Here is a 57671-nt window from a genome sequence, read left to right as displayed (position 1 = left end):
ACCCTCGTCGCCGCGCTCGTCGGCGTCGCCACCGACTCCGGCGTACGCCTCGCGGACGTGGAGATCACTCGGCCCGACCTCGAGTCGGTCTTCCTGCACGTCACCGGCAAGGCCCTGAGGAACTGAGGCGACCGACCGTGCGAGCGCTCGCGACCCTCACCCTCAACGACCTCCTCCAGGGGCTGCGCGACAAGTCCGTCATCCTCTTCGGCCTCGTCGTGCCGTTGGCCCTGATGTTCGTCTTCAACCTCGTCTTCGGCAGCACCGACGACCGCGAGTTCCGCCCCGTCACCGTCGCCGTCTCCGCGCCCGAGGGCGACGAGGTCGCCGCCACCGTCACCACGGCCCTCGAGAGCCTCGACGGGATCGGCCTCGACGTCACCGTCGACCGCCTCGACGAGGAGTCGGCGCGCGCGCTCGACACCGGCGACGAGGCCGGGCTGGCAATGCTCTTTCCCGACGACACGACCGCCGACGTCACTGCCGGGCGCCCCGTCACCGTCGAGGTGCTGGAGGGCGACTCCGCCGGCCTGGAGGGCAGCATCGTGGTCACGGTCGTCGACACCGTGCTCCAGCAGTACGCCCGCGGCACCGTCGCTGCGTATGCGGGAGCCTCCGTCGGCATCGACCCCGCAGACCTGGAGGCGGTCGCCCGCGAGGCCGCGACCGGCGGACCGGCCTACGACCTAGAGAGCGCCGAGGCCAGCAACGAGCAGCTCTCCGCCGGCGCCGCCCTGGTCGCCGGGCAGGCCGGCCTCTTCCTGCTCTTCACCGTCAGCTTCGGCGTCACCAGCCTCCTCGTCGAACGGGAGAACGGCACCCTGGCCCGGTTGCGCTCCCTGCCGATCCGCGGTGGCGGCATCGTGCTCGCCAAGGCGCTCGTCAGCTTCTTCACCGGGGTGATCTCGACGTCGGTGCTGCTGGCTGCCGGCGGCTACTTCTTCGACGCCGACTTCGGCTCCCTGCCCGTCGTTGCCGCCCTCGTCGTGGCCGCCTGCGCGGCCGCCACCTCACTGATGTTCCTCGTCGTCCGGGTCGCGGCGACGAGTGAGCAGGCCAGCATCGCCACGTCGATCTTCGCCGTCGTGCTCGGCATCGGCGGCGGGGCGTTCTTCCCGATCTCCACCGACTCGCCGATGGTCTCCCGCCTCCTCGACCTCAACCCGGTCGCCGCCCTGATGCGCGGTCTGGGGATCACCTCGGGCGGGGGCGGCATCAGCGACGTGACCACCCCGCTGCTGACGATGGTGGCCTTCGCGCTCGTCGTCGCCGCGGTCTCCCGGCTGGTGCCCGACCGAGGAGCGATGGCATGAGCAGCGTCCTCACCGTCGCCGGCCTCGAGCTGAAGCGCTTCCTGCGCGACCGCTCCAACATCTTCTTCGTCTTCATCTTCCCGCTGCTGCTCGTCGGCATGATCGGCCTCCAGTTCGGGGAGGGCGCCACCTCCGGCCGCGTCGCCGTCGTCGGCATGGGCGGTGCGCTGACCGAACGCCTCACCGACCAGCTCGAGGCGCAGGACGTCGTCGTCTCCACCCCCACCTGGGAGGAGGCCGAGGCCCGCCTCGCCCGCGGGCGCCTCGACGCGGCCGTCCGCATCGACGACGCCGACGAGGAGGCCGCCGCGAGCGGTGACGCGGTCGCGCTCGAGCTCGTACGCGGCTCCTCGACGTCGGCGCAGGTCGTCGAGCAGGAGCTGCGTGCCGCCCTCGACGCCGTACGCTCCGAGCGCGCCCAACGTGCGGCGCTCGAGTCGCAGGGGGTCTCCGAGGCGGAGGCCACCGAGGCGCTGGCAGAGGCCCGCGCCCTGGCGGTCGCGCCGCGGGTCGAGATCACCTCGACCGACGAGTTCAGCAGGGAGTTCGACTCCCTGGGGCAGTTCGACTACGGCGCGTCGGGCCAGCTGCTGCTCTTCGTCTTCCTCACCACCCTCTCGGGCGCGACGACGATGATCCAGGCCCGCCGCCTCGGGGTGGTGCGACGGATGCTGTCGACGCCGATGACGTCGACCCAGCTGATCCTCGGCAGCACCCTGGGCCGTTGGGCGCTCGGCCTCTTCCAGGGCGCCTACATCATGGCCGCCTCCTCCCTGCTCTTCGGTGTGCAGTGGGGCAACCTGGCGTTGGCCGTCCTCGTGGTCGCTGTCTTCGCCCTCGTCGCGGCCGGGGCGGCGATGCTGCTCGGCACGCTGGTGGAGAACGAGGGCCCGGCCGTCGGGGTCGCTGTCGGTGGGGGACTGGTGCTCGCCGCGTTGGGTGGCTCGATGTTTCCCCTCGACCTCTTCCCCGAGACGATGCGCCGCGTCGCCAACGCGGTGCCGCACGCCTGGGGCTCGGAGGCCTTCGCCGACCTCCAGCGCCGCGGGGGAGGACTGGTCGACATCGCCCCTGAGCTGGGTGTGCTGGCGGCGATGGCCGCGGTGCTGCTCGCACTGGGGGCGTGGTCGCTGCGGCGCTCGCTGGCCCGCGCCATGTGAGTTCTCCCGAAACCGTCGGCGCGTCGGGGCACCATGGGTGCAGGGGTCGGACGAGCCAGGGAGGGCAGCATGGTCAGGTTGGTGCCGGAGGAGCCGAACTTCGTCACGCAGTCGGAGCGCGAGGTCTGGCAACGGTTGCGCGACCAGCTCGGCGACGACGACGTGTTGATGGCGGGCGTCTGGGTTACCGACACCGACGGTGACTACGAGGCCGACCTGGTCGTCGCGATGCCGGGCACGGGGATCTGCGTGATCGAGGTCAAGGGCGCCGGGGTCTGCCACGACGACGACGGCTGGTGGATGGAGCACGACGGTGAGCGGCGTCCCGTCGACCCCGTCGCCCAGGCGCGGAAGGCCAAGCACGGGCTCAAGCGACACGTCGAGCACCAGCCCCGCTGGGGCTCGCGGGGTCACGTCGCGTGGGGCCACGGCGTCATCACCCCTTATACGGCGTTCGGCCCCGACTTCCAGCTGCCCGACCTGCCGCGGTGGGCCCTGCAAGACAAGAACGACCTGGACACCCTGGTGGGGCGGTTGCGACGCAACCTGACCAACCTGCAGCACGGCCAACGTCCGCCCGACCACGACGACGTCGAGGCACTCGTCGACGCCCTCACCGGTCCGGTCACTGTGCCGGCGATGGCCGACTACTCCGACGAGCGCGCGGCGGCGCTCGACCACCTCACCGACGAGCAGGCCATGCTGCTGCGCGTCACCCGCCTGCTCCACCGGGTCGAGGTGCGCGGGGGCGCCGGCAGCGGCAAGACGGTGCTCGCGCTGCAGCAGGCCAAGGAGCTGACCCGTGGCGGCAACGGTCGCCCGGGTCAGCGCGTGGCCCTGCTCTGCTACTCGATCGGTCTGGCCGAGTTCCTCAAGACCCAGGTCGAGTCTTGGGACCGCAGGCACCGGCCTGCCTTCGTCGGCACCTACCACGAGTTCGGCCGGCAATGGGGCGCCCCGGAGGGCGAGCGCACCGACAGCGCCTTCTGGGAGGAGGAGCTGCCCCGCCTGATGGCCGACCTCGCAGCCGAGCAGCCGCACGGCAAGAAGTACGACGCGATCGTCGTCGACGAGGCCCAGGACTTCGCCGACTCCTGGTGGGCCGCCGTGACGGGCGCGCTGCGCGACGAGGAACAGGGCGGGCTCTACGTCTTCTCCGACGAGAACCAGCGCATCTTCGGCCGGTTCGGGCGCCCGCCCGTGCCGCTGGTGCCTCTCGTCCTGGACCACAACCTGCGCAACACCAAGCAGATCCACGAGGCCTTCGGGCCGCTCGCGCCGAGCCGGATGTACTCCCGCGGTGGCGAGGGGCCGGAGGTGCGCTTCGTGCCCTGCGCCAGCGACGAGGCCCTTGAGGTCGCCGACGACGAGGTCGACTCCCTGCTCGACGCCGGTTGGGAGCCCGGCCACGTGGCCCTCGTGACCACCGGCAAGCGCCACCCCGTGCAGGTCGAGCGCACCGACTTCCACGGCCAGGTCGGCTACTGGAAGACGTGGTGGCACGACGAGGTCTTCTATGGCCACGTGCTCGGCTGCAAGGGGCTCGAGCGCCGCGCCGTGGTGCTCTGCGTCAACGAGACCGGCAGCCAGGATCGCGGCAGGGAGCGGTTGTACGTCGGCATGTCGCGTGCCACCGACGTGCTGGTGGTCGTCGGTGACCCGACCGTCATCGAGACCATGGGCGGCCCCTCGGTCGCCCGCCGTCTCGGGATCACGCAGGAGGAGAAGGCATGACCGACGTGACGCTCGTGCGCGGTGACATCACCGCCCAGCAGGTCGACGCCGTGGTCAACGCGGCCAACAATGCCATGCGCGGCGGCGGGGGCGTCGACGGCGCCATCCACGCCGCCGGAGGCCCCGAGGTGCTGGCCGACTGCGTGCGCCGTTTCCCCGACGGGCTCGCCACCGGTGACGCCGGCTGGACCACCGCCGGTGCGATGCCGGCACGGTGGATCATCCACACCGTGGGGCCCGACCGCCGCCGCGGCCAGACCGACCCTGAGCTCCTGGCGTCCTGCTACCGCCGGTGCCTCGAGGTCGCCGACGAACTGGGCGCGGCCACGGTCGCCTTCCCGCTGGTCAGCGCCGGCGTCTACGGCTGGAGACTCGACGACGCGGCGCGGATCGCCGTGCAGACGCTGCGGACCGTGCCCACCGGCGTACGGGAGGCCCGGTTGGTCGCCTTCGGCGACGCCGCCCACCAGGCGATCGACAGGTGGATCAGGACTTCTCGACCAGCGACAGGATGACGTCGCCGGCGGCGTTCTTCAGCTCCAGCTCGGCCGGGTCGTCGCCCCCGGCGCCGTCGACCTCGAAGGAGGCGACCTTCTTGAGGGTCTCGACCAGCCGGCCCTCCTGGTCCATCAGCTCGGCCGGACCGGGCTTCAAGTTGGTGGCGACCTCCTCGAAGGTCAGTCCACCTTCGTCGTCGGACGTGTAACCGCCACGCAGGTCGCTGACGCCGCCGTTGCCCCCGAGCCGACCGTCGCGCAACGACACCGTGATCTCGGCGGACCCCTTGACGCCCTCGTCCTCACCGAACTCGGTGAGCTTCCAGGTGCCTTCGAGATGGTCGGGATCGGTGCTGCCGCCGCACGCAGCGAGAGGGAGGAGGAGAGCCAACACAGCGAGGCTCACCCAGCGACGTCGATCCATCTCATCTCCTTCGCACTGCCCGTGGTCACACCAGCGGGGCTCAGCCTAGACCGTGGCGGTCCTCGGACGTGCAGCAACTGGCGAACCGTGCTCGCTGACCCCGAACCGGGCGTGGATCCGCTTCATCGCAGGCGGCGCCCACCAGTTCCAGCGGCCCATCATCGTCATGGTCGCGGGCACGATGACCATGCGCACCAGGGTCGCGTCGATGGCGACGGCCACCGCGAGCGCAACGCCGGTCTGCTTGATCACCGCCATCTCCCCGACCGCGAAGCCAGCGAAGACGATGATCATGATGAGGGCGGCCGAGGTGATGATCCGCCCCGAACGCTGCAACCCCAGACGCACCGCCGTGTTGTCGTCGTGTCCCTCCTCGTGCAGCTCGATGATCCGGGCCAGCAGGAAGACCTCGTAGTCCATCGACAACCCGAAGCCGAACGCCAGGACCATCAGCGGGATCACCGACTCGACCCCCTGGGTCGACTCGAATCCGAGCAGCCCCTCGAGGTTGCCGTACTGGAAGACCCAGACCAGGACCCCGAGGCTCGCGCCGAGCGACACGACGTTGAGCAGCAACGCCTTGAGGGGGATCACCACGCTCCCCGTCAGCAGGAAGAGCAGGAGGAAGGTGGCGCCCGCGATCCACAGCACCGCCCACGGTGCGCGGTCGCGCAGCGAGTCGGTGAAGTCGTCCAACGAGGCGGCCGAACCGGTCGTCCACGTCGGGTAGTCGGTCTCCCTGTCGCGTGCGTCGGAGGCCACGTCCCGGGCTCGCTCGCCCATCGGGCCGCCCGGGGTGAAGAGGTTGACCACGACCAGCCCGGAGCCGTTGGGCTTCAGGCCCGCGGCGTCGACGTCCTTCGGCGCCGGTCCGAGGCGGCGTACGATCGGCTTGCGGCTCATCTCCCCGGGCGCGGAGAGCCGCTTGGCCAACTTCCTGGCCTGGGGCAGCGAGGCCTGGGCGACCACGCTGACGGTGGGGGTCGACACGATCGGGAAGTCGCGGTCGAGCTTCTCGAAGAAGATTCGTTGATCGGCGTCGGCCGGCAACATCTCGACGCTGGCCGAGGTGAGACGCAGGTCCAGGGCCGGCAGCGCGATGACCATCAACATGCCCACGCTCACCGCGGTGGTCCACCCGGGCCGACGCTGCACGACCACGGCCAGCCGGCTGAAGACCCCTTCCTCGGGCGCGTCCTCCACGCCGTGACGGTTGCCCAGACGCTTCGCGCCCATGGCGCAGAGCGCGGGCACCAGGGTCAGCGCCACCAGCAGCGCCACCCCGACCACCGCGACCCCGGCCGCACCGATGGCGCGCACGATGGGAGCGTCGAAGATGAGCAGCCCTGACAGCGCGATGCCGACGATCAGTCCGGAGAACAGGATCGTCCGCCCGGACGTCGCGACGGCGGCGGCCACCGCCTCGGTGATGTCATGCCCGTCGAGGTCGGCCGCCGGGACTCCCGGCGCGGCGCGGGACAGCTCCTCGCGGAAGCGACTGACCAGCAGGAGGCCGTAGTCGATGCACAGGGCCAGGCCCATCACCGTCACGATGTTGACGACCGGGGGGTCCAACGCCATCACGTGGGAGAAGCCGAAGAGCAACGTCATGGCCCCCGAGATGGCGGCGACCGCCCCCGCAATCGGCAACCCGGCGGCGACGAAACCGCCGAAGACGAAGAGCATCAACAGCAGCGACAGCGGCATCGCGACGCCCTCGCCGACCTTGAGGTCGTGCTTGACCTGGTCGACGATGCCCTCCACGAGGAGGCTCTGGCCGCCGACCTCGAGATCGGTCACCAGCGGGGCCAGCAGGTTGGAGGTGGGTCCACGCAGCTCGGCGGTGATCTCCTTCTGCAGGTCACTGCCCAGCTCGTCGCCGGCCTCGACAGCGATCAGGAACCGGCCACTCTCCGGGTCGTGGTCGCCGACCAGCGCCCACGCCTCGGGAGCCTTCGGCCACCCCGGGTGTGTCATCGGGGCCGAGATCTGCCCGACCCCGTCGATCTGGCGGAGCCGGGTGACGGCGGCGCGGACCTTCAGCGTCAACTCGGGGTTGGTCAGGTCGGCGCCGTCGACCCGCAGGATGACCGGCACTCCGCTCTTGTCGCTCGACGCGATCAGGTGGCGACCGGTGATCGACTGGCCCGGGGCGAGGGTGTCGCCGGTCTCCAGCCGCTCGAAGAGAGACGAGCCGCCGAGCAGGCCCAGGCTGGTCGCGAATCCGACGACCACCAGGACCGACCAGGTGAGCACGTACGACACGTGGTGGACCGCGGCATTGCGGCCGAGGCGTTGGAGCAGGGGTTCGAGCCGCGCCCTGTGCCGCCCGGGATGGCGACGAACCTTGTGCCTGCTCACCTTCTCCACCTTGGCAGCGGACGGCGAGGTGACCGCGGGGCGACCACAATGTGACCCACGGGTAACACCCACCGGTAACAAGTGGGGTCTTGTGATCAGGCGGGGCGATCCTCCAGGGCGACGGGCGAGCCGTGCTCACTGACTCCGACGCGAGCGTGAACCCGCTTCAGCCACCGGGGCGCCCACCAGTTCCACCGACCCAGCATCGTCATGGTCGCCGGTACGACCACCATGCGGACCAGGGTGGCGTCGATGAAGACAGCCACGGCGAGCGCGACGCCGGTCTCCTTGATGATCAACATCTGGCCTGCCGCGAATCCGGAGAAGACGATCACCATGATCATCGCCGCCGAGGTGATGATGCGCCCGGAGCGTTGCAGGCCCAGCCGCACGGCGGTGTCGTCGTCGATCCCCTGCTCGTGCAGCTCGATGATCCGGGCGAGCAGGAAGACCTCGTAGTCCATCGACAACCCGAACCCGAACGCCAGCACCAGCAACGGGATCACCGACTCCACGCCGCCCACCGACTCGAAGCGCAGCAGCCACGACAGGTGTCCGTCCTGGAAGATCCACACCAGGATCCCGATGCTGGCCCCGAGCGAGACGACGTTGAGCAGCAACGCCTTGACCGGGATGACCACGCTGCCGGTCAGCAGGAAGAGGAGCACGAAGGTCGCGCCCGCGATCCACAGCACCGCCCACGGCGCCCGTTCGAGCACGGAGTCGGTGAAGTCCGCCAGCGACGCCGCCTGCCCTGCCGTCCAGGTGGGGAAGCCCGGGTCGGTGCCGCGCAGCTCCGCGGCCACGTCACGCGCCGCGTCGTCCATCGACCCGCCCGCGGTCAGCAGGTCGACGCGGTGAAGGTCCGGCCCCTCGGGGTCGAGCCCGTCTGCCTCCACGTCGCTCGGGGGAGGGCCCAGCCGCTCGACGGGCTGCACCGCCTTCACGAGCGGGTGCCCGGCGAGCTCGTCGGCCCACGCCTCGACCTCGGCCCGCGGTGCCTGCGCCACCACGGTGACCGTCGGCGTGGCGAGCAGCGGGAAGTCACGGTCGAGTTCCTCGAAGAAGACCCGCTGCTCGGCCCGCGGCGGCAAGAGCTCGACGCCCGAGGCGTTCAGGCGCAGGTCCAGGGCCGGCCACGCGAGCCCGAGGAGCACCGCCACGCTCACCACGGTGGTCAGCCCCGGTCGACGCTGCACCCGGCGGGCGAGTCGGCTGAAGAGGCCTTCGTCGGGAGCGGCCTCGGCGCCCCTGCGTCGACCGAGGCGCCGTGCCCCCAGCGCGCAGAGCGCCGGCACCAGGGTGAGGGCGACCGCGAGCGCCACCACGACCACCGAGACGCCGGCGGCGCCGATGGCGCGCACCACCGGGGCCTCGAAGACCATCAGCCCCGACAACGAGATGCCGACGATCACCGCCGAGAAGAAGACCGTACGCCCGGCGGTCGCCACGGCGCCCCCGACGGCGTCCTCGACCTGCTGGGGGGTCAGGTCGGCCGGCAGCACGCCGGGGGCCACCCGGCCCAGCTCCTCGCGGAAGCGGCTCACCAGCAGCAGTCCGTAGTCGATGCAGAGAGCCAACCCCATGACGGTGACGATGTTGACGACCGTGGCGTCCAGGTCGATGACCCACGAAAAGCCGAAGAGCATCGCCAGCGCCCCCGAGATCGAGGCGATCGCGCCCACGATCGGCATCCCCGCGGCGACGAACCCACCGAAGACGACGATCATCAGCAGCAGCGACAACGGCAGCGCCACGCCCTCGCCGACAGCCAGGTCGGTCTTGATCTGACCGACGATGTCGTCGACGAGCAACCCGGTGCCACCGATCCGGATGTCGTCGGCGTGTGGCGCGATGAAGTAGCTGGCCGGGCCGCGCAGCTCGCCCAGCACCTCGCGCTGGACCGCACCTCCGATCTCGGTGCCGGCCTCGACCACGATGAGGAAGCGTCCCGACTCGGGGTCGTTGTCGCCGACCAACGCCCAGGCGCGTGGTGCGCGGGGCCACCCGGGGTGGCTCATCGGCGACGAGACGCGACCGACGCCCTCGATCGCCTCGAGCCGCTCCACGGCGGCTCGCACGGCCAGCGTCAGCTCCGGGTCGGTGAAGTCGACTCCCTCGACCCGCATGAGCAGCGGCAGGGCGCTCTCGTCGGTCGCGGTGACCAGGTCGCGGGCCTGGGTGGCCTGCCCCGGCGCGACGATGTCGCCGGTCTCCAGACGGTCGAAGAGCGACGGGCCGCCGAGGAGACCCAGGCTGGTCGCGAAGCCCACGACGACCAGCACGACCCACGCCACGACGTAGGCGACCCGGTGCCTGGTGGCGTGGCGGCCCAGCCGCAGCAGCAGGGGCGCGTCGGAGCGTTCACGGTCCACGGCGTACACAGTGGCAGGCGCCGCTCGTCGGTGGGAACGGCTACGGTGAGATCCACTCGGGTGACGCGCGACACAGGAGGCGCACGATGGGTGCCATCGGATGAGCCCCGCGGACGTGCCTCATGACGCTCCGCTGCACCTCGTCTTCATGGGGGTCTCCGGCTCCGGCAAGAGCACGGCCATGCTGGCGGTGCGTGACCTGCTCGGCTGGGAGAGCGCCGAGGGAGACGACTTCCACCCACCGGCCAACGTGGCCAAGATGGCGTCCGGTCGCCCGCTGACCGACGCCGACCGGTGGGGATGGCTGGAGTCCTTGGCCGCGTGGACCAAGGAGCGTGACGACGCCGGCACCCCCACGTTGATCAGCTGCTCGGCGCTGCGCCGCTCCTACCGGGACGTGCTCCGCCGCGGCGGCGAGCGGACCTTCTTCGTGCACCTGGTGGGAGACAAGGGCCTGTTGCTGCAGCGCATGGAGAGCCGCGAGCACTTCATGCCCTCGACGCTGCTGGAGTCGCAGCTCGACACTCTCGAGCAGCTCCAGCCCGACGAGGACGGCATGGTCGTCGACGTCGCCCACCCGCCGTCGCTCATCGGCGCCCTGGTGCTGGCCCGGCTCGACCTCGAGCCGCAGGAGCCGCCAGCCGTGCGCTGACGACGGCGGGGCGCCGGGGCGTACGCCTCAGTCGCCCTCGTCGCTGGCGATCGCCTCCTCGGGGCGTCGGGGCAGTTCGGTCTCGATCCAGTCGCGGGCGGCGTCGAAGATGTCGACCTCCTCGCCGGCCTCCTCCGAGAGGCGCCAGCGGTGCTCCATGATCTCGTGGAAGCGCTCGGCCGGCTCCAGCTTGCCGCTGGCCTGCGGCGGCACCATCGCGGTGATCGGCTCGTAGACCCCCTGCAGCCAACGGGCTGCCACCACGTGCCGGTCCTCGCGGCCCAGATCGTGGGAGGCGGTGTAGGCGGCGATGTCGTTGAGCAACCGCCGGGCCTGGTTCTCCTCGACGCCCAGGCCGGTGAGGCCCTGCAGCTCACGCGAGTGGTGGCCCAGCTCGACGACCTTGGGCTGGATCTCGATCCGTTCGCCGTCGTAGTCGGTGACGATGTCGAGCTCGTCGACGTCGAACCCCAGCTCGTTGAGACGCTCGATGCGTTGCTCGATGCGCCACATCTCCTCCAGCCCGAACTCCTCGATGCCCGTGAGCTCACCCATCAGGGCGGAGTAGCGCTCGTGCAGCATCGCGACCACGGCCGCCGGGTCGAGGTCTCCGGCCACCCGGCCCGAGGCCTGGAGGTCCATCAGCTCGGCGAAGATGTTCTCCCCACCCACGGTCAGGTCGTGCTCGCGCATCCGGTCGCTGATCGAGTCGTGCAGCTCGCCGGTCTCGGCATCGACGAGGTAGGCGGCAAACTCTCCAGCGTTGCGCCGGAAGAGCACGTTGCTCAGCGACACGTCACCCCAGTAGAAGCCGGTCAGGTGCAGGCGGGCCAGCAGCACCACGATCGCGTCGACCAGCGCCGGGACCCGCTCGGCGGTCACCCCGTGGCTGAAGAGGCTGCGGTAGGGCAGCGAGTAGGCGAGGTGCTCGGTCATCAGCGCCGCCGGCAGCGGCTCCCCGGCCCGGGACGTACGCCCGGTGACGACGCCCTGTGGCTTCACCGCCGGCAGCTGCAGCTTGTGCAGGTCACGCAGCATCCGGTACTCGGCGAACGCGATCGGCTCCTGGGTCTCCTTGACCGCGTAGACGCGCGTGCCGAGGCGGACGATGCGCACCACGTGGCGCGAGAGGCCGCGGGGGAGGGGCACGACGAACTCGTCGCCCCACTCCTCCAGCGGCAGGTGCCAGGGCAGTCTGACGACGGCCGGGTCCGGCCTCGATGCCACGATCCGCAGCGCCATCCGAGCAGCGTAGAGGGCTGACGGTCACCGGCGCACCTGACGCACTAGGATCGAGCGCGCGTTCGGCGCCAGCCGGCCGCACGCCGCGTTAGCTCAGTTGGCAGAGCACCGTACTTGTAATACGGATGTCGTCGGTTCGATTCCGACACGCGGCTCCATCGGCGGCACCTGCGCGCCATACCTAATTTGATACATGTCACTGGGGCGAAACGTATCCGCCCGGAGCCTGGGCGTTCTACCGTGGAGGGGTCACCGAACCCCCACTCGGCGACCTCCCCGACCTGCGGCGTGGCTCGACCGTCGCGAAGGAACGCCCGTGCTCCTCCACCGTGCCCTCTCCTACCTTGCGGCGACCACCGTTCTCCTGGCGCTCGCCTCGCCCCCGCAGGACGTCGTCGCCCGCTCCGCCGACGCCGCGTCGCGTACGACCGTGGCCGCCGACCGCGTGGTCACCGCCGCCCCCTCCGGCGACCACACCGCGCGCGGCACGAAGGTCATGCGCGCTGGGAGCAGCAGCTCCGAGCTGGCCGGCACCTGGGGCGTCTACCAAGGTCCCGCCGACATGGCGTGGAGCGCCTACGACAAGGCGTCCAAGTCTCGCAAGCGCGAGCTGCAGTGGTTCATCGACCAGCCGCGCGCCGGCTGGATGGGCGCCTGGATCCCCGACCGGGAGATCGCGGCCCGCACCAGGAAGTACATCGAGCTCTCCCAGCACGGCGACCCCGAGGCGCTGGTGCAGATGACGATCTTCCGGATGGATCCTTGGTACACCGCATCGCAGACGCAGGTGCCCACGAAGAAGCAGGTCCGTTCCTACAAGCGCTGGATCCGTCGCTCGGCGCGCGCCATCGGCGACACCCCGACCGCGCTCATGCTCCAGCCCGACGCGACCTTCCTGCGCACCGTGCCGAACTTCAAGAAGTCCGCCGGCCTGATCCGCTTCGCCGCGAAGCGCTACGGCGCGCTGCCGAACACCCGCGTCTACCTGGAGACCGGTGGCTGGGACTGGCCCGCGCCCGGGCAGGGCGGCGTCGACGAGGCCGTACGTCTGTTGGCGGCGATGGGCATGCGGCACGCGGACGGCGTCGTCACCAACACCACGCACTACAACCGCACCGAGTGGGACGTGCGGCGCATCGCCGACATCGTCCGCGCCTTCGAGGCGCGCGGGACCACTGGCCTCAAGGGCATCGTCAACACCTCGTCGAACGGCAACGGGTTCGAGTTCGGCCGCTACGACGGGCCGGACCCCGACCATGCACGCGTCTGCCGCAAGCCCGGGCAGCGAGGCATGTGCGTCACTCTCGGCATCCCGCCGACCACCGACGTCGCTCACCCCGCCTGGGGCCTCGACGAGGAGACCCGGGCGCTGGCCGAGCAGTACGTCGACGCCTACATGTGGGTCGGTCGGCCCTGGCTGAAGCGGCAGAACTCGCCCTTCATGATGCGGCGGACCCGCCACCTGGTCGCCAGCTCGCCCTTCCGGGGGATGTGACCTCCGCCGAGAAGACGCCTCAGCGGACCCGCTTCACCTCGAACTGCATCCGGGGGGTGGCGAAGACGTCCTGCGACTGGATGAGCCGCAGCTCGCGCTCGCCGGAGTCGAGGGTGGCCTGCAGCAGGTCGAAGACGCTCGACGTCGTGGCAGCCAGCGCCTCGGCCAGCGAGCCGGTCTCGTGCAGGTGGGCGGTGAAGAGCGCCGCCGTCACGTCGCCCGAGCCGTTGGCCTTGAAGGGCAGGTGCGGGGTCTGCACGATCCACGCCGACTCGCGGGTCACGGCCATCATCTCGATGGTGCCCTCGGGGCGGTCGGGCCGCTCCACGCTGGTCACCAGCACCGTGCTCGGACCCATGTCCATCGCCAGGTCGGCGGCGGCCAGGGTGGACTCGAGGTCGGTCGGCTCGGTGCCGGTCAGGAAGCCCAGCTCGAACTGGTTGGGCGTGATCGTGTCCGCGACCGGGATGACCTTCTCGCGGATGATCGGCGGGATGCTCGGGTCGACGAAGCAGCCCGACTTCGCGTTGCCCATCACCGGGTCGCAGGTGTAGCGCGCCGCCGGGTGGAGCTCCTTGGTGCGCTTCACCGCGTCGACGATGACGTCGGCGATGCCCGCCCCGCCCTGGTAGCCCGACAGGATCGCGTCGACCTGCGCGAGCCCGCCGCGGTCCTCGATGCCCTGGATCACCGCGCGGACGTCCTCGGGCGCGATCAGCGGGCCACCCCAGGCGCCGTAGCCGGTGTGGTTGGAGAAGTTGACCGTGTGCACCGGCCAGACCTCGTGGCCCCGGCGCTGGAGCGGGAAGACCGCGGCGGAGTTGCCGACGTGTCCGTAGGCGACGTGGGACTGGATCGAGAGGATCTTCACCCGGCGATTGTAGGTCGCCTCACGCGACCTGCAGCGAGCGCTTCGACAGGCCCATCCAGAAGCCGTCGATCTGCTGGGCGCCGGGCTCGTCGGCCTTCGTCGCGGCGCCGAGCGTCACGAAGAGCGGCGTGTAGTGCTCGACCGTCGGGTGGGCGTACGGCATGCCGGGGGCGGCGGTGCGGTACTTCGACAGCTCGTCCACGTCGCCGCGCGCCATCGCCTCCGCGGCCCACGCGTCGAAGTCGACCGACCAGCCGGGCGGGGCCGCCTCGATGCGGAACTCCTTGAGGAAGGGCAGGCCGTGGGTGAGGAACCCCGAGCCGATGATCAGGACGCCCTCGTCGCGCAGCGGACGCAGCCGCTCGCCCAGCGTCATCAAGGTGGCCGGGTCGTGCGTGGGCAGCGACATCTGCACGACGGGGATGTCGGCGTCGGGATACATGATCTTGAGGGGCACCCAGGCGCCGTGGTCGAGGCCGCGGCTGCGGTGCTGGTGCACCGGCACGCCGTGGGGCATCATCGCCGCGATCCGGTCCGACAGGCTCGTGGAGTCCGGGGTGTCGTAGCGCATGTTGTAGTACTTCGGCGCGAAGCCGCCGAAGTCGTAGACCAGCTCGGCGCCGCTGGCACTGAGGCTGATCGGGGCTGCCTCCCAGTGAGCCGAGACGATCAGGATCGCCGTCGGGCGCGGCAGGTCGGTGGCCCACTGCTTCAGCTCGCCCGACCAGATCGGGTCGTCGAGGAGCGGCGGGGCGCCGTGGCCGATGAAGAGGGCGGGCATGCGAGTCATGTCATCCATAATGGTTCAATATTCAACATTATTCCAGTCGCCAGTCGACGGGCGGTCCGCCCTGCTCCTCCAGCATCGCACCGGCACGACTGAAGGGTCGAGAGCCGAAGAAGCCCCGTGAGGCCGACAGCGGCGAGGGGTGCGCCGACTCGATGACCGGGATCGTGCCCAGGCTCGCTCGTGCCCGCTGCGCGTCCCGGCCCCACAGGATCGCCACGCACGGGCCCCCGCGCGCGGCCAGGGCGCGCAGCGCGGCATCGGTGACGGCCTCCCAGCCGCGTCCCCGGTGCGAGCCCGCCGCACCCGGCGTCACCGTGAGCACCCGGTTGAGCAGCAGCACGCCCTGGTCAGCCCAGGGCCGCAGGTCACCGTGGGAGGCACGCGGGATGCCGAGGTCGGCCTCGAGCTCGCGGTAGATGTTGGCCAGGCTGCGCGGCAGCGGGCGTACGTCCGGAGCCACCGCGAAGCTCAACCCGATCGGGTGCCCCGGGGTGGGGTAGGGGTCCTGGCCCAGGATGACGACGCGCACGTCTGCCAACGGTCGCCGGAACGCCTCCAGGATCGACTCGGGCGCCGGCAGGTAGCCGCGACCCGCCGCGACCTCGGCGCACAGGAAGGTGCCCAGCTCGCGCAGCTCGGACTCGACCGGGGCCAGGGCCACCGCCCAGTCCGCGGCCACCAAGCCGCGGCGCACCAGCTCGTCGAGGGTCTCCACCGGTCGCCTCAGGTCGGCGAGCCGGGCGGGGCAGGAGCGACGGGCGTCGGTGCGGCGGCGCGCACCGGGCGGGCGAGCCGCTCGAGGAAGGCGACCAGCAGCGCCTCGCGCACCACCGGCGAAGCCCTGTCCAGCACGGCGTTGACCCGCGCCATCCGCTCGGGCAGCACCACCGCACCCCCGGGGTCGGTCGGCAGCCCTGCGGCAGCGAGCACCGCGTCGAACTCCGCGGGGCCCATGGCGCGCGGGTTGAGCGAGTCGACCACCTCGAGCACACCCGGGTCGACGACCACCGGGCCGGCAGCCACCGCGGCGGCCACCGACTCCTCGAGGTCGAGGAGGAAGCGGTCGACGACCGGCAGTGAGTTCGCGCCGACCGCGAGGTGCAGCGTGGGAGGACGGCCACGGAACGACATCTGCGGCTTCACCGACCAGTCGCGGCTCACCAGCTCGTCGCGCAAGGTGAAGACGTCCATGGTGTCGTCGCAGCCGATCGCGACCAGCGTGGAGTCCGGGGTGGCGGCGACGTGCAGCTGCGGGATCTCGCGCACCCCGGCGACCACCCGGTCCATCGCCTCCAACGCGTGGTCGGCGCACCGGCGCTGCCTCTGGGGCGACACACGTGTCACCACCGCCCACAACCCTGCCAGCGGTGCGGGGGAGCGGGTGGAGAGCATCGTGGTGTTGAGCATGGTGGCGCCCGGCCACCGGGCCGAGGCGTAGAACTGGTGGTGCCGGATCCGGTCGGAGCGGTGCACCAGCAGCGCGGTGCCCTCCGGGGCATGGGGGTGGGTGTCGAGCGAGACCGAGGTGACGCCGGCGACCCGGAAGTCCCACAGCGGCACGTCGCGGCCCGCGCTCTCCGCGTACGGCAGGGCCCACCCGCCGACCCCCGCGTCGACGTGGCAGCGCACCCGCCTGACCCGCGCGCCCTCGGCGATCGCCGCGACCGGGTCGACCACGCCGTGGGCGTGGGAGGGGGCGGAGACGACCACCAGCACCGTCGTGGCATCCATCGCGCGCACCATCGCGACCGGGTCGGGGCGCTGGTCCTCGCCCACCGGCACCACCATCGTGCGCACCCCCAGGTGGTGGGCGGCCTGGTGGAACTCGGGGTGCACCGTCTCCGGCACCACGATCGAGGGTGAGATCACCTCGGGGCGCGAGTCCCGCGCCGCCAGCACGGCCAGCATCACGGCCTCGGCCAGGTCGGCGGTCACCGTGCCCACCGCCTCGGGCGGTGCGTGCAGCAGGTCGGCCACCCAGCCGACGACGTCGTTCTCCATCGCCACCACCGTCGGGAAGGTGGTCGTCTCTGCACCGAACGCCCCGGCGTACGCCGCCAGGGCGTCGCGACCCACCTGCTCGACCTCGTCGACGCCGGCGTCGCGACCGCGTTGCCCGGGGACGTTGAGGGCGTGCGTACCGTCGATCAACGTCTCGCCCGCCTGCAGGGCGCTCCAGCTCGTCGTCGCGGCGTGGGCCGTGCTCACCTCGCCGGCACCGTGGGTCATGTCCCCGACACTAGGCCTCTCCTGGTCACCGCGTCAGTCAATGCGCCGCGCCAGGGGGAGTCGACCTCGCCCTGAGGGGGTAGACCTGTGGTCATGACCCGTCTCACACCCCGATCCGTCGCCGGACTGGCCGCCGCAGCCCTGGGAGGGGTGGTCGTCCACGACCTCACCCAGCGCAAGCACGCGCTCCTGCGCAACTTCCCCGTGATCGGCCACTTCCGCTACTGGGTGGAGACCGTCGGACCCGAGCTGCGGCAGTACATCGTGACCAGCAACGACGAGGAACGACCCTTCTCGCGCGACCAGCGCAGCTGGATCTACGCCAGCTCCAAGGGAGAGAACAACTACGTCGGCTTCGGCACCGACAACGACGTCGAGCGGGTGCCCGGCTATCCGGTCGTGAAGCACCGGACCTTCGCGGGGGAGGGGGCTGCCACCGCGCCGCACGGCGATGAGGGGGTCCCGGTGCCCTCCGCCAAGGTCCTCGGTGGCCCGCGCGGTCGCCGTCACGCCTTCCGGCCCGCCTCCGTGGTCAACGTCTCCGGGATGAGCTTCGGGGCGCTGTCCGCCCCCGCCATCCGCGCGCTCAACGAGGGCGCGGCCAAGGTGGGCTGCCTGCAGAACACCGGCGAGGGGTCGATCGCCCCGGCGCATCGCCACGGTGGCGACCTGGTCTTCCAGATCGGCACCGCCTACTTCGGCTGCCGCGACGAACGCGGCCGCTTCGACCTCGCCCGCCTCGTCGACCTGGTGCAGTCCGCCCCGGTGCGCGCCATCGAGGTCAAGCTCTCGCAGGGCGCCAAGCCCGGCCTCGGCGGCATGCTGCCCGGCGCAAAGGTCGACGAGACGATCGCGGAGATCCGCGGCATCCCGGTGGGGGTCGACTGCGCCTCGCCCAGCCGCCACACCGCCTTCGGTGACGTCGACTCGATGCTCGACTTCGTCGAGATGGTCGCCGACGCCACCGGCCTGCCCGTGGGCATCAAGTCGGCGGTCGGCAACCTCGAGTTCTGGGACGAGCTGGCCGACCAGATGGGTCCTCGCACCCGAGGGGTCGACTTCGTCAACGTCGACGGCGGAGAGGGCGGCACCGGTGCCGCGCCGATGATCTTCGCCGACTCCGTCGCCTACCCCTTCCGCATCGGGTTCTCGGAGGTCTACCGACGCTTCGCGCGGGCCGGACTGACCGACGACCTGACCTTCATCGGCGCCGGCAAGCTCGGGCTCGCGGAGAACGCGCTGGTCGCCTTCGCCCTCGGCGCCGACATGGTCAACGTCGGCCGCGAGGCCATGCTCGCGATCGGGTGCATCCAGGCCCAGAAGTGCCACACCGACCACTGCCCCGTGGGGGTGGCGACGCAGAACCCGCGCTACACCCGCGGCCTCGACCCGGAGCTGAAGAAGGACCGACTGGCCAACTACGTCCTGGCCCTGCGCCGCGACCTGCTGAAGGTCTCGGAGGCCGTCGGCGTCCCGCACCCCGGCCTCATCGGCCCCGACGACATCGACATCCTCGACGGCCAGCGCGCGGCCGTCGGGCTGCGCGAGCTCTACGACTACGAACCTGGGTGGGGCGAGCTCGGCCCGGCCGTGCGCAGAGAGCTGCTGCCCCTCCTCCAGGGCTGAGCCGCCTCCCGGGTCCTTGGCGGAAGCCGGTCAGCCGAGGTCGCCGAGGAAGGTGGCGGCCCAGCGGGCGACGTCGTGCTCCTTGACCTGGGCCCGCATGGCGCGCATCCGGCGACGTCGGTCCTCCGGGGTGGCGCGGCTCGCCTCGAGCAGGGCGTTCTTCATGCCGTTGATGTCGTACGGGTTGACCATCCAGGCCTGACGCAGCTCATGGGCAGCCCCGGCGAACTCAGAGAGCACCAGCGCGCCCTCGTCGTCGAACTTGCACGCCACGTATTCCTTGGCGACGAGGTTCATGCCGTCGCGCAGGGGCGTCACCACCATCACGTCGGCGGCCCGGTAGAGGGCAGCCATCTCCTCGCGCGGGAAGGAGACGTGCTGGTAGTCGATGACCGGGCGCCCCAGTGGGCCGTAGTCGCCGTTGACCCGGCCGACGAGCATGTCGATCTCGTCGCGCAGGCGCCGGTACTGCTCGACCCGTTCGCGCGACGGCGTCGCGACCTGCACGAAGACGCACTCCTCGACGTCGAGGTCGCCCGAGGCGATGAGCTCCGAGTACGCCCGCAGGCGAGCGGTGATGCCCTTGGTGTAGTCGAGGCGGTCGACGCCCAGGAAGACCGTACGCGGGTTGCCGAGGCTCTCGCGGATCTCGGCCACCCGCTTCTCCGTCGCCTCCGAGCGCGCCAGCGTCTCGAACTCCTCGGTGTCGATGGAGATCGGGTAGGCGGCGGCCCGCACGATCCTCCCGTCGGGCAGGAAGACCCGGTCGCCGCGGGTCTCGTGGCCGACGCGCTCGTGCACGAGGCGCACGAAGTTGGCCGCCCCGCCGGGCAGCTGGAAGCCGATCAGGTCGGCTCCGAGCAGGCCCTCGAGGATCTCGCGGCGCCACGGCAGCTGGAGGAAGAGCTCGACGGGCGGGAAGGGGATGTGCAGGTAGAACCCGATCTTGAGGTCGGGACGCAGGTCGCGCAGCATCCGCGGCACGAGCTGCAGCTGGTAGTCCTGCACCCAGACGGTCGCGCCGGGCGCGGCCACCTCGGCGGCCTTCTCGGTGAAGCGACGGTTGACCTCGACGTAGGACTCCCACCACTCCCGGTGGAAGGCGGGCGTGGCCACCACGTCGTGGTAGAGCGGCCAGAGGGTGGCGTTGGAGAAGCCTTCGTAGAACTCCTCCACCTCCTCCGCGCTCAGGGGCACGGGCACCAAGGTGAGGCCGTCGGAGACGAACGGCTCGATCTCCTGGTCCACGCCCCCGGGCCACCCCACCCAGGCGCCGTGGTGCTGGCGCAGCACCGGCTCCAGGGCCGTCACCAGGCCGCCCGGCGAGCGACGCCACGTGCTCGAGCCGTCGGGCGCAGTCACCTCGTCGACGGGCAGCCGGTTGGCCACGATCACGAGCTCTGCCGTGCCGAGTTCAGTCGCGAGGTCAGTCACGCGCTCACCCTATCCATCCCGCGAAGCGGAAAAACGCGGAAGACGGGTCGTCTCGCGACATGCCGTCGCCCCCGCTCCTGCGACTTGAATGACATCGTTGTGGTTCGTCACCTACAGTGGGACTCGTACGCCACGCAGAGCCAGTCGAAGCAGCAGGGGAGACGACATGGACGCCGCCAACGCCCTCCAGGGCAACGGAGGCTCGCCCGCCGGCAGCCTCAGCGACCGTGACCGCGACATCCTCGAGTTCGAGCGCCACTGGTGGAAGTACGCCGGGGCGAAGGAGCAGGCGGTCCGCGAGAAGTTCGACATGAGCTCGACGCGCTACTACCAGGTGCTCAACGCCCTCATCGACAGCGAGGCCGCCCTCGAGGCCGACCCGCTCCTGGTCCGCCGCCTGCGTCGCCTGCGCCAGCAGCGTCAGCGTCAGCGCTCTGCCCGTCGTCTCGGCTTCGAGATCTGATGCCCCGCCGCAACGAGCGCGGGGTCGCCTTCCCCTCGCCGGTCGTGATGCTGAGCGTCATCGCCGTGGCCATGGCCGGCTTCGCCTTCGTGGCGACCATGGACTCGCCCGAGACGGAGCGCAAGGTCGAGAACGTCGCGCAGGAGCGGGTCGACCCGACGCCGACGGCCGAGCCGAGCGCCACGCCGACCAAGAAGGCGAAGCCCAAGCCCAAGATCAACCGCGCCAAGGTCTACGTCGAGGTCTACAACAACTCCGGGATCACCGGTCTGGCCGGCCGGACCGCGGAGAAGATCTCCGCCGCCGGCTGGCAGGTCGTGGGCTCCGACAACTGGGTCGGCCACATCCCCGAGCCCACCGTCTACCACCCGCCGCGCCTGGCCCGCGAGGCCAAGCAGCTCGCGCTCGACCTCGGCATCAGCCGCACCAAGGAGGCGGTGGCGCCGATGAAGCTCGACCGTCTCACCGTCATCCTCACCGGCTGAGGCCTGCTGCCGACTGCGTGAACCGGCTCACGCAACCCTGCTTCGCGTGGGACCGCGTGATTGAGTAGCCGCCATGCAGTTCACCCACCCGGAGACCGCCGCGCTCTACGCCGACGTCGTGGCGGCAGGCCCCGACCTCGTCGTGGGCCTCGACTTCGACGGCACGCTCGCGCCCATCGTGGAGGACCCGACGCAGGCCCACGTGCACCCGGCCGTGCCCGACCTGCTCGTCGAGCTCGCAGACCGCGTCCGTGGGGTCGCGGTCGTCACCGGCCGGCCGGTGCGCCAGGCACTGGCGCTGGGCGACCTGGACGCGGTCGGAACCAGGATCACCGAACGTGGACGCTCGTTCGCGGTGCTGGGCCAGTACGGCAACGAGCGCTGGACCGGCTCCGAGCGACGCGTCGTCTCGCCCCGCCCGCCGGCCGGCCTCGCCGGCTTCCTGCGCGAGGTGCCTGCGCTGCTGCGCCGCGTGGACGCCCGCGACGCCTACGTGGAGTCCAAGGGCCTTGCCATCGCGCTGCACACGCGCCGACTGGACGACCCCGAGGGGGCCTTCTCGCGCCTGCTTCCCGTCGTCTCCGACGCGGCCACCCGTCACGGTCTGGCGATCGAACCGGGTCGTCTCGTCGTCGAGGTGCGGGCGCCCGGCATGCACAAGGGGTTGGCGGTCGCCGGCCTCGCCGAGCAGTGGCAGGCGAAGGGGTTCCTCTTCGCCGGTGACGACCTCGGCGACGTCGAGGCCTTCACCGAGCTCACCGCCATGCGGAGCGACGGCGTCGCGACGATGGCCATCTGCTCCCACGGCGGGGACGGGCCACCCGAGCTCGAGGAGCTGGCCGACCACGTCGTTGACGGCCCCGACGGAGTGGTCGAGTTCCTGCGTCGCCTCGTGGTCGACCTGGACGGCGCCGGCGGGAGTCGCTGAGCCGACGCGTCAGCGCGCCTCGAGCCCCACGATGGCGGCGTTGCCGCGGGAGTCGACGCGCACCTCGGCGATCGCACCGTCGCGCGCCATGGCCTCCTCGATGCGCCTGGCCTCGCGCTGGTCGGCGAACCAGCTCTCGATGCCGCAGCGCAGCGGCCAGCCCGAGGCGCACCGCACGTAGCTGCCGGAGTCGGGCCGGGTGGTGCTCCATCGCGAGCCGACCATCTCCCCGTCGCGCTCGGTGAGCGTGACGTAGATGTCATCGCCCCACTCGTGCTCGAAGTCCTCGGGCGGCTCGAGGTCGGGATACTGCAGGTCGACGTAGGCACCGCGGAAGGGGTCGATCGGGTCCACCGGGTCGACGCTCATCCGGTAGGTCTCCCCAGTCGTCCGGGCGGAGAGCTGCGGGGCGACCCCGACCGCGACCAGGCCGATCTGCACGACGGCCACGACGGCGACCAGCGCCGCGCGCTTCATCGCGCACCTCCCTCGGGCCCGGGAGAGACGGTGCCGGGGGAGTCGGCATCGGCTTCCCCGGGTTCGTCGAGCGCGGCGGCGAGCCGGCGGCGTACGCGGTCGAAGCCCCACCCCGTGGCGAGCAGGACCAGGCCCAGCAGCAGGAAGAGCCAGGCGCCGTCGACGATCGGGGCGAAGACCGCGAAGCTCTGGAAGGTCGTGAAGACCACCAGGGCCAGGGTCGCCACGGCCGGCAGGGTGCGCGAGTCGCGCAGCGTGCCGATGACGGCCACGCCCACGGCGACGGCCACGTAGCCCACCACCGCGACGACGGTGTGCGCCCAGCTCGCGGTGGTGACCTCTTCCACGGAGTCGCCGGCCTCCCACCACACCAGCAGCAGGGCGAGGCCGAGCGCAGCGACGGCGCCGAGGCACTCGACCAGGGTCAGCCGCAGCCGGGCGCGCAGGATCGCGACCACCACGGTGGCGCCGAGCAGGACGCCCAGGGTCACGTTCCACCACCCCGACGACAGGTCGAACCCGTCGTCGACCGGCAGCGCGGCGGCGAAGAGGCCGGCCAGCACCAGGGTCACCCCGAGGGTGCGCCACAGATCGGCGAAGCGGGGCTGCCGGGCCACGTCGAACGCCGCGACACCCAAGGCCGCGACACCGGTGGCAGCGAGCACGAAGGTGACGTCGGCGAACGACGGGTGCGCCGCCAGGCCCTGCCAGATGCTCCACACCACGCCTGCCACCGCTCCGACGGCCAACGGCGCCGTGGCACGGAACGCGTACGCGTGCAGCAGCGCCGCCGCGCCCCACAGGCCGACGAGCTTGGGCTCGTAGGCCGGCACCTGGAGACTCTGCGCGGCCTGGAAGACCAGGCCGCCGACCGCGAAGGCCGCCAGGAGGCGTACGGCACCGACGGCGAGGTGGTGGACGCCGCGGCCCGCCATCACCTCCGCGCCCACCAGCAGGGTCAACCACAGCGCCGCGACCAGCGCGAGACGGCCCAGCGGTGGCACCACGTCGAGGTTGGCGGCCACGAGCCATATGAGGCCCACGCCCACGAAGACGGCGCCGAGGGAGAACAGGAGTCGGGTCAGGGAGAAGGTGCGGGTGGCGTGGTAGCGCGCCAGCACGGTCGACGCCTGGTCGGGGGTGACGATGCCCTCGGAGGTCCAGTGCTCGACCTGGGTGCGCAGCCACTGCAGCTGGCGCGGTGAGACACCCTCGCTCGGCGACCGGGGGGCGCCGGGTGGGGCGGGAGGCGTGGACGTACGTGTCATGGCCCCAGTGTGGACCTCACCGGCGGTCCCGCGACGAGGCCCACAGCCAGAGACGAGGTGGTCTAGACCGGACGGTGAAGAATCCTCCCGTTCTCCGGACGGGTGGCGGCCGACTTGCATACCCTCGACAGGCGGTGTCCTGCAACCGGTCCTACCACCGGTGGACCGCGGAGGGAACACGGAGGATTCATGTCACTTGGACTCAGGCGACGGGGCGAGCGCGGTGCAGCCGCGGTGGAGTTCGCCCTCGTCCTGCCGATCTTCCTGATGCTGCTCTTCGGGATCATCGACTTCGGCTACGCGATCAACCGTGGCTCGATCGTCAACAACGCCGCTCGCGACGCCGTGCGTGAGGCGAGCCTCGGTCAGAGTGCCGCCGACGTGCGCGCCGTGGCCCAGCGGGGTGTCCAGGGGCTGCCCGGCACCGCCATCGCCGTCAGCTGCTCGCTGCCCGACGACTCGCCGTGCGGCAACTTCGACACCGACGCGGTGAGCAACGGCATCGCGCGGGTCACCATCACCTATCGCCACGAGATGTTGACCCCGGTCGGCATCTTCTTCCCGGGGGGCCTGAACCTGAGCCGTCAGGCAGAGATGAGGATCGAATGAGCACGCACCCGGTGGTCGCGCGACTGCGCCGCCTGACGTCGCGACGTCGTGACGAGAAGGGCGCCTACGCCGTCCTCTTCTCGATGATCCTGGTCCTGCTGATCGCGCTCGCGGCGATCTCAGTCGACATCGCCAGCCAGGTCTCGGCCAAGCAGCAGCTCAAGGACACCATGGACGCGGCGGCCCATGCGGGCGCGCTGGCGCTGCCGGAGCGGCAGTTGGAGGCCACGCAGATCGCCCGCACCATGGCGCAGCGCAACGACCCCACCGCAGATGTCGACGCGCGGCTCTACTGCGTCATCGCCTCCACGGGTGGTGACCGGCAGCCGAACCTGGCGCAGATCCCGAGCACCTGCAACCCGGGCGGCACGGCCCCCTACGCCGGCACGGTCTGCAACGACATCATCTGCGCGATCCCCTGCATCCCTTCGCCGACGAACCCGATGATCAGGTGCAACACCATCCAGGTCTCCGACACCAAGGAGGTCGACTACGCCTTCGCGCCGGCCATCGGGCACGATCAGGGTTCCACCGGAGCGGTGGTCTCCACGGCCTGCAAGGGCACGTGTGGCTCTGAGGTGCCAAATCCGATGGACGTCGTGGTGATGGCCGACCGCACGGCGTCGATGGAGCCGGATGACCGCGCCCGCATGGTGCAGGGCATCCGGGAGATGCTCGAGACGATGACCCCCTCGCAGCAGTACGTCGCCTTCGGCACGCTGCACAAGTCGGTGACCGGCTATGCGTCCTGCAAGAGCAACCCCTTCCTGCTGCCCTACCGAGGCAGCGCGCGTGACTACGTCACCCACGGCACCTGGATCCCCGTGCCCTTCAGCAACGACTACCTCAACGGCGAGGACCTCAACAACAACAGCCAGCTGGTCAAGGCGGTGACCTGCCTGCCGGAGTCGCCCTCCGGGCAGTTCGGTACGCACCTGGCGAGCGCCCTCAAGGCGGCTGCGCGCTACGTGCTGGGCATCGACCCCAACAACCTCGGGAGCCTGCCGAACCGTCCCGGGGCCACCAAGGCCGTCATCTTCGAGACCGACGGCATGCCCGACGAGGTGTGGACCAGCTCGACCTCGTCGCGCGACCTCAACGTCGCCGGCGACATCGGTGGTGGACTGCAGAGCGCCGACGGCGAGCAGCCCTGCATCCGGTGGGACTGGTGGGGACGCTGCACCGGTTACGGCAGCACCCTCTACAAGAACACCAACGGCCAGAAGGGCTGCGACAACTTCAGCCACGTCGCCCGCCAGGCCAAGGCCCGCAACGTCACGATCGTGACCATCGGGTTCGGTGACGCCACCATCGCACGGTGCAAGAAGTACGAGCCGCACTCCGGCACGTGGGCCTCGCGCGACGTGCGTGACGTGCTCGCCGAGGCGGCCTCTCCGCACCCGGTCACGGGTCAGCCCAGCGTCGCGACCAGCAACTGCAGCACGGCCGCCCAGCGCGAGGTGGAGAACGGCAACGGAGACTTCTACTTCTGCGCCGCCTCTGGCGATCAGCTCGGCCCGATCTTCAAGACCGCGATGTCGGCCCTGGCCAGCGGGGTCAAGTTCGTGAAGCTGCCACGTTAGCCGTCGTTCCACCACAGTCGGACCGCGTGACGCCGCCCCGGGGACTCCCCGGAGCGGCGTTTGCACTCTCTTGGGTCGAGTGCTAGAACAGTCATTGGCACTCTCCCCGTGAGAGTGACAACCGCGCACCGGTGACGCTGAGGCGCTGGGGACGGCGGGAATGGTCCGCCGACACCCCGGTGTCGTCCGTCGCGGGCAGCCCGCCGGCGCGACCACCCGAACTCCCCAAAGGAATCGCAGGAGTCATGCCTAAGCTGATTGCTTTCAACGAGGAGGCCCGTCGCGGTCTCGAGCGCGGAATGAACACGCTCGCCGACGCGGTCAAGGTGACGCTTGGCCCCAAGGGCCGCAACGTCGTCCTCGAGAAGAAGTGGGGCGCCCCCACGATCACCAACGACGGCGTCTCCATCGCCAAGGAGATCGAGCTCGAGGAGCCGTACGAGAAGATCGGCGCCGAGCTCGTCAAGGAAGTTGCCAAGAAGACCGACGACGTCGCGGGTGACGGCACCACCACCGCCACCGTCCTGGCCCAGGCCATGGTGCGCGAGGGTCTGCGCAACGTCGCCGCCGGCGCCAACCCGATGGGTCTCAAGCGCGGCATCGAGGCTGCGGTCACCGCCGTCTCCGACCAGCTGCTCGAGATGGCCAAGGACGTCGAGACCAAGGAGCAGATCGCTTCGACCGCCTCTATCTCCGCCGCTGACTCCACCGTCGGCGAGATCATCGCCGAGGCGATGGACAAGGTCGGCAAGGAAGGCGTCATCACCGTCGAGGAGTCGAACACCTTCGGCCTCGACCTCGAGCTGACCGAGGGCATGCGGTTCGACAAGGGCTACATCTCGGCCTACTTCGTCACCGACCCCGAGCGCATGGAGACCGTGCTGGAGGACCCCTACGTCCTCATCGCCAACTCCAAGATCAGCAACGTCAAGGACCTGCTGCCCCTCCTTGAGAAGGTCATGCAGTCCGGCAAGCCGCTGGTCATCATCGCCGAGGACGTCGACGGCGAGGCCCTGTCGACCCTGGTCGTCAACAAGATCCGTGGCACCTTCAAGTCCGTCGCCGTCAAGGCCCCGGGCTTCGGTGACCGCCGCAAGGCCATGCTGCAGGACATCGCGATCCTGACCGGTGGCCAGGTCATCTCCGAGGAGGTCGGCCTCAAGCTGGAGACCGCTGGTCTCGAGCTGCTGGGCCAGGCCCGCAAGGTCGTCATCACCAAGGACGAGACCACCATCGTCGAGGGTGCTGGCGACGCCGGCCAGATCGAGGGTCGCGTGAACCAGATCCGCGCCGAGATCGAGAAGTCGGACTCCGACTACGACCGCGAGAAGCTCCAGGAGCGCCTCGCCAAGCTGGCCGGCGGCGTGGCCGTCATCAAGGTCGGCGCGGCCACCGAGGTTGAGCTCAAGGAGCGCAAGCACCGCATCGAGGACGCCGTGCGCAACGCGAAGGCTGCCGTCGAGGAGGGCATCGTCGCCGGTGGTGGCGTCGCCCTGGTGCAGGCTGCTGCCGCTGTCTTCGACGACCTCAAGCTCGAGGGTGACGAGGCCACGGGTGCCAACATCGTCCGCGTCGCCACCGAGGCCCCGCTCAAGCAGATCGCGATCAACGCCGGTCTCGAGGGTGGCGTCGTGTCGGAGAAGGTCCGCAACCTGGAGGCCGGTCACGGTCTCAACGCCGCCACGGGTGAGTACGTCGACATGATCGCCAACGGCATCATCGACCCCGCCAAGGTGACCCGCTCGGCCCTGCAGAACGCTGCGTCCATCGCCGCGCTCTTCCTGACCACCGAGGCCGTCGTGGCCGACAAGCCGGAGAAGGCCGCGCCCATGGGCGGCGACCCGACCGGTGGCATGGGTGGCATGGACTTCTGATCCCACCGGATCGAGTCCCCAGCTCCACGACCGAGGCCCCGTCGCACGCGAGTGCGACGGGGCCTCGGCCCATTTCCGTGGCGGCGGGGGAGCGGTCGCTAGGGTGGCCGCCATGCCAGACCTCTCCCGGCTCCGTGACGTCGACACCCCCGAGTCCCGCGTGCTGCAGTCGGTGGCCACCGGCGCCTTCACGGCCCTCGTCTCGCCCGCGAAGCTGTCGCGGGGTACGCGTACGACGATGCACGCGTTCAGCGGTCTGCTGGGTGCCGGTGCGGGGGCCTTCGTGCTCGCCGGGCAGATGCCTCCGGCGCAGCGGGCGGTCGCGGCCGTGACGCTGGGGGCGTCGCTCTACGGCGCCAGTGCCCTCGGGGTGGTGGCGGACACGAAGGCCGAGCAGTGGCTGCGCGACCGGGGTGTGCGACGCCCTCGTCTGGTCCTGGGCCTCGCCGCCGGCGTCCTCACGTGGTTCACGTCGGCGCCGACGGAGTCCCGCGAAGCGCTCGACACCGACACGCTCGACGCTGACCTGCCCGACACTGAGGAGCGCGACCCCGACTCGCGCTGAGGTGACCCGGTGAGGCATGCTGTGGCATGGCTCACACTCACGAGGCTCCGCGGCGCGTCGCCGTCATCGGGGCCGGCATGGTCGGGCTCTCGACCGCGTGGTTCCTGCAGGAGCGCGGGGTCGACGTCACGGTCCTGGACCGCACCGGCGTCGCGGCCGGTTCGTCATGGGGCAACGCCGGCTGGCTGACCCCCGGCCTGGCCACCCCGCTGCCCGAACCCGCCGTGCTGCGCTACGGCATCCGTGCCGTCATCAGCCCGAGCTCGCCGGTCTACGTGCCACTGGCCGCCGACCGGCGGCTGCTCGAGTTCCTGGTGCGCTTCGCCCGCAACTCCACGATGCCGCGGTGGCGCCGCGCGATGGCGGCGTTGGTGCCGGTCAACTCGCTGGCTCTCGACTCCTTCGACCGGCTGGCCGAGGGCGGGGTGCAGGCCCCGACCCACGAGGCCCGGTCGTTCGTCGCGGCCTACCGCACCGAGGCCGAGCGGGCCACGCTGCTCGAGGAGATCGACCACATCCGGGCCAGCGGCCAGTGGCTCGAGCACGAGGTGCTCACCGGCGACGAGGCCCGCGCGGTGGAGCCGTTGCTCTCCGACGAGGTCGGGGCTGCGCTGCGTCTGCACGGCCAGCGCTACGTGAGCCCGAGCTCCTACCTGGCCGCCCTGGCCACCTCGGTGGAGGAGCGAGGCGCCCGCATCGTGAGCGGGGTGCAGGTGAGCGCCCTGCAACCCGACGGTGGTGGCGTGCGGGTCGCGGGGGAGGGCTACGACGCCGCCGTCGTGGCGACGGGGGCCTGGCTGCCCCAGCTGGCTCGTGCCTGCGGCGTGCGGGTGCCGGTGCAGGCCGGACGCGGCTACTCCTTCACCGTGCCGGTCGAGTCGGCGCCGCACGGTCCGGTCTACTTCCCGGCCCAGCGGGTGGCCTGCACGCCGGCCGGTGACCGGCTCCGGGTCGCGGGGATGATGGAGTTCCGGCCGGCCGACGCCGGTCTCGACACCCGGCGCATCGCCGCGATCGTCGACGCCGCGCGTCCGCTGCTGCGCGGGGCCGACCTCGACCGCCGCCGCGACGAGTGGGTGGGGGCGCGCCCCTGCACGCCCGACGGCCTGCCGCTGGTGGGGCGTACGCGCTCGCCTCGTGTCTACGTCGCGGGTGGCCACGGCATGTGGGGCATCACGCTGGGTCCGGTCACGGGGCGGTTGCTGGCCGACGAGATGGTCAGCGGCGTGCAGCCTCCCGAGCTGGCGCCCTTCGACCCGCTGCGGTGACCGCGACGACGCCCCTGGCGCCGCGCTCGGCCTCCACCATGGAGTGGTTGACGAAGGGATAGTGGCCCGCCTCGGGGAAGGTGAGCTCGACGAACCCGCCCTGGGCGGCCGTCAGGCCCAGCACCTGCGCGCCTCCTTGGCTCCCGCTGCCGGGACGCAGGTGGTGGGCGCCCTCCAGGTAGAGGGCGTCGAACTGTCCGCCGACGACGTGGAACGAGGTGCCCCGGCTCGGGCCCGCGGCGAGCACCCAGAGGCGTACGCGCTCGCCGACGCGCGCGGTCAGCGGGCGGTGGGCATACTGGTCGGCGTAGCCGTTGAAGGCGACGAGGTCGGGCCGCTCGGCGCGGATCTTCTCCATGTCGACCTCGCCGCCCTGCGGGCCCAGGTAGAGCTCCGACTGCACGAGCACGTAGGACCGGTCGACCGGCGCCAGGTCAGACGGTTCGATGACCACGGCGCCGAACATGCCGTTGGCGATGTGGGCCGACATCGGCATCGTGGAGCAGTGGTACATCCAGATCCCCGCGCGCTCGGCGGTGAAGCGGTAGACCAACGACTCACCGGGCGCGATGGTGCGCATCGGCCGGTCAGGTGCCAGTGCCCCGGCGTGGAAGTCGATGGAGTGCCCGATGGTGCCGTCGTTGACCAGGGTGATCTCGAAGACGTCACCGACCCGTCCGTGCAGCACGGGGCCGGGGGCGGTGCCACCGAAGGTCCACAGCCGTTGGGTGATCTCGGGCGCGACCTCGGTCTCCTGCTCGGAGACGGTGAGGGTTCGACGGTGGACCTGCGGGCCGTCCCCGGCCGGCGGCAGCGGTGGGAGGGCCGCGTCGTACGCCTCGAAGTCGGCGTCGGGCTCGCTTCCCAGGGCCGCCGCCACGTCCGGCTGCTCGCCGGCGGTAGCCGGTGCGGCCGCGTGGCCGTGGCCGTGCTGGTCCGGCTCGCGGCCCTCCGCGGGCGGGGTCTGGGCCATAGGGGTGCCGCTCACCCGGACGTCGAGGGTCATGCCCATCTGTCGGTGACCCACCACCGAGCACCATCCCTCGAGCGCCTGCCCGACGACGCCGACCTCCACCGTGGCGGACTCGCCGGGCGCGAGCCGGTCGGTCTTCGCGCCGGTCTCCAGCACCAGGTCGTGGGAGTCGGCGTCATCGGCGTTGACCAGGGTGATCACCAGCGCGTTGCCGGCCGGCACCTCGATCGTGCTGGGCTCGAACCGCATGTCCCGGGCGACGACCTCCACGTGGGTGGTCTCACCGGTGGCCACCACACCTGCGCTGGCCGAGGCGACGGGCTGGTCGAGGGCGGCGGGATCGAGGGCCGCGCCCGCGGCCACGCAGAGCATGACCGTGGCCAGGCCGGCGGCGGCCAGCCCGGTGCGCTGGCCCGCCGGACGGGCGCCGTCAGGGGGCGCGGGGGAGTGCGCCGGATCGTTCACGCCGGCTGTGTCGCCGCCGCTGTCACCCGCGCGGCGGGTCCGGACCGAGACGGCGATGGCCCGCAGCAGGATCGGCACGAAGGCGGCCATCACCCCCACCACGAGGAGGGAGGTGATGACCCGCACCAGGCTCGGCACGCCGGGCAGCGCGCAGACCACGATGCCGGCGTTGGTGGCCACCACCCGGAAGCTGCTGCCGGCGTCGACCGCGCGGTTGGTCGCCCGGACGGCGGCCGGACCGCCGCCGAGGACGACCGGCACCAGGTAGGAGAGCGCGCCCAGCAACACCTGGCCCGCGAAGCCGACCGCCAGCAGCGGGGTCACCAGCGCGGTGCGGGAGTCGACGGCGACCCAGTCCGGGGCGCTGGCCACCATGACCACCAGCGTCACCAGGCAGGCGACGAGCCACCCCAGGGCCGCCGCCACCGACCAGGCCGCGAAGGTCGTCGGGGGCTTGGCGCGCGCCACCCGCACCGCCGGCACGGCCAGCAGGCCGACACCGCCCAGGTAGACCACCAGCCCTGCCGCGTAGCCGAGGCGGAGGTTGACCAGGGCGCTGGTCACCAGGGCGGCCAGGCCAATGAGCAGCACCGGCAACGCCCGGCGCGCTGCCCGACCCGCGGCCTCGTCCATGCGGGTCCGCAGGATCGTCGGCCACAGCGTGACCAGGGTGCCGAGCACCGTCAGGCCGATCCAGCCGAAGACGTTGAGCGCCACGTGGGCGGCGCGGGCCTGTTCGTGCAGCGGTGAGGTCAACCCGCCGGCCATCCAGACGCCCATGCCGGCGCCCACCGGGTGCAGCGCCGCGGCGGCGACGTAGAAGCGTACGGTCGGGGCGAACCGCGAGCCCAGGGCACCGCGGAGCTGCCGGGCGAGCACCACCCCGTGCCACAGCACGGCGCCGGCGAGCGCGACACCGCCCACCAGGGTCACCCACCACCACTCGGCGAGCATCCCGACGACCACCGCGACCACACCGCCGTTGAAGGTGGCCAGCCGTAGGTTCTGGACCCGGCGCGGCGTCGGCGCGCAGCGCAGCAGCGTGTCGGCGAAGTAGCGGCTCCACACCAGGATCGCGTGGCCCACCGCGCCGAGCACGAGCAGGTGGATCATCAGCCACCGGGGCTCGGGCACCCACTGGTGCACGACGGTGGCGACGACCGCAGCGACGAGCCACCCGAGCGTGGGGAGGTCGCGCATCGGCCAGAAGCCGCGGGCCGGACGACTGCTCGAGGTGGGGCGTGGGGTCAGGGTGGTCACGGGCGGGCTCCTGCCGGCACGGGTGGGGTGGCGCGGAGGGCGGCGGCCCCCAGCACGACGAGGAAGAACGAGAGCACGGCGACCACGTTGAGCACCCCGCCGACGGTGTGCGCCAGCCCGGAGCCGAGCGCGTCGCCGAGCCAGAGGCGTACGACCAGGGAGACCTGGAGGAGCCCCGCGGGGAGCCACATGGCCCAGTGGAAGTCGAGCCGGATGCCCGCGACGGCGGGCAGGATCACCGGGGCGTGGGCCATGACCATCGACATGGTGAAGCCCAGGAAGACCGCGTGGACGACCGCGTCGTAGGCGCCCCCCGAGGTCACCGGCCCGACGACCAGCCACACGCCGGCAGCCACGCCCAGCCACACCTGGCCGGCCAGCATGCTGGCGCCCATGAAGCGGGTCAGGCCCCGCCCGCGCACGGTGCGCCGGGCCACGTCGTGGGTCGCCAGCCACCAGGTCAGTCCCGCAAGCGTCAGGCCCACCCCGGCCGCACCCACCCGGGGCCACAGCAGGCTCGCGACCACACAGACGCAGAAGGCAGCCGTGGTCAGCAGCAGGGTCGGCGCGGCCCGCGGTCCCATCGCCAGCCGCGCCAGCTCGAGGCGCTCCCCGACGATGGTGAGCACCAGGAAGCCGGCGAGCCACGGCAGCAGCAGCGGTACGTCCACCCCGCCGCGCCACAGCAGTGCGGCGCCGACGGCGAGCACGGCACCCATCGTCTCCACGAGGACGGCGTCGTCGCGTTGGCGTCGCCACAGGACGGCGGAGACCGTGAGCAGCCCGAGGGCGCCGGCGACGACCAGCCAGGCACCCGGTGCGGCGGTGGCTGCGTGCAGCTGCGCGAGCGTGCCGAGCGACAGTCCGAGCGGAGCGAGCAGCGCCACTGGTCGCCTCAGCGCAACAGCCCGCTCCAGGGAGACCAGGGAGCCGACGAACCCGAGCACCATCAGCACCCCGTGGGAGTCGCGCAGCCGCTCACCGGTGACCGGGGCCCAGGTGTCGAACAGGTCGAGTCCGGCGTCGACGCCCAGGAGCAGGGCGGCGGCGCTGGGCACGACCAAGAGGGCGCGGGGGTGGGGCCGCCGGCCGCTGGAGCGGGCCCGGCTCTTCACGACGACAGGGTTCGCGGGAGGTGCAGCCGGCAGGAGTCGTCGGTGGCAAAGGGTTCGAGCGTGGTGCCGGAGGGGTCGCCGCCGTGCTCGGAGACCATGCCGCGCACCAGGCCCAGGTGGACGGCGCAGACCACCTCGGGGTGCTTGCGCGCCGTGTCGAGCAGGGGGCACCGGGTCAGCTCGACGACGTCGACGGGGGTGTCCCGCGGCGCGAATCCGAACTCCTCCAGGGCCGCGAGGGCCTCGGAGCGCGGGTCGAGGGGGCCGTTCATCCGCGACAGGCGCTGGCGCGCGAGCTCCCGGCCCCAGCCCTCTCCGGCGCGGGCTCCCGCTGCGGCCGGGTCGGGGGCGCTGGTGGCGAGGCCCGAGGCCAGCGTGCTCGCGAGTGCGGCGTACTCCGAGGTGTGCGACTCGTCGGCGGCGGTGTAGAGCCAGGCGGGACGTCCCCGGCCGATCGGCGTGGCCCGTCGGCGGTCCACGAGACCGGTCTCCACCAGGGCCTCGAGGTGTCCTCGCAGGGTGTTGGCGTGCAGTCCGGTGGCCGCGGTGAGCTCGGCCATGCCCAGAGGCTCCGCGGAGCGCGTCAGCAGGTCGAGCACGCGGGTGCGCGAGGGCGACATCGGGGGGCGGCGGGTGCCGGCGGCCGGACGGGGTCCGCGTCGGGGAGGTCGCGACATATTCACGGAGCAAGTGTAGGAAAATCTGCCGCCCCGTCCAATTCTCACGGAGAAAGTGTGGGTATATTCACCACGGGTGCCGACCCGGTGCCCGTTTCCCAACCTGACAGGGGCGTGACCCACACATGAACTCCGACCACGGCGCCGACCGCGCGACCACCGGATCCACCTTCACCATCGCCTCGGACGCCGACTCCGCCCGACCACAGGGGCACTCCTGCGGCTGCGGGGAGGCGCATGGCGCCGGGCACCCCGAGCTCGACGTGCAGACCATCCCGCACGCGATCCGACACGCCACTCTCTTCGGGGCGCTCGACTCACTTGCGTCCGGTCAGGGTGTGATCTTCCGGGCCACCCATGACCCGGTCCCGCTGCTGCGCCAGCTCGAGGAGCGAGCCCCGGGTGCCTTCGCCGTCGACTACCTCGAGGCCGGCCCGGAGCAGTGGCGCCTGCAGTTCTTGCGCACCTGAGCTGCTCGTCGCCGCACCTGGGCGACCCCGCAGCACCCCGAACGTCCTCGTGACCGGCCGCCCAGGCGGCCGGTCACGATGACGTTGACGGGGGATTGGGTGGGGTGGAGGTGTCAGCTCGGGCGCGGGGCTCCCTTGCGGGCGTAGCGCATCCACGTGATGACCACGCACATGACGGCCCAGGCGATGCCGATCGCGTAGAACGCGACCGGACCCAGGGTGGTGACGCCGATGCCGAAGAAGAAGGGCCCGAAGGCGGCGATCGCCGCTGTCCAGCCGATCACGCCGCCGGCCTGCCGCTTCTCGAAGATCATCGGCATCTGCTTGAAGGTGGAGGCGTTGCCGATGCCGGAGAAGAGGAAGATCGCCAGCATCCCCCACAGGAACTGGTTGAAGCCGCTCTCCAGCGTGGCCGCCGACGTGGCGTCGGGCGTCAGCGCCGGGATCGTGAAGGCGATCGCCCCGATCAGACCGATGCCCGAGATCAGCGTCCAGATCGCGCCGCCCATCCGATCGGTCAGGGGAGCGAAGATGACGCGTGCCCCGGCGCCGACCAGCGGGCCGAGGAAGACGTACTTCACGACGTCGGGCACGTCGTAGCCCTCGACCAGCACGGTCGCCTCGGCGCCGGTGCCCTGGACGATGTCGGGGTTGGAGATGCCGTAGAGGTCGGCCATCAGCAGGCCGAACTGGGCCGCCAGGCCGGCGAAGGTGCCGAAGGTCATGATGTAGAGCACGGTCATCAGCCAGGTGTCGACGTTGCCGAAGATGTCGAACTGCTGACGGATGTTGGCCTTGATCGGCACCGACTTCAGCATCGTCCAGGCCAGGATCGACGACAGCACCATCAGCGGGATCCAGATGAAGGCGGCGTTCTGGTACCAGACCTCCTGAGCGTCCTGGCCCGGCATCGAGATGCTCTGCGAGGAGCCGAAGAAGGCGAGCCACGAGAAGCCGATGAGGTAGGGCGTGAGCAGCTGGACCGCGGAGACACCGAAGTTGCCGATGCCGGCCTGCAGACCGAGCGCGGTGCCCTGCTTCGACTTCGGGAAGAAGTAGGAGGTGCTCGGCATGAAGCCCGAGAAGGCGCCACCGCCGATGCCGGCGAGGAAGGCCAGCACCATCAGCTCCCAGTAGGGGGCGGTCGGCTCCTGGACGCGCACCCCCCACCCGAGGGTGGAGAAGACGAGCAGCAACGAGGTGACCGCCACCATCTTGCGGGTGCCCATGATGGGCGGGAGCACCATCCAGACCAGGCGGAAGAGCCCCGCGGAGAGGCCCGGCATCGCGGCCATCCAGTAGAGCTCAGTGGTGGTGAAGGAGTAGCCGAGCGGGTTGAGCTTGGGGATGAGCGCGCTGGGGAGGAACCAGGCCACGAAGGCGAGGAAGAGCCCGAACGTGGTGATCCACAGCGTCTTCCACGCCAGTGGCTTGTCCCACGTCTCCTCGTTCTCCGGATCCCAGTCCTGCAGCCACTCACCGCCGCTGCGGTCGGTGCTCGCCTTGCTCATGCGGGTGCCTCCTCAGGCGTGGGGTGGTCGAGGTGACCCGCGAGCTGCGGGGACTCTCGGTGGAGCATGTGGACGACCGTCCAGTGCATCCACACCGCGCAGACCACGGTGAGGACGAAGAGCACCGCGAAGGTGCTGGTGGGGAAGCCCGACCACGCCTTCGTGTAGGCGAAGAGCGGCGGGAGTGCGAAGCCGCCCAGGCCGCCCAGCATGCCCACCAGGCCGCCGACGGCGCCGACGTTGTCGGGGAAGTACTCCGGGATGTGCTTGAAGACCGCGGCCTTGCCGACGCCCATGGCGCAACCGAGCACGAAGACCAGCACGACGAAGGGCACGAGCCCGAGGGTGTAGGCGAGGTGCTCGGTCTCGCGACCGTCGGCGTGCACGATCGTGATGTGGCCGTTGGGCATCATCAGGATCCCGGAGGTCAGCAGCATCGCCCCGAAGGTCCAGTACATGACCCGGCGGGCGCCGAAGCGGTCCGAGAGCGAGCCGCCCAACGGGCGCAGCAACGAGGCCGGGAAGATGTAGGTGGCGGTGAGCAGCGCCGCGGTCTGCAACGAGACGTCGAAGTTGTCCATGTAGTAGACGGGCAGCCAGGCCGCCAGCGCGACGTACGCCCCGAAGACGGCGACGTAGTAGAGGCTGAAGCGCCACACGCGCATCTGGCGCAGCGGGGCCACCTGCCGGGCGAAGGGCACCCCGGTGCCGGGCTTGAGGTCGTGGCGGGGGGTGCCGAACCACACGGCGGCCGCCATCACCACGAGCAGCGCGGCGTAGACCACGGGCACGAGTCGCCAGCCGCCGTCGATCACGCCGAAGTAGGTGGCGCCGGCGGTGCCGGCGATCAGCGGGGGACCGATGAACTTGGTGACCGAGGCGCCCACGTTGCCGGCGCCGAAGAGGCCGAGCGCGAAGCCCTGGTGCTCGCGCGGCTGCCAGGCGGAGTTCCACGCGATGCCTGCGGAGAAGGCGTTGCCGGCGAAGCCGATCAGGAAGGCCAGCACCAGCAGCACCGCGTAGGAGCTGGCCTGCGAGACCAGGTAGGTCGGCACCGCGGTCAGCAGCAGCAGGCCGGTGAGCACCACGCGTCCGCCCCAGCGGTCGGCGAGCATGCCGGCGGGCAGTCGCCACAGGGAGCCGTTGAGCGCCGCGGCCGCCACGATCCACGACAGCTGGACCTCGCTCAGGCCGAACTCCTCGCGGATCGGCGTCCCGAGGATGCCGAACATGAGCCAGACCGCGAACATCAGGGTGAACGCGATCGTGGAGAGCCAGAGCACGCGATGGCGGCCCGGGCGCTCCCGGTCGAGAGTGGGTGCGGCACCTGGGTCAGCGCCGGTGCTGGCGGGGGGACGATCAGCCATGGGGGGCTCCTGGAAGAGGCCGTGAACGCGTGGTTCCTGCGACGCACGTTACGTATTGATGGCCGTTCGCGTCCAGATTCTTGGGTGTGTGGCGAGGCACGTCCGTGAATATTCGCTCGCCGTGCAAATGCTTGCGATGGCCCCACCGTCGGGGTCATAGTGTCCGCACGAGCGAGACCGTACGAGGCGACCATTCGTGGCCGAAGGGAAGTTCTGTGAGCGACACCAAGCCGGGTTTCGACGGCGGTCTGAGCGATGCACTCGTCGCCAGCCGCCGTTTCTTCACGCGGAGCAAGGTCAGCGACGACCTGCGCACCATCACCGCCAAGGGCGGGCGTGAGGGCGACGCGTTCTACCGGGACCGGTGGGCCCACGACAAGGTGGTGCGGTCGACCCACGGCGTCAACTGCACCGGCTCCTGCTCGTGGAAGGTCTACGTCAAGGACGGGATCATCACCTGGGAGGCGCAGCAGACCGACTACCCGAGCGCCGGCGCCGACCGCCCCGAGTACGAGCCCCGTGGCTGTCCTCGGGGCGCTGCTTTTTCCTGGTACACCTACAGCCCGACCCGGGTGCGCCACCCGTACGTCCGTGGCGTGCTGCTGGACATGTTCCGCGAGGCGAAGGAGCAGTACGGCGACCCGGTGATCGCCTGGGGCTCGATCGTCCAGGACCCGGAGAAGGCGAAGCGCTACAAGTCCGCGCGCGGCAAGGGTGGCCTGGTGCGCGCCACCTGGGACGAGGTCTCCGAGATCGTCGCCGCCGCCCACGTCTACACGGTCAAGCGCTGGGGCCCCGACCGGATCGCCGGCTTCTCGCCGATCCCGGCCATGTCGCCGGTCTCCTACACCTCCGGCGCCCGGTTCCTCGAGCTCATCGGCGCCCCGATGCTGTCGTTCTACGACTGGTACGCCGACCTGCCCAACGCCTCGCCGCAGATGTTCGGCGACCAGACCGACGTGCCCGAGTCCGGCGACTGGTGGGACGCGGGCTACCTCATGATGTGGGGCTCCAACGTCCCGATGACCCGTACGCCCGACGCGCACTGGATGACCGAGGCGCGCTACCGCGGCCAGAAGGTCATCGCCGTGGCGCCGGACTACGCCGAGAACGTCAAGTTCGCCGATGAGTGGGTCACGCCCGCGCCCGGCACCGACGGCGCCCTGGCCATGGGCATGGGGCACGTCATCCTCAAGGAGTTCTTCGCCGGCGACGAGGTGCCCGCCTTCTTCGCCGACTACAACAAGCGTTTCACCGACCTGCCCCACCTCGTGAGCCTCGACGTCGCCGAGGACGGCACCTACCGCCCCGGCAAGTTCCTCGTCGCGGGCGACATCGACCACCCCGAGGGTGGCACCGAGAACACGATGTGGAAGCCCGCGGTGATGGACACGGCCGGCGAGGTGCGCATCCCGCGTGGTTCGCTCGGCCACCGCTTCGGTGCCGAGGGTGAGGGCCAGTGGAACCTCGACCTCGGTGACATCGACCCCCTGCTCACCCTGCACGGCGCCGCGTCGGCCGAGGCCGTCGAGATCGGCCTGCCGCGCTTCGACGCCCCCGACGGCCGGGTCGTGCACGAGTCGCGCGGGGTGCCTGCGGTCCGTGTCGGCGACCGTCTGGTGACCACCGTCCTCGACCTGCTGCTCGCGCAGTACGGCGTGGCTCGCCCCGGCCTGCCCGGCGCGTGGCCCGAGTCGTACGAGGACCCGACGGTCCCCGCCACGCCGGCCTGGCAGGAGCAGCACACCGGCGTGCCTGCTGCTCAGGTCACCCGCCTGGCCCGGGAGTGGGCGCAGAACGCGATCGACACCGAGGGTCGCGGCATGATCCTGCTCGGCGCCGGTGTCAACCACTGGTACCACTCCGACCAGATCTACCGCGCGATCCTCCTGCTCACCACGATCACCGGCACCCAGGGCCGCAACGGCGGTGGCTGGGCGCACTACGTGGGCCAGGAGAAGATCCGCCCGATCATGGGCTTCCAGCACATGGCCTTCGCGCTGGACTGGCAGCGCCCGCCGCGGCACATGAACCAGACGTCCTACTGGTACGTGAACACCTCGCAGTACCGCTACGACACCTTCACCGCCGACGACCTCGACGCCGGCACCGGCTACTTCGCCGGCAAGACCGTGATGGACCTGCTGGCCCAGTCGGCGCGGCTGGGGTGGAGCCCGAGCTACCCGACCTTCGACCGCTCCTCGCTCGCGCTCGCCGACGAGGCCGAGGCCGCGGGCATGGAGGCCGGGCCCTACGTGGCCCAGGAGCTGAAGGAGGGTCGTCTCAAGTTCGCCATCGAGGACCCGGAGGCCGAGGAGAACCACCCCCGCGTGCTGTCGCTGTGGCGCTCCAACCTGCTGGGCAGCTCGGCGAAGGGCAACGAGTACTTCCTGCGTCACCTGCTCGGCACCGACAGCGCGGCGACCGCCAAGGAGGCCGCGCCCGACCAGCGTCCGACGGGCGTGCGGTGGGCCGACGAGGCACCGGAGGGCAAGCTCGACCTGCTGCTCACCCTCGACTTCCGGATGACCTCCAGCACGATCTTCAGCGACGTCGTGCTGCCGGCCGCGACCTGGTACGAGAAGCACGACCTCTCCACCACCGACATGCACCCCTTCGTGCACTCCTTCAACCCGGCGATCGCGCCCCCGTGGCAGACCAAGTCGGACTGGGAGGCGTGGAAGACGATCGCGAAGAAGTTCTCCGAGCTCGCCGTCACCCACCTCGGCACCCGCAAGGACGTCATCGCCAAGCCGCTGTGGCACGACACCCCGGAGGCCATGGCCACCGAGCACGGCGTCGTCAAGGACTGGCGCACCGGCGAGTGCGACCCGGTGCCGGGCAAGACCATGCCCGTCATCGCGGTGGCCGAGCGTGACTACACCGCCATCTACGACAAGATGACGTCGATCGGTCCGCTCCTGGAGAAGATCGGCATGCTCACCAAGGGTGTGGCCTACGACGTGAAGCGGGAGATCGAGATCCTCCGCAAGCGCAACGGCGTGGCCCACGGCGGCGCCGGTGACGGCCAGCCGAAGGTCGAGACCGACGTGCAGATGGCCGACGCGATGCTGCACCTCGCGGGTGTCTCCAACGGCCACCTCGCCACGCAGGGCTTCAAGTTCCTGGAGAAGCGCACCGGCACCCAGCTGGCCGACCTCTCCGCCGAGCACGAGGGCAAGCAGATCACCTTCGCCGACACCCAGGTGGCGCCGGTGCCGGTGATCACCTCACCGGAGTGGTCGGGCTCGGAGAGCGGTGGGCGGCGCTACAGCCCCTTCACCATCAACATCGAGCGGCTCAAGCCCTTCCACACGCTCACCGGGCGCCAGCAGTTCTACGTCGACCACGACTGGTTCCTCGGCACGCGCGAGATGCTGCCGGTCTACCGCCCGCCGCTGAACATGAGCCACCTCTTCGGTGAGCCCGAGCTGGGCACCACCTCCGAGCTGGGTGTCTCGGTGCGCTACCTGACGCCGCACAACAAGTGGTCGATCCACTCCGAGTACCAGGACAACCTCTTCATGCTGTCGCTCTCGCGCGGCGGTCAGTCGGTCTGGATCTCCGACCGTGACGCCGCCAAGGTCGGCATCAAGGACAACGACTGGATCGAGATGGTCAACCGCAACGGCGTGGTGGCTGCCCGTGCCATCGTCAGCCACCGCATGCCGGAGGGCACCGTCTACATGCACCACGCCCAGGACCGGTTGATCGACGTGCCGCTGACCGAGCGGGACGGCAAGCGCGGAGGCATCCACAACTCCCTGACGCGCATCGTGATGAAGCCGAACCACGTGGTCGGCGGATACGCCCAGCTGTCCTACTTCTTCAACTACATCGGCCCGATCGGCAACAACCGGGACGAAGTGACAACCATTCGCAAGCGCCGTACTCCCGTCGAGTACTGAGAAGGAGTGACGACATGCGCGTGATGGCCCAGATGGCCATGGTCATGAACCTGGACAAGTGCATCGGATGCCACACCTGTTCCGTGACCTGCAAGCAGGCGTGGACCAACCGTTCGGGCACCGAGTACGTCTGGTTCAACAACGTCGAGACCCGTCCCGGTCTCGGCTACCCCCGGTCCTACGAGAACCAGGAGGAGTGGAAGGGCGGTTGGGTACGCACTCCCAAGGGCCGCCTGAAGCTGCGGGCCGGCGGGAGGATGAAGAAGCTCGTCACGATCTTCTCCAACCCGAAGATGCCCTCGATCCAGGACTACTACGAGCCCTGGACCTACGACTACGAGACGCTCCTGACGTCGCCGGCGACGAAGAACTTCCCGGTCGCGAAGCCGATCTCGCTGCTCAGCGGCAAGACCATGAACATCGAGTGGTCGGCCAACTGGGACGACGACCTCGCCGGCTCCACCGAGCACGCGGTGCGCGACGAGATGATCAAGGGCATCGAGGACAAGGTCAAGTTCGAGTTCGAGCAGACCTTCATGTTCTACCTGCCGCGCATCTGCGAGCACTGCCTCAACCCGTCGTGCGCCGCGTCGTGCCCCTCGGGCGCGATCTACAAGCGCGAGGAGGACGGCATCGTCCTGGTCGACCAGGACCGCTGCCGCGGCTGGCGCATGTGCGTCTCGGGCTGCCCCTACAAGAAGGTCTACTTCAACCACAAGACCGGCAAGGCCGAGAAGTGCACCTTCTGCTACCCGCGCATCGAGGTCGGCATCCCGACCGTCTGCGCGGAGACCTGCGTCGGTCGTCTGCGCTACATCGGTCTCGTGCTCTACGACGCCGACAAGGTCCTGGAGGCCGCGTCGGTGGAGAACGAGCACGACCTCTACATGGCCCAGCGTGAGTGCTTCCTCGACCCCGAGGACCCCGAGGTGCAGCGCGCCGCGCGCGAGGCCGGCATCCCCGAGGACTGGATCGACGCCGCCCAGCGCTCGCCGGTCTGGGCGCTGATCAACAAGTACGAGGTGGCGCTGCCGCTCCACCCGGAGTACCGCACCATGCCGATGGTCTGGTACATCCCGCCGCTCTCGCCGGTCGTCGACGTCATCAAGGACACCGGTCATGACGCGGAGGACCGGGACAACCTGTTCGCCGCCATCGAAGCCCTGCGGATCCCCGTCGAGTACCTGGCCAACCTCTTCACCGCCGGTGACGTGGGTCCGGTCAACGACGTGCTGCGCAAGCTCGCCGCGATGCGTTCCTACATGCGTGACATCAACCTGGGTCGCGACCCCGACGACTCCATCCCTGCTGCGGTCGGCATGGACGGCGAGTCGATGTACGAGATGTTCCGGCTGCTGGCGATCGCCAAGTACTCCGAGCGCTACGTCATCCCGGCGGCGCACGCCGAGCAGGCGCACGCGCTGGAGGAGATCGGCACCGACTGCCCCGTCTCCGAGTACGGCGGCGGCCAGCAGGGCCTCTTCGGCGAGGGTTCGGGCCGACTCAACCCGGTGGCGGCGGAGAACCTGCAGATGCTCAAGGAGCGCCAGGAGTCCGACGTCAGCGGCGACGTGGCGGGCGGTGACCCGACCGCCGGACGCGTCAACCTGCTCAACTGGGACGGTCGCGGCGTGCCCGAGGGCCTCTTCCCGCCGAAGTCGGGAGGGGCACGATGAAGACACGCAAGAAGCTCGGTCTCGGCCGGCGCAACGAGAAGCGTGACGTCCGCCCGGTCTGGGCGGCCTGTGCCGCGCTGCTCGACTACCCCGACGAGCGGCTCATCGAGGGCCTGGACGGCATCGCCGCCCTGGTGCCCGACGACCCGCACCTGCAGCCCGTCATCGAGCACCTGCGTACGCACTCGTTGCGCGAGCTCCAGGTCGACTACGTCAAGGCGTTCGACCTGACCCGCAAGTGCTCGCCCTACCTGACCTACTTCTCCCACGGCGACACCCGCCGTCGGGGGTTGGCGCTGGTCGAGTTCAAGGAGACCTACCGGGCCGCCGGGGTCGAGTTCGACCCCAGTGAGGACGAGCTGCCCGACCACCTCAGCGTGGTGCTGCAGTTCGGTGCCCTCGTCGACACGGCGGGTGCGCTGAAGCTGTTGCTCGACCACCGCGCGGGCGTGGAGATGCTGCGTCTGGCGCTGGAGAACTTCGACGACGGAGACGGCTCCCCCTGGTGGGGCGTCGTGGCGGCCGTCTGCGCCACCCTCCCGCCGCTCGACGGCGACGAGGCCGACGCCGTACGCCGCCTCGTCGAGGCCGGCCCGCCGGCCGAGGAGGTCGGGCTGGGTGGCTACGGCGACCCTGCCCTCCAGGCGCCGCCTGCTGCAGGACCGACCCTCATCTCATCCGCCCGCATCCCGGTGGGAGCCCCCTGATGGACGTCTTTCTCTGGGTCATCGTGCCCTACCTCTGCCTCGCCACCTTCGTGGTCGGCCACGTGTGGCGCTACCGCTACGACAAGTTCGGCTGGACCACCCGCTCCTCGCAGCTCTACGAGGACAAGATGCTGCGACTCGGCTCGCCGCTCTTCCACTTCGGGATGCTGGGGGTCGTGGGCGGCCACGTGATCGGTCTGCTCATCCCGCGCTCGTGGACCGACGCGGTCGGCATCGACGACCACATGTACCACTACGCCGCCGTCGGTGGCGGGCTGGTCGCCGGGATCGCGGCGACGGTCGGACTGGTCATCCTGATCTACCGGCGCCGCACGGTCGGCCCGGTCTTCAGCGCCACCACGCCGATGGACAAGGTCATGTACTTCTTCCTGGCCGCGGCGATTTTCCTGGGCATGTGGAACACCATCGCCGGGTCGATCTTCACCCTCGGTGGGGAGTACAACTACCGCGAGGGCGTCTCGGTCTGGTACCGCTCGTTCCTGGCCTTCACCCCGGACGCCTCGCTGATGGCGGAGGCCCCGATCGGCTTCCAGCTCCACGCCATGGTGGCCTTCATCCTCTTCGCGCTGTGGCCCTTCACCCGCCTGGTCCACGTCTTCTCGGCGCCGGTCGGCTACCTGACGCGGCCCTACATCGTCTACCGCTCCCGCGACGACGCGATGGGCAGCCGCCCGCAGCGTCGCGGCTGGGACGAGCCGGTGGGCCGCCGCTGAACCCGCTGTGTCGGTGGCGGCCGGACACTAGGGTGTCGGGGCATGAGACGTGTGCTGCCCTGGCTGGTGCTGCTGGGGATGCTGGCCGTGGTCGCGCTGCCGGCTGTCACCTACCTTTTCGAGCAGGACGACGACTCGGGCTACGAGCCGACCCGGATCACCCGCTACAACGCGGTCTTCGAGGTCGACGACGACGGTGACATGGCCGTCACGGAGACGCTGATCGTCCGGTTCCCGGTGGGCGACCGGCACGGGATCTTCCGGTTCTTCGACGAGTACGACGCCGAGGACACCTCGGTGCCGCGCGTGCCGCGCGAGGTCAGCGTCACCCGTAACGGGCGGGCGGAGGAGTTCGAGCGCTCCCGCCAGCACAACGGCCGCTTCCACGTGCTGAAGATCGGCGACGCCGACGAGACGCTGGAGCGCGGGGACCACACCTACGTGATCCGTTACGAGATCGAGGACGTGCTCCTCGACCGGGGTGACGAGGTGAGCCGCTTCTACTGGGACCTCATCCCCGCCGGGTGGGCCCAGCCCATCGACGCGGCCGTGCTCACGGTGCGACTGCCCGCGGCGCCGAGCGGTGATGTCCGGTGTGCCGAGGGGGCCGGGAGCGCGGACAACTGCCGGGCCCGGGTCACCGACAACACGATCACCGTGGAGACCGACGACCTCGAGCCGAACACGCCGGTGACGGTGCAGGCCGACCTTCCCGTCGCCGCTCCGGTGGCCGAGAGCCGCCTCGTCTGGCCGGTGTCGTGGTCGCCGGTGCTCGGCCGCTGGCCTTGGCTCCTGGCGATCGTCGCAATCGTCGCGGTGGCCGTGGGGTGGCTGGGCCGGCGCATCGCCGCTCCCACGTTCGAGGAGCCGCCCGCCTTCCCCCTGCAGTACGCTCCGCCGCCGGACCTGGGGCCCGCGCAGGGTGCCTACCTGCTCACCGAGCGTCCGAGCCGCCACGCCCTGGTGGCCACCCTCATGCACGCCGCCGAACGAGGCGCCGTCCGGTTGGAGCGCGGCGAGGACGAGTGGGTCGTCACCCGCATGCCGGACGCGCTGCGGATCAAGCTCGACCCCCTGACCCGCAAGGTGACCGCCGCCCTGCACCGTGACTCCGACCGTTTCGTGGCCGCCGAGGACGACGTCGAGGCCGGCCGCACGATGCAGACCGTCAAGACCACCCTCGACAAGGACGTCAAGGAGTGGGCGCTGCGCGAGGGTCACCTGGCTCGCGCCGGGTTCGGCAGCGCGGCGGGGGTCGGCGTCGTCGCGGCGGCTGTGGTCTACGTGATCCTGGTCGCCGCGCTGAGCGGGACGATGAGCGTGGTCGCGATGGTGCCGGGTGCCTTCGCGGCCATGGGGCTGCCGGTGCTCTACCCCGGCGCCACGACGAAGCGCACCGACAGCGGGCGCCAGCTCTGGTCGCAGGTGGGTGGCTTCCGCCGGGTGCTCTCGACACCCTCCAGCATCGAGCGCTTCGACTTCTCGGGTCGCGAGGAGCTCTTCACCGCCTACCTGCCGTGGGCGGTGGCCTTCGGGTGCGCGGAGGAGTGGGCCGCGAAGTACCGCACCGAGATGGCCTCCGATCCTCCTGACCCCGTGTGGCTGATCGGTGCCCCCTACTCGCTGACGGGTGGTCCGCAGTCCATGGTCGACAGCTTCTCCTCCACCGTGGGCGGGGCGATCTCCTCCTACCAGGCCACGCAGGCCAGCTCGAGCTCCGGAGGCGGCTTCTCCGGAGGGGGCGGCGGTGGAGGCGGGGGCGGTGGTTCCTGGTGACGTTCGTCTGGGTGCTCACGGGCATCACGGCCCTGCTGCTGCTCGTGGTCGTCACCGGGTTCAACCGGTTGCGCCGGGCCGACCTGGCCGCCCGGGAGGCGATCGGCGGCATCGACGTGCAGCTGACCCGTCGGGCCGAGCTGGTGCCGCGCCTGGTGGAGACGGTCAAGGCCCACGCCGCGCACGAGCAGGGCGTGCTCGGCGAGGTGACCCGGGCGCGTACACAGGTGCAGCGAGCCACCGAGGGTGACGACGTCGGCTCGCGGGCCGAGGCCGACGCCGGGCTCGAGCGATCCTTGGCCGACCTCACCGCGGTCGCCAAGAACTACCCCACGCTGCGCGCGGACGCCACCTTCTCCGAGCTGCTCCGGCAGCTGGCCGACGTCGAGGGGCAGGTCGCCTTCGCGCGGCAGTACTACAACGACACCGTGCGCCGCCTCAACGACCTGGTCGCCACGGTGCCGTGGATGTTCCTCACGGGAGTGGCCCGGGTGCACAGCAGGGACTTCTACGAGGCCCCCGAGGGTCATCGCGAGGTGCCCGGAGCTCCGTTCTGACTCACCCGCCCGGGCCGGCAGCGCTCACCACACGTGGCGCGGGCGGAACTGCACCGAGACCCGCGGGCCGGCGGCGGCCTGCTTCGGCACCGCGTGCTCCCACGTACGTTGGCAGCTCCCGCCCATGACGACCAGGTCGCCGTGGCCCAGCGGCACCGCGATCGAGGATCCGCCGCCTCGCGGACGGAGCACCAGCCGACGCGGGTCGCCGAGGGAGACGATCGCGACCATGGTGTCCTGGTGGCGGCCGCGGCCGAAGGTGTCGCCGTGCCAGGCCACCGAGTCGCGCCCGTCGCGGTAGTAGCAGCAGCCGGCCGACACGAACGGCTCGCCGAGCTCCGGCAGGTAGTGGGCGCTGAGCTCGTCGCGGGCTCGCTCGAGCATCGGGTGGGGGAGGGCGGCCCCGGCGCCGTACTGGTGCACCAGCCGGGGGACGTCGACGACGCGGTCGTACATCTGGCGCCGCTCGGCCCGCCACGGCACCGCGCGCAACATGGTGGCGAAGACCTCGTCGGCATCCGCCAACCAGCCTCGCTGCACGTCGACCCACGCGCCGTGCGCCAACGGGCGCCGCTCGGGACGCAGCGGGACGGGCGCCGCGGACTCGGTGGCGAAGAGCGTGCTCTGGAACTCCATCGCGCCACGATATCGAACACCTGTTCGACGGGCAAGGCTGGAAAGCGGCCTCCGCCGATGCCGGTGGGCACTATCGTGACTCGTCGGCTGCACCGACAGTCACGCAGGGGCAGCGGGGACGGGCCAGTTGGCACGATGGGAGAAGGTGGGGACATGCACGGCGCCGTGGGTCACGCGGCCGAGCCTCCCCATGAGCTCGGCCCTCCGGCCGCGCGCGTCCGCGACCTGGCCCGCGTCTACGGCACCGGCCAGTCACAGGTGCGCGCCCTCGACGGGGTCAGCCTCGACATCGAGGCCGGCGAGTTCACCGCCGTCATGGGGCCGAGCGGCTCGGGCAAGTCGACCTTGATGCACTGTTGTGCGGCGCTCGACAAGGCCGACGCCGGCGAGGTGTGGATCGGCAACCAGGAGATCGGACGCCTGGGTGACGACGCCCTCACCGCGCTGCGGCGCGACGAGATCGGCTTCGTCTTCCAGTCGTTCAACCTGGTGCCGACCCTGACCGCGGAGGAGAACATCCTCCTGCCGCTCTCGATCGCGGGTCGCAAGCCCGACCGCCGGTGGTACCGCAACGTCATCCGCACCGTCGGCCTGGGTGACCGGCTCGACCACAAGCCCAACGAGCTCTCCGGCGGTCAGCAGCAGCGCGTCGCAGTGGCCCGGGCCCTGGTCAGCCGCCCGCGGATCGTCTTCGCCGACGAACCGACCGGCAACCTCGACTCCCACTCCGGGGCCGAGGTGCTGGCCCTCCTGCGTCGCTCGGTCGACGAGCACCGCCAGACCATCGTGATGGTGACCCACGACGCCGTGGCGGCGGCCTACACCGATCGCGTCATCTTCCTCGCCGACGGACGGATCGTCGAGGAGATCCGCCAGCCCACGCGCGAGCGGGTGCTGGAGATCATGACCGCCATGACCGCGGTCGCCCACGAGGTCTGAGCATGCTCCGGGCTGCTCTGAAGAGCCTGCTCGCGCGCAAGGTGCGGCTGGTGATGAGCACCTTCGCGATCGTGCTCGGCGTCGCCTTCGTGGCCGGCACCCTGGTCTTCACCGACACGCTGAACCGCAGCTTCACCGCGCTCTTCGCCTCGACGGTGGGTGACGTCGTGGTCACGCCCGTCACCTCCGACGACGCGGCGTCGATCCCCGGCGGCGCCGGTGCGCCCGGGGCGGGCCAGGGTGGCGCGGGGGCGTCGGAGAGGGACACCCCGACCCTGCCCGCGCGGCTGGTCAAGCGGCTGGCCCGGGTCGAGGGGGCCGCACGGGCCGACGGCAACGTCCTCGACGCCGCGGTCTTCGTCATCGACAAGAACGGCAAGGCCGTGGCCGCCTTCGGGGCGCCGTCGCTGGGGTCCAACTGGACGGGCGCTCCCGCCGGCCAGGGGCTGGTGGGTCTGCAGATCGTGCGCGGCGACCCGCCGAAGCGCCGCGGTGAGGTGGTGCTGGACGCCCTCACGGCCCAGCGGTCGGGCTACGCCGTCGGCGAGGAGGTCACCCTCTTCACCGGTGGTGAGCGTGTCCTGAAGCCCACCCTCGTCGGCATCGCGGACTTCGCCGAAGGGGGATCCTTCAGCGGGGCGACGTGGACCGCCTTCGACACGCGTACGGCGCAACGGCTCTTCCTGGGGGGTCGAAACCGGTTCCACTCCGCCTGGGTCACGGCGGCGCCGGGGGTCACGCAGGAGGAGCTGCGCGACCGGGTGGCCGAGGTGCTTCCTGCTGGCTACGAGGCCCGCACCGGTGACGACGTGGCCGACGAGTCCTCCTCCCTGCTGCTGCAGGGCATCTCCTTCCTCACCACGTTCCTGCTGATCTTCGCGGGCATCTCGCTCGTGGTCGGCGCCTTCCTCATCGTCAACACCTTCTCGATCCTGGTGGCCCAACGCAGCAAGGAGCTGGCGCTCTTCCGGGCGCTCGGCGCCTCGCGCCGCCAGGTGAGCGCCTCGGTGCTGGTGGAGGCGTTCGTGCTGGGCGTGGTCGGGTCGACGCTCGGCATCGGTCTGGGGGTGCTGCTCGCGATGGCGATCCGGACCCTGTTCGGCACCTTCGGGCTCGACCTCTCCGGCCAACCCCTGGTCTTCGCCCCGCGCACCTTCGTGGCGTCCTACGCGGTGGGCATCGTGGTCACGATGGTGGCGGCCTGGTTCCCGGCCCGACGCACGGCCCGCATCGCCCCGATCCAGGCGATGCGCGACGAGGTCGCGTTGCCGGAGACCTCGTTGCGTCGCCGGTTCCTGGGCGGTCTCGCCCTGGGGGCCGCGGGGGGCGGGGCCCTGGCCCTCGGGCTGATGGGCACGGTGGACCGCGCCGGCTGGTTCGTGGGTGGAGGGATCCTGGCGATCCTGCTGGGGGTGTCAGCGGCGGCGCCGGTGATCTGCCAGCCCTTCCTGCTCGGGGCGCGGGCCCTCTTCTCGGCCCTGATGGGCTCGGTGGGTCTCCTGGCCGGGCAGAACTCGCTGCGCAACCCGCGACGGACGACGGCGACGGCCTCGGCGCTCATGATCGGCCTGGCGCTCGCCAGCACGATGGCGATCGTCGGCGACTCGGCCAAGGCCAGCGTCGACCGCGCCCTGGAGACCAACTTCCGCGGCGACTACGTCGTCTCGAGCATCGTGGGTCAGCCGTTCTCGGCCTCGATCGCCCGACGGATGGGTCGGGTCGACGGCGTCGAGAGGGTGGCGCCGGTGCGGTTCACCTTCGGCGAGCTGGAGGGAGGCGAGGGAGGGCGGCCGCAGGGTCTGACCGCAGCCCGACTCCCGGCGCTGCGGGGACTGCTCGGGGTGGAGGTGCTGCGCGGTGACGACTCGCGGTTGGCCCCGGGGACCGTGATCGTGGGGGAGTCCCACGCGGAGCAGGAGGGCCTCGCGGTGGGGGACACCCTCGCGATGCAGGTCAACGGCCGTCGCCTGAGGCTTGACGTGGTCGGCATCTTCGCCGACAACCCGGTGCTTCCCTTCCCGGTCGTCACCGACCCGCGGACGCTGCTGCGCGCGGGCCTGCCCGACCGCGACAACCTGCTGGTGGTCGACGTGACCTCTCCCGGCCCCGTGCTGGAGAGCCAGCTGGAGGGGGTGATCGGCCGGCTCCCCACGTTGACGTTGAAGGACCAGGCCGCCTTCGCGGCGGAGCAGCGCGAGCCGATCGACCAGCTGGTGCTGATGATCTTCGCCCTGCTCGGACTGGCGCTGCTGATCGCGGTGCTCGGCATCGTGAACACGCTGGCCCTCTCGGTGATCGAACGCACCAGGGAGATCGGGCTGTTGCGGGCCATCGGACTGCAACGCAGCCAGCTGCGGCGGATGATCACCGTGGAGTCGGTGGTGATCGCGATGCTGGGTGCGACCCTGGGGGTGGGCCTGGGGGTGGGCTTCGGGATCGCCCTCATGCACTCGCTGCGCGACCAGGGACTCGAGGTCATCTCGGTGCCGTGGGACCAGCTCGCGGCGTTCGGTCTGGTGGCGCTGGTGGTGGGTGTCGTCGCGGCCGTGCTGCCGGCTCGTCGGGCCGCGCAGCTGGACGTGCTGCAGGCCATCGGCACCGACTGAGGGGCCGGCGCGGGGCGGTCAAGCCTTGCCGATTCGCCGGACGTGGGCCTGTGGGCCGACCTATCCTGCCGAGGTGGAGCAAGGGGTCGAGGCGGCGCGAGAGCTGAAGCACGTGGTGGTGCGCGAGCACGTGCGCAGCCTCGTGCAGGGCGCCGCCCCGGGCACTCCGGCGCCGTCGGAGCGGGAGCTCGTCAGCCAGTTCGGCGTGGCCCGGATGACGGTCCGCCAGGCACTGGACGCACTGGTCGTCGAGGGCCTCCTCGAGCGGATGCCCGGCCGTGGCACCTTCGTCGCTCGCCCCCGCCGCGAGCGTGGGCAGGTGACCAGCTTCAGCGAGGTGGTGGCCCGTCGCGGACAGGTGGCGGAGTCGACCACGGTCCTCGCCCGACTCGAGCAGGCCGGGCCCGGTGTGGCTCGGGCGCTGCAGACGGATCCCGGCGCCGCGGTCGTGCACTGGAAGCGGATTCGCCGCGCCGGTGGCGAGACGATCTGCATCCAGGACGCCTACCTCACCCCCGAGACCGTGCCGGGGTTGCTGGACGCGCTGCCCGAGAGCCTCTACCAGGCCCTGGACCGTCACCAGCTGCGTCCGACCTGGTCGGAGGACGCCATCCGTGCGGACCTGGTCAGCGACGAGGAGCGGACGCTGCTCGACCTCACCGGCGAGGACCCGAGCCCCGTCCTGCGGGTCGCCCGCCGGGCGTTGCACGACGAGCGCGTGGTCGAGGTCTCCAGCAGCGTCTACCGCACCGACCGCTTCACCCTCCACCTCCAGCTGGGCCCCGCCAACTGAGCCTGGCCCCGGGCTCTACTCCCGTCCGCGCTGTCCGTTCGAGGGTCGGAGGGGAGTGCCGGACGCACCACTGGCCCGTACGCGTGTGCGTACGGGCTGTGGTCGAGTGCGGTCAGGCTGTGGGTGCGGAGCGTGGGGTCGGGACGGGTGGTGGTTCGCCGTCTGGCCTCTGGGTGAGGTCGTGGGTGCCGTGGCGGTCGCGTCGGAAGCGTTGACCGTGGGGGCTGGTCCACTCGAAGACGCCGCTGGCGGGTGAGGTGAGGCGCCATCCGGTGTGCGTCTTCAACCGGTGGTGAGCGCGGCACAGGGGAGCCAGGTTGTGGGTAGCGGTCAGCCCTGGTTGTGGCCGGTCTTCACCGGCAGCGTCGTGGTCGAAGGGTTCGACGTGGTCGAGGTCGCAGGACCTGGCTGGTCTGGTGCACCACGGGAACACGCAGGTGCGGTCCCGGAGAATGACCTGGCGCCGGAGCCGGTCGGTGGGTTCGTACCTGCTCGTGGTGATCTGTTCGTTGAGGTCGATCACCGGCAGGATCCGCACCTCGGTGTGCGTGCCCCGCACCCACGACCGGACCTGCGACAGCAGGGCCAGTTTCTGGCCGTTCTCGAGGAACCCGATCGGGTTGATCCCGGTGGTGCCGTCGGGCTGGACCTCGGCGGTGAAGTGCAGGTGCAGGTCGACCCGCCGGGCCTTGCGCTGCACCGTTCCGTCGGCGGAGTCGGCGGCGCCAGCCACCGTGCCAGTGCCGTCACTGCCACCGTCGTCGCCTTCGAACTCAGCGTTGGCCAGGTCGAGCGAGGTCTGCTGCCGCGCCAGCTCGCCCAGCGCCATCGACCGCCGCACGTCCAGTGACGCGGTGGAGCCACCGGCCTTGAGCGCCGCCGCGCCCGCGGCGAGGGCGTGGGCGAGGTCGTGCCCGTCGGCGTTCGAGACCTCCGCCTCGATGCGCATCGAACCGGTGAACGGCCCGATCGGGGTGTGGATGTGGACGTACCGGCCGTCGTTGTCCTCATCCCGCGACGGCTCCTGGGCCGCCAACCCGTAGAGCTCGATCGCCTGCGCCACGATGCGCTCCATCTGCGCGCGACCGATCTTCTCCAGGAACGGCGACACCTGCGCGTCGATCCACGCCATCGCCTCCGGCGTCAGGGCAGGGTCGCAGTGGATCGTCGCCTCGGCGACCTGCTTCGCGCGCCACACCGGCACCCGCCCGGACTGCACGCGGCGCCACACCCGCGGCAGGCGGTGGACCATCTCGATCGCCTGGCCGATCAGCTTCTTCGCCGCGTCGGTGGAGATCCCCAACGCAGCCCCGAGCTCGGGGATGCAGAACTCCGCCACCAGCGGCGTGCCGTCACCGGAGATCGGCTCATCACCCAACGGGTGATGGAACGCCGCCGCGTTCCAACCGTCCTCGTCAGCAGGATGCGCCACGGCCCACTCGTACGCGATCGCCAGGAGATCGGCCTCGCCACGCTGCACCACCGAGCGTCGCTGACGCGCCGCACCGAGCAACTCGGCGGCAGTCAGGTCACCCAATTCAGGGGCGACAGTGGCGGTGGCTTCCATGACTCAACCCAACCAGCGTCCACCGACAACTTCGGGCGCATCGTGGGCCCGCCTGCCCCAGCCCTACAGGTCGCTCGCGTCGACGATGCGGTAGGCGTACCCCTGCTCGGCGAGGAACCGCTGCCGGTTCGCGGCGAAGTCGGCATCGACGGTGTCTCGCGACACCAGCGTGTAGAAGTGCGCGGACTTCCCTTCGTCCTTGGGTCGCAGCAGCCGGCCCAGGCGCTGCGCCTCCTCCTGACGCGAGCCGAAGGAACCGCTGACCTGGATCGCGACCTCCGCCGAGGGCAGGTCGATGGAGAAGTTGGCCACCTTGCTGACCACCAGCAGCGAGATCTCACCGGACCGGAAGGCGTCGAAGAGCCGCTGGCGCTCCTTCACGCTCGTCTCGCCCTTGATGACCGGCGCGTCGAGCATCTCGGCGATCTCGTCGAGCTGGTCGATGTACTGCCCGATCACCAGCGTCGGTTGGTCGGAGTGCAGCTCGACCAGACGGCGTACGACCTCGAGCTTGCGCGGCGTGCAGGCCGCCAGACGGTACTTGTCCTCGCTCTCCGCGACGGCGTACGTCAGTCGCTCGGCGTCGGTGAGGCTCACGCGCACCTCGGCGCAGTCGGCGGGCGCGATCCAGCCCTGCGCCTCGATGTCCTTCCACGGGGCGTCGTAGCGCTTGGGCCCGATGAGGGAGAAGACGTCGCCCTCGCGACCGTCCTCGCGCACCAGGGTCGCGGTCAGGCCGATGCGGCGGCGGGCCTGCAGGTCGGCGGTCATCCGGAAGATCGGGGCGGGCAGCAGGTGCACCTCGTCGTAGACGATGAGGCCCCAGTCGCGGGCGTCGAGCAGCTCAAGGTGGGGGTAGACACCTTTCCGCCGAGTCGTCAGCACCTGGTAGGTCGCGATGGTGACGGGCCGGACCTCCTTGACGGCGCCGGAGTACTCGCCGATCTCGTCCTCGGTGAGCGTCGTGCGTCGCAGCAGCTCGTCCTTCCACTGCCGCGCGGAGACGGTGTTGGTGACCAGGATCAGCGTCGTGGCGCGGGCGTGCGCCATGGCGGAGGCGCCGACGATGGTCTTGCCGGCGCCGCAGGGCAGCACCACGACGCCCGAGCCGCCGTGCCAGAACGACTCGGCGGCGTCGCGCTGGTAGTCGCGCAACGCCCAGCCCTCCTCGACCAGGTCGATGGGGTGCGCCTCGCCGTCGACATAGCCTGCCCAGTCCTCCGCGGGCCAGCCCAGCTTGAGCAGGGCCTGCTTGAGGTTGCCGCGCTCGGAGGGGTGCACCGCCACCGTGTCGTCGTCGATGCGGTCGCCGAGCATGCCCTTGATCCGCTTGGCGCGCAGCACCTCCTCCAGCACCGGGCGGTCGGTCGTCACGAGCACGAGCCCGTGCACCGGGTGCTTCTCCAACCGGAGCCGGCCGTAGCGCGCCATCGTCTCGGCGACGTCGACGAGCAGGGCATGGGGCACGGCGTAGCGGCTGTAGGTCAGCAGGGTGTCGACGACCTCCTCGGCGTCGTGGCCCGCGGCGCGCGCGTTCCACAGGCCCAGCGGCGTCAACCGGTAGGTGTGCACGTGCTCCGGCGAGCGCTCCAGCTCGGCGAAGGGCGCGATCGCCCGGCGGCACTCGTGGGCCTGCTCGTGGTCGATCTCCAGCAGCAGCGTCTTGTCGGACTGCACGATCAGGGGGCCGTCGTTCACCCAGCGATCCTACGGGCGTCCGCATGACGACCCGGGCGCGGAAGCGGTCCCGCAGAAAGGCAGGGTGACCGCATGGACTTCAGCCGCGAGCGCCTCGAGGGCAACTGGCTCCACAGGCGTCGGCCGTCGCGGTGGCACGTGGCGTGGCTGCTGCCGCTGGCGTTCGCGCTGTGGGGGCTGGGGTGGGGCTTCGCGGACGGCGTCGCCGAGACACGTGAGGACGTCCGGGCCTGGGAGAACCGGGACGTCCGGGCCGCCTGGGAGAACTCTTCCCGGGGGTGCGTCACGACCCCCTGCTCCACGGCACATCTGGTGGTGGACCTCCGGGTCACGGACGCCGCGAGGGGCCGCGACAACGAGTACGTCACCTACCGGGTGGAGCCGGGGTCAGCGGCCACGCGGGAGGTCCCCATCGACCTCGGCGTCACTGCGCGCCGCCGCATCGACTGGGAGAAGCCCGTCGTGCTCCTGCTGCGCGACGACACGGCGCTGGGCGTCGTCGACGCCTCGGGTGTCGGCTGGGCCAGCTTCCGCGGCCGGCCGCAGGCCGTCGGGTTCGAGGGTCAGGTCGCGGTGTGGTTCGTGCTGATGGGAGTGCTGTGCCTGGCGTGGGTGCCGCAGCAGTGGCGACACCACCGTGCCGACTTCACGACTCCGGGTCTGCCGCAGCTGCGCCTGGCCACGACATCGCTCGTGCTGTCGTTCTGCCTGCTGGTGGTGTTCGCCCTTGCCCGCGCCCCCTGGTGGCTCTCGTGGCCGGGCATGGTGCTGGCGTGGGTGGTGGGACTGGCGTACGCAGGTCGAGCGTGGCGGCAGCTGTGGCGCCACGGTCGTGGTCCCTCGTCCACCGCAGCACCCGAGACGGGGCCGGGCGCTGGGCAGGGAGTCAGTCCGCCGCCTGCCCGACCTTCGTGATCCGGTGCACCGAGAAGGTCCTCTCGTCCTCGCTGCGGTGGTCGTAGGCGAGCAGCTGCCCACCCTCGAGCCGTAGCGGGTCGACGATCCGGTCGGTGCTGGTGCCGTGGTTGTCGACATAGCCGATCAGGACCGTGGCTTCCTGGTCGATCGCGTCGCGCAGCAGTGCCAGGGCAGTCAGGGGAGTGGTGGCAGAGGTGGGTCGCTCGCCCGCCGCGGCGGCGGCCCGGTCACCGGCCCGCACGGCCGCCACGACGCGGGCGACCTGGGCCGTCTCCCGGGCGCGCGCGGTGGCGGTGGGCGAGGGCGTACGTGGGGTGCGGGCGCGCTGCAGGTCGGGTCGCGCGACGTGCACCGTGCCGTCGGCGGCCTCCACGACGGGCGCCTGCCCGAGCTCGCGCAGCCGGGGCAGCAGCAGGTCGACCGGCAGGGCGGAGACGAGCACCGTCGGCGCCAGGCGCCGCAGCTCCAGCGAGGCCGCGCCCGGGTGCAGCAGCAGCTCGGTCAGGGCCTGCTCGTCGTCGGCCCGCAGGAAGGACTCGGCGTGCCCGACGCGGAACGTCCCGAAGGTGCGTACGACGTCGTCGACGAGGTAGGTGAGGGGTTGCGGCACGGGCGTGCGCGAGGTCCGGGCGAGGAAGTCGTGGATCTCCGCTCCCGACCATCCCGCGTCCAGGGCGCGGCGCAACGAGGTGGGGGTGAACCGGTGCACGGTGGCGCCGCCGCGGGACTCCACGTCGGCCAGCAGGTGCACCGCCCGGGCGAGCTCCGGGGTCAGGGGGCCGGGCGCGACGGCCGTCAGGTCGGCCTGCACCAGGAGGTGGTCGACGGGGGCGGGCATCGCCGGGGCGACTGCCTCGGCCGCCGCGGCGACGTCGCCGGCGACGAACGGTGCGGCCCAGGCGGCAGCGGCGCCCATCCCGGTCAAGCCCAGGGCAGCGGCCTCGTCGAGGGCCCAGGCCACCATCTCGTCGCGGGAGGAGGGTCGTCTGGGGCGCAGCCAGCGCAGGCGGGCGACCAGTGAGGGCACCCCCGTGCCGGCCGCGAGCGCGCTCCCGCGGGGCAGGTCCACGAGCTCGCGCAGGGCCATCTCGCGCGCCTCGGGCGCCAGCGCGCTCGAGGAGTCGGGCGCGAGCGCGTTACGGGTGCGTCCGGTGGCGTCCTTCGTGCCGGCGAGGCCGGGCAACCGCATGGTGTGCCACCACGCCTTCGCCAACGTCGCCCACCGCTCGGCCGGGCCCAGCGCTGCCCAGGTGTCGAAGGCGTGGGTGGGCAGCCACGCCGCGACCCCGTCGGTGTCGAACCCCTCCGCCAGCAGCCCCGCGGCCACGGCGACCTCGAGCAGCAGTCCGGCCTGGTGGGCGTCGACGTGCAGCTCGGTCGTCACTGCCTTGAGGTCCCGGACGCCCAGGCCGCCGCTGCGCAGCACCGTGGGTGGGTGCGTGCCCCAGTGGTCCAGGAGCAGCTCGGTGCGTCGTACGCACTCGAAGGCCGCGCCGGCGGCGACGCGGTCGACGAGCGCGGGGTCGCGCTCGGTGGTCGCCAGGGGCGGGACGTCGTCGACGGGGGCGGAGGTGGTGGTGCCGCCACGCAACGCC

47 protein-coding genes and 1 tRNA gene (2 of these 48 cut by a window edge) are annotated in these 57671 nt (G+C 71.1%); 28 read left to right on the top strand and 20 right to left on the bottom strand.

From position 1 onward, the window contains the following. From IEQ44_RS10270 to IEQ44_RS10250, 5 genes are all read left to right on the top strand, one after another. Nucleotides 1–126 carry the 3' end of an ABC transporter ATP-binding protein gene (locus IEQ44_RS10270; RefSeq protein ID WP_193638356.1) on the top strand. 828 nt of this gene lie to the left of the window's left edge, so only the last 126 of its 954 coding nucleotides appear in the window; its start codon lies off the left edge, out of view; its stop codon occupies nucleotides 124–126. Nucleotides 127–137: 11 nt separating this feature from the next. Then, on the top strand, nucleotides 138–1313 hold the full coding sequence (locus tag IEQ44_RS10265) for an ABC transporter permease (RefSeq protein ID WP_193638355.1): 1176 nt from the start codon (nucleotides 138–140) through the stop codon (nucleotides 1311–1313). Then, a complete protein-coding gene (locus IEQ44_RS10260; protein WP_193638354.1) occupies nucleotides 1310–2473 on the top strand; it encodes an ABC transporter permease in 1164 nt (387 codons plus the stop codon). Before IEQ44_RS10265 ends, IEQ44_RS10260 begins: the two co-directional genes overlap by 4 nt. 69 nt (nucleotides 2474–2542) lie before the next feature. Next, nucleotides 2543–4207, top strand: coding sequence for a nuclease-related domain-containing DEAD/DEAH box helicase (locus IEQ44_RS10255; RefSeq protein WP_193638353.1), 1665 nt, complete (start codon nucleotides 2543–2545; stop codon nucleotides 4205–4207). Continuing rightward, the gene (locus tag IEQ44_RS10250; RefSeq protein ID WP_193638352.1) at nucleotides 4204–4722 is read left to right on the top strand and encodes an O-acetyl-ADP-ribose deacetylase; all 519 of its coding nucleotides are present in this window, start codon (nucleotides 4204–4206) and stop codon (nucleotides 4720–4722) included. The genes IEQ44_RS10255 and IEQ44_RS10250 overlap by 4 nt, the downstream gene beginning before the upstream one ends. Here the strand turns inward: IEQ44_RS10250 and IEQ44_RS10245 are convergent. The 3 genes from IEQ44_RS10245 to IEQ44_RS10235 form a co-directional block, all read right to left on the bottom strand. Further along, nucleotides 4694–5128, bottom strand: a complete 435-nt coding sequence (locus IEQ44_RS10245) for an META domain-containing protein (RefSeq protein WP_193638351.1) — start codon at nucleotides 5126–5128, stop codon at nucleotides 4694–4696. The two genes, IEQ44_RS10250 and IEQ44_RS10245, sit on opposite strands and share 29 nt — an antisense overlap. A gap of 45 nt (nucleotides 5129–5173) precedes the next feature. Next, nucleotides 5174–7489, bottom strand: coding sequence for an MMPL family transporter (locus tag IEQ44_RS10240; RefSeq protein WP_193638350.1), 2316 nt, complete (start codon nucleotides 7487–7489; stop codon nucleotides 5174–5176). Nucleotides 7490–7584: 95 nt separating this feature from the next. Beyond that, entirely contained in the window at nucleotides 7585–9864 is a 2280-nt protein-coding gene (locus IEQ44_RS10235) for an MMPL family transporter (RefSeq protein ID WP_319804609.1), read from the bottom strand. A gap of 100 nt (nucleotides 9865–9964) precedes the next feature. Between IEQ44_RS10235 and IEQ44_RS10230 the strand changes: the two genes are divergently transcribed. Further along, a complete protein-coding gene (locus tag IEQ44_RS10230; protein ID WP_193638349.1) occupies nucleotides 9965–10516 on the top strand; it encodes a gluconokinase in 552 nt (183 codons plus the stop codon). A 27-nt stretch (nucleotides 10517–10543) separates the two neighbouring features. Here IEQ44_RS10230 and IEQ44_RS10225 read toward each other — a convergent pair whose 3' ends face one another. Continuing rightward, complete coding sequence (locus tag IEQ44_RS10225; RefSeq protein ID WP_193638348.1) at nucleotides 10544–11758, bottom strand: DUF4032 domain-containing protein; 1215 nt, start codon at nucleotides 11756–11758, stop codon at nucleotides 10544–10546. 82 nt (nucleotides 11759–11840) lie between these two features. On the opposite strand from IEQ44_RS10225, the gene IEQ44_RS10220 reads away from it, so the two are divergent. Together IEQ44_RS10220 and IEQ44_RS10215 are read left to right on the top strand one after the other, a co-directional pair. Then, a tRNA-Thr gene (locus IEQ44_RS10220) sits at nucleotides 11841–11916 on the top strand. 158 nt (nucleotides 11917–12074) lie between these two features. Next, the gene (locus IEQ44_RS10215) at nucleotides 12075–13253 is read left to right on the top strand and encodes a glycoside hydrolase family 6 protein (RefSeq protein ID WP_193638347.1); all 1179 of its coding nucleotides are present in this window, start codon (nucleotides 12075–12077) and stop codon (nucleotides 13251–13253) included. Between the two features lie 19 nt (nucleotides 13254–13272). On the opposite strand, the gene pdxY is transcribed toward IEQ44_RS10215, so the two are convergent. The 4 genes from pdxY to IEQ44_RS10195 are packed head-to-tail and all read right to left on the bottom strand — an operon-like array spanning nucleotide 13273 to nucleotide 17143. Beyond that, nucleotides 13273–14124 carry a pyridoxal kinase PdxY gene (pdxY, locus tag IEQ44_RS10210; protein ID WP_193638346.1) on the bottom strand — a complete coding sequence of 284 codons (852 nt, stop codon included), beginning with the start codon at nucleotides 14122–14124 and terminating at the stop codon, nucleotides 13273–13275. Between the two features lie 19 nt (nucleotides 14125–14143). Continuing rightward, on the bottom strand, nucleotides 14144–14914 hold the full coding sequence (locus IEQ44_RS10205) for a dioxygenase family protein (RefSeq protein ID WP_227487241.1): 771 nt from the start codon (nucleotides 14912–14914) through the stop codon (nucleotides 14144–14146). Between the two features lie 28 nt (nucleotides 14915–14942). After that, a complete protein-coding gene (locus tag IEQ44_RS10200; protein ID WP_319804608.1) occupies nucleotides 14943–15629 on the bottom strand; it encodes a uracil-DNA glycosylase in 687 nt (228 codons plus the stop codon). Nucleotides 15630–15637: 8 nt separating this feature from the next. Continuing rightward, the gene (locus tag IEQ44_RS10195) at nucleotides 15638–17143 is read right to left on the bottom strand and encodes an aminotransferase class V-fold PLP-dependent enzyme (protein ID WP_193638345.1); all 1506 of its coding nucleotides are present in this window, start codon (nucleotides 17141–17143) and stop codon (nucleotides 15638–15640) included. Between the two features lie 93 nt (nucleotides 17144–17236). On the opposite strand from IEQ44_RS10195, the gene IEQ44_RS10190 reads away from it, so the two are divergent. After that, nucleotides 17237–18769 carry an FMN-binding glutamate synthase family protein gene (locus IEQ44_RS10190; RefSeq protein ID WP_193638344.1) on the top strand — a complete coding sequence of 511 codons (1533 nt, stop codon included), beginning with the start codon at nucleotides 17237–17239 and terminating at the stop codon, nucleotides 18767–18769. 30 nt (nucleotides 18770–18799) lie between these two features. Here IEQ44_RS10190 and IEQ44_RS10185 read toward each other — a convergent pair whose 3' ends face one another. After that, nucleotides 18800–20203 carry an alpha,alpha-trehalose-phosphate synthase (UDP-forming) gene (locus IEQ44_RS10185; RefSeq protein ID WP_193638343.1) on the bottom strand — a complete coding sequence of 468 codons (1404 nt, stop codon included), beginning with the start codon at nucleotides 20201–20203 and terminating at the stop codon, nucleotides 18800–18802. Nucleotides 20204–20369: 166 nt separating this feature from the next. Here IEQ44_RS10185 and IEQ44_RS10180 point away from each other — a divergent pair, with 166 nt between their 5' ends. From IEQ44_RS10180 to otsB, 3 genes are all read left to right on the top strand, one after another. Continuing rightward, complete coding sequence (locus tag IEQ44_RS10180; protein WP_193638342.1) at nucleotides 20370–20666, top strand: DUF3263 domain-containing protein; 297 nt, start codon at nucleotides 20370–20372, stop codon at nucleotides 20664–20666. After that, entirely contained in the window at nucleotides 20666–21151 is a 486-nt protein-coding gene (locus IEQ44_RS10175; protein ID WP_193638341.1) for a LytR C-terminal domain-containing protein, read from the top strand. Before IEQ44_RS10180 ends, IEQ44_RS10175 begins: the two co-directional genes overlap by 1 nt. A gap of 73 nt (nucleotides 21152–21224) precedes the next feature. Further along, nucleotides 21225–22079 (top strand): trehalose-phosphatase, encoded by an 855-nt coding sequence (gene otsB / locus IEQ44_RS10170; RefSeq protein ID WP_193638340.1) that lies wholly within the window; start codon nucleotides 21225–21227, stop codon nucleotides 22077–22079. Nucleotides 22080–22088: 9 nt separating this feature from the next. Here otsB and IEQ44_RS10165 read toward each other — a convergent pair whose 3' ends face one another. After that, nucleotides 22089–22556 carry a GDYXXLXY domain-containing protein gene (locus tag IEQ44_RS10165; protein ID WP_193638339.1) on the bottom strand — a complete coding sequence of 156 codons (468 nt, stop codon included), beginning with the start codon at nucleotides 22554–22556 and terminating at the stop codon, nucleotides 22089–22091. Next, complete coding sequence (locus IEQ44_RS10160; RefSeq protein WP_193638338.1) at nucleotides 22553–23824, bottom strand: DUF2157 domain-containing protein; 1272 nt, start codon at nucleotides 23822–23824, stop codon at nucleotides 22553–22555. The genes IEQ44_RS10165 and IEQ44_RS10160 overlap by 4 nt, the downstream gene beginning before the upstream one ends. Nucleotides 23825–24013: 189 nt before the next feature. On the opposite strand from IEQ44_RS10160, the gene IEQ44_RS10155 reads away from it, so the two are divergent. The 5 genes from IEQ44_RS10155 to IEQ44_RS10135 all read left to right on the top strand — a co-directional run bounded on the left by IEQ44_RS10155 (nucleotide 24014) and on the right by IEQ44_RS10135 (nucleotide 29723). Beyond that, nucleotides 24014–24433 carry a TadE/TadG family type IV pilus assembly protein gene (locus IEQ44_RS10155; protein ID WP_193638337.1) on the top strand — a complete coding sequence of 140 codons (420 nt, stop codon included), beginning with the start codon at nucleotides 24014–24016 and terminating at the stop codon, nucleotides 24431–24433. Further along, on the top strand, nucleotides 24430–26016 hold the full coding sequence (locus IEQ44_RS10150; protein ID WP_193638336.1) for a TadE/TadG family type IV pilus assembly protein: 1587 nt from the start codon (nucleotides 24430–24432) through the stop codon (nucleotides 26014–26016). Before IEQ44_RS10155 ends, IEQ44_RS10150 begins: the two co-directional genes overlap by 4 nt. Nucleotides 26017–26261: 245 nt before the next feature. Then, entirely contained in the window at nucleotides 26262–27890 is a 1629-nt protein-coding gene (gene groL / locus IEQ44_RS10145; protein WP_193638335.1) for a chaperonin GroEL, read from the top strand. Between the two features lie 112 nt (nucleotides 27891–28002). Beyond that, entirely contained in the window at nucleotides 28003–28455 is a 453-nt protein-coding gene (locus IEQ44_RS10140; protein ID WP_193638334.1) for a hypothetical protein, read from the top strand. A 26-nt stretch (nucleotides 28456–28481) separates the two neighbouring features. After that, a complete protein-coding gene (locus IEQ44_RS10135; RefSeq protein WP_193638333.1) occupies nucleotides 28482–29723 on the top strand; it encodes an NAD(P)/FAD-dependent oxidoreductase in 1242 nt (413 codons plus the stop codon). Here the strand turns inward: IEQ44_RS10135 and IEQ44_RS10130 are convergent. From IEQ44_RS10130 to IEQ44_RS10120, 3 genes are read right to left on the bottom strand one after another with little or no spacing between them, the layout of a single operon-like run. After that, complete coding sequence (locus tag IEQ44_RS10130; protein ID WP_319804607.1) at nucleotides 29674–32421, bottom strand: multicopper oxidase domain-containing protein; 2748 nt, start codon at nucleotides 32419–32421, stop codon at nucleotides 29674–29676. The genes IEQ44_RS10135 and IEQ44_RS10130 overlap by 50 nt on opposite strands. Then, nucleotides 32418–33536 carry a DUF8744 domain-containing protein gene (locus tag IEQ44_RS10125; protein ID WP_193638332.1) on the bottom strand — a complete coding sequence of 373 codons (1119 nt, stop codon included), beginning with the start codon at nucleotides 33534–33536 and terminating at the stop codon, nucleotides 32418–32420. The genes IEQ44_RS10130 and IEQ44_RS10125 overlap by 4 nt, the downstream gene beginning before the upstream one ends. Then, entirely contained in the window at nucleotides 33533–34213 is a 681-nt protein-coding gene (locus IEQ44_RS10120; RefSeq protein WP_227487240.1) for a helix-turn-helix transcriptional regulator, read from the bottom strand. The genes IEQ44_RS10125 and IEQ44_RS10120 overlap by 4 nt, the downstream gene beginning before the upstream one ends. Before the next feature lie 125 nt (nucleotides 34214–34338). Here IEQ44_RS10120 and IEQ44_RS10115 point away from each other — a divergent pair, with 125 nt between their 5' ends. Next, complete coding sequence (locus tag IEQ44_RS10115; RefSeq protein WP_193638331.1) at nucleotides 34339–34683, top strand: DUF2249 domain-containing protein; 345 nt, start codon at nucleotides 34339–34341, stop codon at nucleotides 34681–34683. A 113-nt stretch (nucleotides 34684–34796) separates the two neighbouring features. On the opposite strand, the gene IEQ44_RS10110 is transcribed toward IEQ44_RS10115, so the two are convergent. Then, nucleotides 34797–36194: an MFS transporter gene (locus IEQ44_RS10110; RefSeq protein ID WP_193638330.1), complete on the bottom strand. Its 1398-nt coding sequence runs from the start codon at nucleotides 36192–36194 to the stop codon at nucleotides 34797–34799. Beyond that, on the bottom strand, nucleotides 36191–37561 hold the full coding sequence (locus IEQ44_RS10105; RefSeq protein WP_193638329.1) for an MFS transporter: 1371 nt from the start codon (nucleotides 37559–37561) through the stop codon (nucleotides 36191–36193). Before IEQ44_RS10105 ends, IEQ44_RS10110 begins: the two co-directional genes overlap by 4 nt. 215 nt (nucleotides 37562–37776) lie before the next feature. Here IEQ44_RS10105 and IEQ44_RS10100 point away from each other — a divergent pair, with 215 nt between their 5' ends. Genes IEQ44_RS10100 through IEQ44_RS10075 form a run of 6 tightly spaced genes read left to right on the top strand, consistent with a single transcriptional unit; the run spans nucleotide 37777 to nucleotide 46919 of the window. Further along, complete coding sequence (locus IEQ44_RS10100; RefSeq protein WP_193638328.1) at nucleotides 37777–41469, top strand: nitrate reductase subunit alpha; 3693 nt, start codon at nucleotides 37777–37779, stop codon at nucleotides 41467–41469. 14 nt (nucleotides 41470–41483) lie between these two features. Beyond that, entirely contained in the window at nucleotides 41484–43145 is a 1662-nt protein-coding gene (narH, locus tag IEQ44_RS10095; RefSeq protein ID WP_193638327.1) for a nitrate reductase subunit beta, read from the top strand. Continuing rightward, a complete protein-coding gene (gene narJ / locus IEQ44_RS10090; RefSeq protein WP_193638326.1) occupies nucleotides 43142–43852 on the top strand; it encodes a nitrate reductase molybdenum cofactor assembly chaperone in 711 nt (236 codons plus the stop codon). Before narH ends, narJ begins: the two co-directional genes overlap by 4 nt. Then, nucleotides 43852–44586: a respiratory nitrate reductase subunit gamma gene (gene narI / locus IEQ44_RS10085; RefSeq protein ID WP_193638325.1), complete on the top strand. Its 735-nt coding sequence runs from the start codon at nucleotides 43852–43854 to the stop codon at nucleotides 44584–44586. The genes narJ and narI overlap by 1 nt, the downstream gene beginning before the upstream one ends. 42 nt (nucleotides 44587–44628) lie before the next feature. Then, entirely contained in the window at nucleotides 44629–46362 is a 1734-nt protein-coding gene (locus tag IEQ44_RS10080; protein WP_193638324.1) for a DUF2207 domain-containing protein, read from the top strand. Beyond that, a complete protein-coding gene (locus IEQ44_RS10075; protein ID WP_319804606.1) occupies nucleotides 46359–46919 on the top strand; it encodes a LemA family protein in 561 nt (186 codons plus the stop codon). The genes IEQ44_RS10080 and IEQ44_RS10075 overlap by 4 nt, the downstream gene beginning before the upstream one ends. 24 nt (nucleotides 46920–46943) lie before the next feature. Here IEQ44_RS10075 and IEQ44_RS10070 read toward each other — a convergent pair whose 3' ends face one another. Beyond that, nucleotides 46944–47555, bottom strand: a complete 612-nt coding sequence (locus IEQ44_RS10070; RefSeq protein WP_193638323.1) for an alpha-ketoglutarate-dependent dioxygenase AlkB — start codon at nucleotides 47553–47555, stop codon at nucleotides 46944–46946. 153 nt (nucleotides 47556–47708) lie between these two features. Here IEQ44_RS10070 and IEQ44_RS10065 point away from each other — a divergent pair, with 153 nt between their 5' ends. The 3 genes from IEQ44_RS10065 (at nucleotide 47709) to IEQ44_RS10055 (ending at nucleotide 51893) form a co-directional block, all read left to right on the top strand. After that, entirely contained in the window at nucleotides 47709–48494 is a 786-nt protein-coding gene (locus tag IEQ44_RS10065; RefSeq protein WP_193638322.1) for an ABC transporter ATP-binding protein, read from the top strand. A 2-nt stretch (nucleotides 48495–48496) separates the two neighbouring features. Continuing rightward, nucleotides 48497–51100 (top strand): ABC transporter permease, encoded by a 2604-nt coding sequence (locus tag IEQ44_RS10060; protein WP_193638321.1) that lies wholly within the window; start codon nucleotides 48497–48499, stop codon nucleotides 51098–51100. Between the two features lie 73 nt (nucleotides 51101–51173). Beyond that, the gene (locus tag IEQ44_RS10055; RefSeq protein WP_319804605.1) at nucleotides 51174–51893 is read left to right on the top strand and encodes a GntR family transcriptional regulator; all 720 of its coding nucleotides are present in this window, start codon (nucleotides 51174–51176) and stop codon (nucleotides 51891–51893) included. A 112-nt stretch (nucleotides 51894–52005) separates the two neighbouring features. Here the strand turns inward: IEQ44_RS10055 and IEQ44_RS10050 are convergent, their stop codons facing one another. Further along, on the bottom strand, nucleotides 52006–53460 hold the full coding sequence (locus tag IEQ44_RS10050) for an HNH endonuclease signature motif containing protein (RefSeq protein ID WP_193638320.1): 1455 nt from the start codon (nucleotides 53458–53460) through the stop codon (nucleotides 52006–52008). Nucleotides 53461–53523: 63 nt separating this feature from the next. Then, entirely contained in the window at nucleotides 53524–55158 is a 1635-nt protein-coding gene (locus tag IEQ44_RS10045) for a DNA repair helicase XPB (RefSeq protein WP_193638319.1), read from the bottom strand. Between the two features lie 72 nt (nucleotides 55159–55230). Between IEQ44_RS10045 and IEQ44_RS10040 the strand changes: the two genes are divergently transcribed. Beyond that, nucleotides 55231–56073: a hypothetical protein gene (locus tag IEQ44_RS10040; protein ID WP_193638318.1), complete on the top strand. Its 843-nt coding sequence runs from the start codon at nucleotides 55231–55233 to the stop codon at nucleotides 56071–56073. On the opposite strand, the gene IEQ44_RS10035 is transcribed toward IEQ44_RS10040, so the two are convergent. Further along, on the bottom strand, nucleotides 56045–57671 hold the 3' portion of the coding sequence (locus IEQ44_RS10035) for a helicase C-terminal domain-containing protein (protein WP_193638317.1). The gene runs 677 nt beyond the window's last position; only the last 1627 of its 2304 coding nucleotides appear in the window; its start codon lies beyond the right edge, outside the window — the gene reads right to left on this strand; it ends in the stop codon at nucleotides 56045–56047. The two genes, IEQ44_RS10040 and IEQ44_RS10035, sit on opposite strands and share 29 nt — an antisense overlap.

The sequence above is a fragment of the Nocardioides malaquae genome (genome assembly GCF_015070385.1).
Taxonomy (GTDB): Bacteria; Actinomycetota; Actinomycetes; order Propionibacteriales; family Nocardioidaceae; genus Nocardioides; species Nocardioides malaquae.
This window is presented reverse-complemented; position numbering and strand designations above follow the sequence as displayed.

Coding starts and splice junctions, on each gene's coding strand:
- IEQ44_RS10260 (WP_193638354.1), top strand. CDS start 1,310: ATGAGCAGCGTCCTCACCGTCGCCGGCCTCGAGCTGAAGCGCTTCCTG.
- IEQ44_RS10255 (WP_193638353.1), top strand. CDS start 2,543: ATGGTCAGGTTGGTGCCGGAGGAGCCGAACTTCGTCACGCAGTCGGAG.
- IEQ44_RS10250 (WP_193638352.1), top strand. CDS start 4,204: ATGACCGACGTGACGCTCGTGCGCGGTGACATCACCGCCCAGCAGGTC.
- IEQ44_RS10245 (WP_193638351.1), bottom strand. CDS start 5,128: ATGGATCGACGTCGCTGGGTGAGCCTCGCTGTGTTGGCTCTCCTCCTC.
- IEQ44_RS10230 (WP_193638349.1), top strand. CDS start 9,965: ATGAGCCCCGCGGACGTGCCTCATGACGCTCCGCTGCACCTCGTCTTC.
- IEQ44_RS10225 (WP_193638348.1), bottom strand. CDS start 11,758: ATGGCGCTGCGGATCGTGGCATCGAGGCCGGACCCGGCCGTCGTCAGA.
- IEQ44_RS10205 (WP_227487241.1), bottom strand. CDS start 14,914: ATGACTCGCATGCCCGCCCTCTTCATCGGCCACGGCGCCCCGCCGCTC.
- IEQ44_RS10195 (WP_193638345.1), bottom strand. CDS start 17,143: ATGACCCACGGTGCCGGCGAGGTGAGCACGGCCCACGCCGCGACGACG.
- IEQ44_RS10190 (WP_193638344.1), top strand. CDS start 17,237: ATGACCCGTCTCACACCCCGATCCGTCGCCGGACTGGCCGCCGCAGCC.
- IEQ44_RS10180 (WP_193638342.1), top strand. CDS start 20,370: ATGGACGCCGCCAACGCCCTCCAGGGCAACGGAGGCTCGCCCGCCGGC.
- IEQ44_RS10175 (WP_193638341.1), top strand. CDS start 20,666: ATGCCCCGCCGCAACGAGCGCGGGGTCGCCTTCCCCTCGCCGGTCGTG.
- otsB (WP_193638340.1), top strand. CDS start 21,225: ATGCAGTTCACCCACCCGGAGACCGCCGCGCTCTACGCCGACGTCGTG.
- IEQ44_RS10165 (WP_193638339.1), bottom strand. CDS start 22,556: ATGAAGCGCGCGGCGCTGGTCGCCGTCGTGGCCGTCGTGCAGATCGGC.
- IEQ44_RS10160 (WP_193638338.1), bottom strand. CDS start 23,824: ATGACACGTACGTCCACGCCTCCCGCCCCACCCGGCGCCCCCCGGTCG.
- IEQ44_RS10155 (WP_193638337.1), top strand. CDS start 24,014: ATGTCACTTGGACTCAGGCGACGGGGCGAGCGCGGTGCAGCCGCGGTG.
- IEQ44_RS10150 (WP_193638336.1), top strand. CDS start 24,430: ATGAGCACGCACCCGGTGGTCGCGCGACTGCGCCGCCTGACGTCGCGA.
- groL (WP_193638335.1), top strand. CDS start 26,262: ATGCCTAAGCTGATTGCTTTCAACGAGGAGGCCCGTCGCGGTCTCGAG.
- IEQ44_RS10140 (WP_193638334.1), top strand. CDS start 28,003: ATGCCAGACCTCTCCCGGCTCCGTGACGTCGACACCCCCGAGTCCCGC.
- IEQ44_RS10135 (WP_193638333.1), top strand. CDS start 28,482: ATGGCTCACACTCACGAGGCTCCGCGGCGCGTCGCCGTCATCGGGGCC.
- IEQ44_RS10120 (WP_227487240.1), bottom strand. CDS start 34,213: ATGTCGCGACCTCCCCGACGCGGACCCCGTCCGGCCGCCGGCACCCGC.
- IEQ44_RS10115 (WP_193638331.1), top strand. CDS start 34,339: ATGAACTCCGACCACGGCGCCGACCGCGCGACCACCGGATCCACCTTC.
- IEQ44_RS10110 (WP_193638330.1), bottom strand. CDS start 36,194: ATGAGCAAGGCGAGCACCGACCGCAGCGGCGGTGAGTGGCTGCAGGAC.
- IEQ44_RS10105 (WP_193638329.1), bottom strand. CDS start 37,561: ATGGCTGATCGTCCCCCCGCCAGCACCGGCGCTGACCCAGGTGCCGCA.
- narH (WP_193638327.1), top strand. CDS start 41,484: ATGCGCGTGATGGCCCAGATGGCCATGGTCATGAACCTGGACAAGTGC.
- narJ (WP_193638326.1), top strand. CDS start 43,142: ATGAAGACACGCAAGAAGCTCGGTCTCGGCCGGCGCAACGAGAAGCGT.
- narI (WP_193638325.1), top strand. CDS start 43,852: ATGGACGTCTTTCTCTGGGTCATCGTGCCCTACCTCTGCCTCGCCACC.
- IEQ44_RS10080 (WP_193638324.1), top strand. CDS start 44,629: ATGAGACGTGTGCTGCCCTGGCTGGTGCTGCTGGGGATGCTGGCCGTG.
- IEQ44_RS10070 (WP_193638323.1), bottom strand. CDS start 47,555: ATGGAGTTCCAGAGCACGCTCTTCGCCACCGAGTCCGCGGCGCCCGTC.
- IEQ44_RS10065 (WP_193638322.1), top strand. CDS start 47,709: ATGCACGGCGCCGTGGGTCACGCGGCCGAGCCTCCCCATGAGCTCGGC.
- IEQ44_RS10060 (WP_193638321.1), top strand. CDS start 48,497: ATGCTCCGGGCTGCTCTGAAGAGCCTGCTCGCGCGCAAGGTGCGGCTG.
- IEQ44_RS10050 (WP_193638320.1), bottom strand. CDS start 53,460: ATGGAAGCCACCGCCACTGTCGCCCCTGAATTGGGTGACCTGACTGCC.
- IEQ44_RS10040 (WP_193638318.1), top strand. CDS start 55,231: ATGGACTTCAGCCGCGAGCGCCTCGAGGGCAACTGGCTCCACAGGCGT.